The following is a 45472-nucleotide window of genomic DNA, read 5'->3' as shown; positions in this document are numbered from 1 at the left end:
GCACCGTGGGGCGCAGCGTGCCCGGGGCGGCAGGGTCGGCGCTGATCTGTGCCTGGGCGGGCCACAGCAACGCGCAGCCCACCGTCAGCAGCAGGCTGCGCCAACGCTGCGGCCCGGTGGCACGGGCAGGGCCTTCGCCGCTGGCTGAAGAGCGGGTGTGGGAGGACGCGGTGTCGCTCACGGCCATGAGCTGGCTGCGCGCGGCGTTGAAGACGATGCGGTGTTGGTTGCGATTCATGGAACTCCCCTGGCGGTACTTGTGAATGGCGTGGACGTCAGAAGCCGGTGGTGAGCCAGAAGCCCACGGTGGCGTTGGCGGTGCGAAAACCGTCGGGCTTGTGCAACGGCCAGCCGGCGAACACCTCGTACTGCACGGCCCTGGCAGCACCCGCGCTGCCGCGCAGGCCGAGCACCGCGCCGCTCAGGCGGGTACCCGGCAACTGCGCCGCGCCGGGGCCTCGCACCTGGCCGTGGTCGATCCCGGCGAAGGCCGATGAGCCGCTGTCGCCCAGCGGGGTGGCGAGTTCGTTGCGCCAGAACCAGCCGCTGTCGGCGCTCAGGCTGAACTCGCCGTCAAAGCCGCGCACGGTGTGGCGTGCGCCGATGGCAAAGCGTTCGGACGGTGACAGCGGCGTGCGGTGCGCCTGGCCGCGCCACTGGGTGGAGAACTGCCAGGTCTGCGCGCCCAGCCTGAAGGGCCTGTGCCACTGCGCGCCGGCCTGCCACAGCGCGAAGCGCGATGTGCCTTCGCCAAACGCTTCTTCGGGCGCGCGCAGCGAGCCGAAGGCCCCGGTGCCGCGCCGGTAGCCCAGGTTCAGGTCCAGCGTGCCCGGGCCCACGTGGGCGCGGTGAGCGATGCCCAGCTGCCAGCCGCCCACGCGCCGGCGCTGCACCTGCACCTCGGTGTCGTCGATGAAGTTGCGCGACTGCCGGGCGAACGCCTTGGCGTGCAGCGTGGTCTTGCGGGTGGCGTCGCGGTGCAGCAGGTAGGACAGCGAGAGGTCCTGCGAGCCCGTGAGGCCGCGGTAGGCGTAGTCCTGCGCGGCGCCGGCCACGGTTTGCAGGTAGCGGTGGCGGCTCAGGTCCAGGGACAGCAAGGCCCGGCCCCAGGGCAGCGAGTAGTGCAACGAGCTGCCGCTGGTGCCCCGGGCACCGGGGTCGCCGCCGCCCAGGCTGCCTTGCAGGCCGAGGTAGAACAGGTCGTTGAGATGGAGCGGGTTGGCCAGACTGAGCGTGGCGCTGCCCTGGTGGCGGCCGGTGCTGCGCGAGCCGCTGTCGTCCACCCCCAGTTGCAGGCGCAGCGCCCGCCCCTGTGTCCAGTGAATCAGCAGGTCGCTCTGGCCCGGTTCGTCGGCCGGCTCGATGCGGATGTCGATCTCAACACCGGGCACGCGCTTGAAATTCTCCAGCGCCTGCTCGATGTCGCGCAGGTTGAGCAGGTCACCGGCCTGGGCGGGCAGGGCGCCTCGCATGGAAGGGTGACGCGCGCCAGCTTGCGCAAAACGCACCTGCCGGATGCGACCCGGCAACAGGGTCAGCAGCAACCGCCCCTGTTGCAGTTGCTGGGGTTCCACCACCACGCGGCTGGTGACGAAACCGCGTGCAACCGCGGCCTGTTGGGCGCGCTGGAGCAGCACACCGATGCCCCCGGTGCCCAGGCAGCGGTCCAGCGGGCTGTCGGGTGCGGTGAGCGCGTCCAGCATCCAGCCGAAACCGGGTGCCCCGCCGTCGCGCAGCTCGATGTGCCGGATCACGAAGCAGGGCGACTCGATGGTGGGCAGAGGCAGCGTGGACGCGTCCTGGGGGGCATCCGGCCGGACCTCGGGTTCGGGCACGGCCTGCTCGCGTTGCCGGGCGTCGCGTTCGTCGGCTCGGCGCTGCTCGGCCGCGCTTTGCGCGGTGTCGCGCGGGGTCTGGCCGGCGGCGGGCCCTGTGCCGAGGGCACCCGCCAGCAGTGCCAGCGTGGCCACGCGCCGCGCCGGCGCGGGGGACTTGCCGAGTTCCATCTGCTACCTCGCCTGAATCCTGCTGGTTGATCAAGTCGAAACCCCGCGCATTCTGGCCAAACCAGGGAAAAAACGAATACCAAAGTTGTGTATGTGGAATAAAAAACACGAATCAAAGAAGTACAAGCATTGAAAAAGGGTGTTTGTCGACGGGTGATCCGCAGGCGCCTGGCGCGCTCGTGCAGAGGCTGGTGCGGACGGCTTCGAGCCACCGTCGGGGCGATCGGGCTGACAGAATGCAGGCCTGCCCCCGGTCACAGCCCATGCCCAACATCCCCGAAGTCCTCATCAGCGAAGTCGGCCCGCGCGACGGCCTGCAGTCCGTCCAGGCCACCATGCCCACGGCCCACAAGCTGCGCTGGATCGATGCGCTCGTGGCCGCGGGCCTGCGCGAGATCGAGGTCGGTTCCTTCGTGCCGCCCAGGCTGCTGCCGCAGATGGCCGACACACCTGCGGTGGTGCAGCACGCGCTGCGCCACCCCGGCCTGGTGGTGATGGCGCTGGTGCCCAACCGGCGCGGTGCCGAGGCCGCGCTGGCCTCGGGCGTGCACAAGATCACCCTGCCGGTGTCGGTGAGCGAGGCGCATTCGCTGGCCAATGTGCGCAAGACGCCGGCACAGATGCTGGGCGAGTTGCGCGAGGTGAACGCGCTGCGGCGCGACGCCGTGCCCGGCGTGGCGATGGAGGTGGGCCTGTCCACCGCGTTCGGCTGCACGCTGCAGGGCTCGGTTCATGAAGACGACGTGATACGCCTGGCCGTGGCCTGTGTGGAAGCGGGTGCGGACGAGGTGGGCCTGTCGGACACCACCGGCATGGCCAACCCGGCGCAGGTGCGCCGCCTGTTCACACGGCTGCGCGCCGAGCTGGGTGAGCGTGCGGGTGCGGCCCACCTGCACAACACGCGCGGCCTGGGCCTGGCCAACTGCCTGGCCGCCCATGACGTGGGCGTGCGCACCTTCGATGCGTCGCTCGGCGGCCTGGGCGGCTGCCCGTACGCGCCCGGTGCCTCGGGCAACGTGGTCACCGAAGACATGGTCTTCATGTTCGAGGCCATGGGCGTGCGCACCGGCATCGACATTTCAAAACTCATCGCCGCGCGCGAACCCCTCAAGGCCGGCCTGCCGGGCGAACCGGTCTACGGCATGACGCCCGAAGCCGGTTTGCCCAAGGGCTGGCAGCTCAACAAGCTCCGTTCGGGCTGAGCCTGTCGAAGCCTTCTCACCTCTCAGCGACATGACAAAACTCCCCTACGAAGGCATTCGCGTTGTCGAATTCACCCACATGGTCATGGGCCCCACCTGCGGCATGGTGCTGGCCGACCTGGGGGCCGAGGTCATCAAGGTCGAGCCGCCCGGCGGTGACAACACGCGCCGCCTGCTCGGCTCGGGCGCGGGCTTCTACCCACTGTTCAACCGCAACAAGAAAAGCCTGGTGCTCGACCTGCAGTCGCCCGAGGGCAAGGAGGCCGTGCTCAAGCTGATCGCCACCGCCGACGTGGTCAGCGAGAACTTCAAGCCCGAGACCATGAAGAAGCTCGGCCTGGACCACCAGAGCCTGAAGACACTGAACCCGCGCCTCATCCACGTGAGCCACAAGGGTTTTCTGCCCGGCCCGTACGACCACCGCACCGCGCTCGACGAGGTGGTGCAGATGATGGGCGGCCTGGCCTACATGACCGGGCGCCCGGGCGATCCCTTGCGCGCGGGCTCGTCGGTGAACGACATCATGGGTGGCCTGTTCGGTGCCATCGGTGTCATGGCCGCGCTCAGCGCGCGCGAACACACCGGCCTGGGCTGCGAGGTGCAGAGCGCGCTGTTCGAGAACAACATCTTCCTGGTGGCGCAACACATGATGCAGTTCGCGGTCACCGGCCAGCCCGCAGCACCGATGCCCGAGCGCATCTCGCCCTGGGGCATCTACGACGTGTTCCGCGTGCAGGGCGAGGAGCAGATCTTTCTGGCCGTGGTGAGCGACACGCAGTGGGCGATCTTCTGCGAGGCCATGGCCTTCGCCGACCTTCAGGCCGATGAGCGCCTGCACACCAACAACGGCCGTGTGCGCTCGCGCGAGTGGCTGATTCCGCAATTGCGCGCGCGCCTGGGCGAGCACAGCGCCGCCGACCTCGCTGCCACGTTCGAGCGCCACGGCCTGCCGTTTGCACCCATCACCCGGCCCCACGAGCTGCTGGACGACCCGCACCTGCTGGCCACCGGCGGCCTGGCGCCCATCACCCTGCCCGATGGCGAACGCGCCGGCCAGACCGCGCAGACCGTGTTGTTGCCGCTCGCGCTCGACGGCGAACGCCTGGGGGTGCGCCGCAGCCCGCCCCGGCTGGGCGAACACAGCGCAGAGCTGCTGGCCGAGCTGGGTTATTCGACCGCGGACGCGGCGCGCCTGAGCCAGACGGTGCAGAAACCCGCTTGAGAAGTCATCAATCGAAGGGGCTTCGTCATTGATCCGATACGGATCGTGGGGTAATCTGCCCCGGTGGACAAACTCAAACAGCTCGAAACCTTCGCGTCGGTGGCCACGCGCGGCAGCCTGACCGCCGCCGCCAAGGCCGAGGGCGTGGCCCCGGCCATCATCGGCCGCCGGCTCGATGCGCTCGAGGCCCGTCTCGGTGTGAAGCTCATGGTGCGCACCACGCGGCGCATCACCCTCACCCACGAGGGCAGCGCCTTTCTGGAAGACTGCCACCGCCTGCTGACCGACCTGGCCAATGCCGAGGCCAGCGTGAGCGCCGGGGGTGTGAAAGCCAGCGGTCACCTGCGCATCACCGCGCCGGCCGGCTTCGGCCGCCGCCATGTGGCGCCGCTCGTGCCGCATTTTCGCGAGCTGCATCCCGAGGTGACGATCTCGCTCAACCTGAGCGACCGGGTGGTGGACGTGGCCGGCGAGGGCTACGACTGCGCGGTCCGTGTGGGGGACCTGCCCGACTCGTCGCTGGTGAGCGTGCGACTGGCCGAAAACCGCCGCCTGTGCGTGGCCACGCCGCGCTACTTGCAGCACCACGGCAAACCGCTGACACCGGCCGACCTGGTGCGCTTTGACTGCCTCACGCTGTCGAGCGACGCCTCACAGACCCGCGGCTGGGCGTTCGCCGTGAAGGACGACAACGGCGAGATCACCATCACCCACCTGCGCCCCGGCGGCCCGCTGGACTGCACCGATGGCCAGGTGCTGCACGAGTGGTGCCTGGCCGGCTACGGCATCGCCTGGCGCAGCACCTGGGAGGTCGAGGCCGACATTGCGGCCGGGCGGCTGGTGAGCGTTCTTGACGACTTCGCCGCGCCCCCCAACGGCATCTTTGCGCTGTTCCCGCAGCGCAAGCACCTGGCGCTGCGGGTGCGCCTGTGGATCGACTTCCTCAAGCACGAATACGCGCGCCCGGAGTTCTGGAAGGGCTGAAGCGGCCGGGCCGCCCGGAACTTCCCCCGGCGGCCCGACCTCCCATCGGCTTCTTCACCGCTTGCAAGACCCGGCATGCAGACCCGCCCCACGCTCCCCTTCAACCGCCGCCGGTGGCTGGCCACCGCCACCGCATCGCTGGCGCCGCTCGCCTGGCCGGCGCTGGCCCGCCCGGTCGCTGCTTCGTCCCTGCAGACGCGCCGCATTCCCTCCAGTGGCGAAGCGGTTCCCGTGATCGGACTGGGCAGCTGGATCACCTTCAATGTGGGCAACGATCCGCAGGCCCGCGACGCCTGCGCCGAGGTGGTGCGCGCGTTTTTTGCCGCCGGCGGGCGCGTGATCGACAGCTCGCCCATGTACGGCTCGTCGCAACCGGTGATCGGTCATGCGCTGGCCAGGCTGGGCCAGCCCGCCACGCTGTTCTCTGCCGAGAAGGTCTGGGTTGGCGACGCCTCGCGCGGCCCGGCGCAGATGGAGGCCTCGCGCGCCTTCTGGGGCGTGCCGCGCTTCGACCTGATGCAGGTGCACAACCTGCTGGCCTGGGAAGAACACCTGCCGCGGCTGATCGAGATGAAGGCCGCAGGGCGTCTGCGATACGTGGGCATCAGCACCTCGGAAGGGCGGCGCCACGCCGAGCTCGAACGCATCATGCGCACGCAGCGCATCGACTTCGTGCAGCTCACCCACAACCTGCTCGACCGCGAGGCCGAGCAGCGCCTGCTTCCGCTGGCGCAGGAGCGCGGCATCGCGGTGCTGGTGAACCGCCCGTTTCGCCAGGGTGCCCTGCTCGACCAGCTGGCGCGCCACCCGCTGCCGGGCTGGGCGGGCGAACTCGGCTGCGACAGCTGGGCGCAGGTGGCGCTCAAATTCGTGGTGTCGCACCCGGGCGTGACCTGCGCCATTCCGGCCACCCGCCAGGTGGCGCACCTGCGGCAGAACATGGGTGCGGCGCTGGGCCCCCTGCCCGATGCGGCGCTGCGTTTGCGCATGGCACGCGACGTCGCCGCCCTGTGAGCCCTCACCGTCCCAGCCGGGCCATGCCGTGAGCGAGTGGTGGACCTACCGCCCGGCGGACTTCCTGATGTTCGCGCCGGGCACCTGGTGGCGGCTGTTCGAACTGCACAACCAGGCCTGGTGGCCGGCGCAGGTGTTGCTGCTGTTCGCAGGATGCGCTGTGGTGGTGGGTCTGTGGCGCGCACACCGGGGCTCGCTTCGCACCGCGACGGTGCTGCTGGCGCTGGCCTGGGCCTTCGTCGCCTGGGCGTTTCTCTGGCAGCGCTACGCGGCGATCAACGGGTCGGCCACCGGTTTTGCCTGGGGTTTTGCGGCCCAGTCGGTCGGCCTTCTGGTGCTGGCGACGCGTCCTTCGCTGTCGCTGGAGGCCCGCCCGGCACGCCGCAGGGCGGGCCTGGGCCTGCTGCTCTGGGCGGTGCTGGCCCATCCCTGGCTGGCCCCGGTGCTGGGTCGGCCCTGGGTCCAGGCCGAGGTGTTCGGACTGGCGCCCGACCCCACCGCCATCGCCACCCTGGGTGTGCTGTTGTGCGCCGCGGCGGGCACACCCGCCGCGCGGCGGCTGCTGAGGGTCTTGCGCGCCGGGGCGCTGTTGTGGCTGGCCGTCAGTGCCGCGACGCTGGGCACCATGGGGTCGGCGCAGGCCTGGGTTCTGCTGGGTGCGGCCGGTGTGGCCGTTGCGGTGTGGGGCGTTTCCCGCACTCGCGCGTAGGGCGTCCGGCTTCAGTACAGGTCGCTGCGGCGGTCGGGCAAGGGGCTGGTGGAGCGCGCGCTGTGCAGCGCGCTGCGCGTGAGCGTGGTGAGCAACAGCTGCTCGCCGCGCCCGGCCTGCACCTGCACCTCGCCCATCGGGGCGCACACGGTGCTCAGCCCGCCATAGCGCGTGTCGCCCTCCTGCCCGCAGGCGTTGGCATAGGCCAGGAAGACACGGTTCTCCAGCGCGCGCGCCGGCAACAGCACGCGCTGCACCTCGTCGAAATGGACCATGTTGGCGGTGGGCACCAGGATCGCGTCCACCCCTTGCAGAGCGAGGCCACGTGCCGGCTCGGGGAACTCGATGTCGTAGCAGACCAGCAGGCCCAGGCGCCAGCCGTTCCAGTCGAACACGGCCGGCGCTTGCGGGCCGGGGCTGAACTGGGCACGGTCGATGTCGCCGAAGAGGTGTGTCTTGCGGTAGTTCGCCTTTCGCTCGCCGTCTGCACCGATGAACTGCACCGCGTTGTATGGCTTTGCGCCGGTGTTGTGCTCGGGGTAGCCGAAGACGATGGCGATGCCGTGGCGCCGGGCGATGGCGGCAGCGGCTTGCGCGAGTGCACCGTCGGCCGGTTCGGCGAGCGCCGCCACCGCCTGCGCGCCGATCTGGTAGCCGGTGAGCGACATCTCGGGACAGACCAGCAGCTCGGCCCCTTGGGCGCGGGCTTGTGCGGCGGTGGTGTCCAGCCGGGCCAGCGCTTCGTCAATGCCGGCGGCGTAGGGGCACTGCCAGCTGGCGAGGGTGAGGGTGTGGGCAGTCATGCGGGTGCGGGAGGGATGACCGGAACGGGGATCAGTCGGGCAGGGCCACCGGCCCGAGTTCGGCGAACACGTCACCCGGCCCGGGGTTGTCCTTGTGCGTGCGGCCGCCCAGGTGCTTGACGATGCCCCACACCGCGTTGAGCGAGGTCTGCACCGCGCCTTCGACCCAGGCCGGTGTGAACGACACGTCGTCGCCGGCGATGAAGATGCCGCGCTCGGGCGGGGCGAACCCGTCCTGCATGAAGTGGCTGTACATGCGGTGGTTGTAGCGGTAGTGGCCGGGCAGGGCGCCCTTGAAGGCACCGAGAAAATGCGGATCGGCCTCCCAGGACACGCTGATCGGGTCGCCGATGATGTGGCTGGTGATGTCCACGTCGGGGTAGATCTTCTTCAGGGCCGAGAGTGCGAGCTGCACACGTTTTTCGGTGCCGTGCGGCAGCATCTTGAGCGCATCGCCCATCCAGGCGTAGCTCAGGCAGATCACGCCGGGTTGATCGGGCCCGTTGTCGAACAGATAGGTGCCGCGCGTGAGCCGGTCGGTCAGCGTCATGCCCATGGTCGGCCAGCCGTTCGCCTTCAGGTCGTTCCAGAACGGGCGGTCCACCATCACGAAGGTCTTGGACGACTGCATGTAGCGCGTGCGGTCCAGCGCCATCCAGTGCTTCTGCGAAAACAGCGACTCTTCCACCGCGATCTGCGTCGTCAGCAGCCAGCTCTGGCAGGTGGTGAGCACGGCGGGGTAGGTGTGGGTGTTGCCCCAGGTGTCGGTGACGGCGAGCTGTTCGCCCGCCGCGCGGCTGATGGCGGTGACCCCGGCGCGCGGTGCGCCGTGGTGCAGGCTGGCCAGCGTGGTGCCGGCGGGCCAGTGGCGCATTTCGCTGGCGGCCGGTGCGTGTTGCCACAGGCCCAGCGGCACCTGCTGCACGCCGCCAACGACGAGGTGCTGGTTCTCGTCGCAGCCGGTGAGCACCACGCGAAGGATCTCCAGCATGGAGTTGGGGAAGTCGGAATCCCAGCCGCCGGTGCCGAAGCCGACCTGGCCGAACACCTCGCGGTGGTGGAAGGACAGTCCGGAAAAAGCGTCGGACGTGGCCACGAAGTCGTAGAAGGTGCGGTCGTCCCAGAGCGGCACGAGCTGGTTCCACAGGGCCTTGAGGCGCGCAACGTCGCGCTCGCGCAGCGCCTGCTGAAGCCCGCCGAAGCCCGCACCCTCTTCGAGCGCCTGTGCCCAGGCCTGCGCCACTTCGCCAAACAGCGGCGGCAGGTCGGCCAGCTCGCGTGCCCAATGGGTGCGGCCTTCGAGGTCGACCACGGTGCAGCCCGCGGCGGCGGTGAGCGGGTTGGGGAAGGGCCGGGTTTTCAGGCCCAGCCGGTTCACGTAGTGGAAGAAGGCCGTGCCCGAGGCCGGGAAGCGCATGCCGCCGAGCTCGGCCACCACGCCCTGGCCGCCCTCGAAGGCCTGCGACCGCAGCCGTCCGCCCATGCGCGACGCTTCAAACAGCACCGGCTTCAAGCCCAGCTTCATCAGCTCGTACGCCGCCACCATCCCGGCCATGCCGGCACCGACGATGGCCACCTCCTGACCCAGGCGCTCGGGTGGCAGCTCGCCCAGGCCTTGCGGATGTGCAATCCAGTCGTCGAACGCAAAAGGAAAGTCGGGACCGAAAACGGTGACGGGCGCGTCAGCGCTGCGCAGGGACATGGGTGCCTCCAAAGGTCAGGCCAGGCTGGTGAGCAGCCAGAGCGCCGTGCCCCACATCATGAGCGCAACCAGGCCGTCGAGCGCGCGCCACAGGTGCAGGGAGTTGAGCCGGCGACCGAGCCAGAACGCCGCCACACCCAGCGCCAGGAACCACACCACCGAACCGGCCGCTGCGCCCAGGCCGAACACCGTGCTGCCCTGGCCGTAGGCCAGCGAGGCGGTACCGATCAACACCGCGGTGTCGAGCCAGGCATGCGGATTGAGCCAGGAGAAGGCCAGCGCCGAGAGCACGGCCTGGCGAGGCGAGACCGGCTCCATGGCCCCGTCGCTCGGGTCTTCCAGCGCCAGTGCGCGCGGATGCAGGAAGCGCTGGAACGCCTGCCAGCCGTAGACCGAGAGAAACAGCACCCCGGCGCCGATCAGCGCCCCCATCAGCTTGTCGGACAGGCCGCCGAGCTGGGCCAGCCCGAGCACACCGAGCGAGATCAGCGCGATGTCGGCCACCGCGCACACGGCCACGGTGAGCCACAGGTGCTGGCGCTGCAGTCCCATGCGCAACACATGCGCGTTCTGCGGGCCGATGGCCATGATCAGCGAAATGCTCAGCACCATGCCGGCGGTGAAGGTGGGAAACAGGGGAAAGGCGAGGGTCACGGCGAACTCCGGGCAACAACGGGGCCCACAGGGGTGGGTGAATGCGGCGAAGTGTGCGTTGAAAGCGGGTTCATTTAAATGAAGTTCAATTAAACTCAGAACAATTAAAAATTACTTGAGCGAACATGCTGGACGCCCGACAACTTGAAGCGCTGGCCGCTGTGGTCGATCACGGCGGCTTCGGTCCGGCCGCGCAATCCCTCTCGCTGTCGCTGGCGGCGGTGTCGCTGCGCATCAAGTCGCTGGAAGACACGCTGGGCCAGCGCCTGCTGGTGCGTGGCAAACAGGTGCGCGCCACGCCGGCTGGCCAGGCGCTGCTGGGCCATGTGAAGCAGGTGCGGCTGATGGAAGCCGACCTGCTCGACGGATTGCAGGGCGGTGCGCCGCCCCGCGGCGGCGTTCGCTGGCAAAGCCTGGGCGTGGCCATCAACGCCGATTCGGTGGCCAGCTGGTTCCTGCCCGGCGTGGCCAGCCTGCTGCAGCGCCATCACCTGCTGCTGGAGATCCTGATCGACGACCAGGACCACACCCACGACGCACTGAAAAGCGGCGACGTGACGGGTTGCGTGACCACGCTGACCACCGCCATGCGCGGCTGTGTGGCCGAGCCGCTGGGTGTGATGCGCTACCGCTGCGTGGCCGCGCCCGCCGTGGCGCAGCGTTGCCGCACGCCGCGCGGCGCGGTGTCGGTGCACAAGCTGCTGGCCCAGCCGGCGGTGATCTTCAACCGCAAGGACGCGCTGCAGGACGCGTTTCTCGAACAGCACTTCGGGCTGCGCCAGCCCAACTACCCGCGGCATTTCGCGCCCGCGGTGGAAGCCTTCGAGACCGCCATCGAGCTCGGCCTGGGCTGGGGCATGGTGCCCGAGCAGCACCTGGCGGCCCGCCCCGGCCTGCAGGAAATCCTGCCCGACGCCACGGTGGACGTGACGCTGTACTGGCAGCACTGGGCGCACGAGTCGATCTCGGCGCAACGGCTCACGGCGGCGGTGAAGGAGGCGGCGGCGCAGCAGCTGCGGCCCGTGCCGCCGTGAGGCCGGGTGCCGACGCCTAAAATTCGACCCATGCTCAAGATCAAACAGGAATTGCTCGACGGCCTCGCCGCCGAGCTCGACACACTTTTGCCCGGCGCTGCCGCGCGCGCGGCCTTCGAGTCGCCCAAGGTGGCGGCGCACGGCGATTTCGCCAGCACCGCGGCCATGCAGCTGGCCAAACCGCTCAAGCTCAACCCGCGCCAGCTCGCCGAAACCCTGCGCGGCGCGCTGCGGGCCCGCGTGGAATACGAACAGTGGGTGTCGGACATCGACATCGCCGGCCCGGGCTTCATCAACATCCGCCTCAAACCGGCCGCCAAGCAGCAGATCGTGCGCGAGGTGCTGGCCGCCGGCGCGCGCTTCGGCATTGCCGAGCCCAACGGCCAGCGCATGATGGTGGAGTTCGTTTCGGCCAACCCGACCGGCCCGCTGCACGTGGGCCACGGCCGCCAGGCCGCGCTGGGTGACGCCATCTGCAGCCTGTTCCAGACCCAGGGCTGGAGCGTGCACCGCGAGTTCTATTACAACGACGCGGGCGTGCAGATCGCGACCCTGGGTCTCTCCACCCAGCTGCGCGCCAAGGGCTTCAAGCCGGGCGACGCCGAGTGGCCCGAGTCCGCCTACAACGGTGCCTACATCGCCGACATCGCGGCCGATTTCCTGGCTGGCAAAACAGTGAAGGCCGACGACCGCGAGTTCACCGCCAGCGGTGACATCAACGATCTGGATGGCATCCGCCAGTTCGCCGTGGCCTACCTGCGCCACGAACAAGACCTGGACCTGCAGGCCTTTGCCGTGAAGTTCGACCACTACTACCTGGAGTCCAGCCTGTACACCAGCGGCCGGGTCGAGGCCACGGTGCAAAAACTCATCGACGCCGGCAAGACCTACGAGCAGGACGGCGCACTCTGGCTGAGGTCCACCGATTACGGGGACGACAAGGACCGCGTGATGCGCAAGTCCGACGGCTCGTTCACCTACTTCGTGCCCGATGTGGCCTACCACATCAGCAAGTGGGAACGCGGCTTCACCAAGGTCATCAACATCCAGGGCACCGACCACCACGGGACGATTGCCCGCGTGCGCGCCGGCCTGCAGGCGGCCAACGTCGGCATCCCGCAGGGCTACCCCGACTACGTGCTGCACACCATGGTGCGCGTGGTGCGCGGCGGCGAAGAGGTCAAGATCAGCAAGCGCGCCGGCAGCTATGTGACGCTGCGCGACCTGATCGAATGGACCAGCAAGGACGCGGTGCGTTTCTTCTTGCTCAGCCGCAAGCCCGACACCGAATACACGTTTGACGTGGACCTGGCGGTGCAGAAGAACAACGACAACCCGGTTTATTACGTGCAGTACGCGCATGCACGCATCTGCTCGGTGCTCGCCAGCTGGGGTGGCGACGCCGCCACGCTGAAGGACGCCGACCTGTCCGCGCTCGACAGCGCCCCGGCCCAGGCCCTGATGCTGCTGCTGGCCAAGTACCCCGCCATGCTCGCCGACGCGGCGCGCGACCTGGCGCCGCACGACGTGACCTTCTACCTGCGCGAACTGGCCGCGAGTTACCACAGCTACTACGACGCCGAGCGCATTCTGGTCGATGACGCCGTGGTGAAAACCGCGCGCCTGGCACTCGTCGCTGCCACTGCACAGGTGTTGCACAATGGCCTGGCTGTGCTGGGCGTCAGTGCCCCGCAAAAAATGTGATGGTGAAACAAGCGATGAAAAAGAAACCTGCCAGGACCAGCAGCTCGCTGGGCGGCACCCTGATCGGCTTCGTGGTGGGCCTGCTGGTGGGACTGGGCATTGCCCTGGCGGTGGCGGTGTATGTCACCCGGGTGCCGATCCCGTTTGTCGAGCGCAACGTGTCGCGCAACGCCGGTCAGGACGCGCTGGAAGCCGAGCGCAACAAGGGCTGGAACCCCAACAAGGCCTTGAACGGTGGAGCCGCCGCACCCGCACCGGCTGCGCCTGCGGAGGCGGCCGGGGCGATCGTGGTGCCGCCGGCCGACGGCCAGGCCTTGCCGGGCACACCCGCCGCTGCAGACCCCCTGGGCGATCTGGTCCAGTCCCGGCTGGGTCAGGCGACGGCCCCCGCAGCCGCGCAGGCGCCGGCCGCACCCGGGGCCGACCCCTTCATCTATTTTGTTCAGGCGGGCGCTTTCCGCACCCCGGAGGACGCCGAGACGCAGCGCGCCAAGCTGGCCATGCTGGGCATCAACGCCGAAGTGAGTGAGCGCGAACAATCGGGCCGAACCGTGTACCGCGTGCGCGTGGGACCGTTCAACCAGAAGCCGCTGGCCGACCTGACGCAGGAGCAGCTGGAAGTCAACGGCATCGATGCCGCGCTGGTGCGCATCCAGCGCTGACACCCCCGCCCGGTCGCGGCGGGAACTTTCGTCCGCTGCACCCGCCCCAAACATGCCCCATCAAGGAGTCTGAATCCATGCAACGTCGCGATTTTTCCCGGTCCCTGCTGGCCGCCGGCACCACCGCCCTGGCCGCCACCGGTGGCCTCACGCTCACCCCGGCGCTGGCCCAGCGCGTCGGCCCCAAGGAAGGCACCGACTTCGTGCGCCTGGCCCGACCGGCACCGGTGGAGACCCCGGCGAGCCAGGTGGAGGTGGTGGAGTTTTTTGCCTACAGCTGTGTGCATTGCTTCAACTTCGAGCCGCTGTTTGACGAATGGCTGAAGAAAAAGCCGGCCCATGTGAACGTGCGCCGCATGCCGGTGGCGTTCAGCCCGGCCTTCGTGCCCATGCAGCGCCTCTACTTCACGCTGGAGGCCATGAACCTGGTGGAACGGCTGCACCGCAAGGTGTTCCAGGCGATCCATGTCGACCGCCAGCAGCTCACCGCCGCGCCCGTGATCACCGCCTGGGTCGAAAAGCAGGGCGGCGTGGACATGGCCCGCTTCAATGGCCTCTTCAACGGGGCCGCCGCAGGCCTGGCGACCAAGGCCACGCAGTTGCAGGACGCCTACAAGGTCGAGGGCACACCCTCGCTGGGCGTCGCGGGTCGTTATTACGTCAATGGCCAGGGCCCGCGCACCCTGGTGGTGGCCGATGCCCTGATTGCCGAAGTCCGCAAGGCCTGAGCCGCACGTCTCCCTTGCGTCCCCGGTGAAAAAGCCCGCCTGGCGGGCTTTTTCACTGGAATCTGCCGCGCAGTTTTTCAGCGCTGGCTGCCTGCGGTGGGCGGAAAAGACCGGGTAAAGCGGCCTGTCGAAGCCGTGGGGCCGGCCTCCCGTCGTTACAATGAATGCAAGTTTCGTGCCCTTGCAACCCCACGCCTCCCCCACTCCCATGCGCCTTCGCCACCCCAAGCTTCTGACCGGCTGCTGCCTTGTGGCCGGCCTGTTGCTCGCCACCGCAGCGTCGGCTGAAAAGGCAGACCGCAACCTGCCGCTCAATGCCGAGGCCGACGCACTTCGTTACGACGATGCGCGCCAGACCAGCGTCTTCACCGGCAACGTGGTCATCACCAAAGGCACGATCATCATCCGGGGCGCCAGGGTCGAGGTGCGCCAGGATGCCCAGGGCAACCAGTTCGGCACCGTCAACGGCAACCCGGGTTTTTTCCGCCAGAAGCGCGACGGGGTGGACGAATTCATCGAGGGCACGGCCCAGCGCATCGAATACGACAGCCAGGCCGACACCGTGCGTTTCGTCGGCGACGCGGTGCTCAAGCGGTTCAAGGGCACCCAGCTGAACGATGAAACCACCGGCAGCGTGATCGTCTACAACAACACCACCGATGTGTTCACGGTGGACGGTGGCGTGGCCAGCCGCACCGCCGGCAATCCCACCGGGCGCGTGCGCGCCATGCTCACGCCGGTTCCCAAGGAGGGCGCTCCCGTCGCCCCGCCGGCGCCGCCAGCCACCCTGCGACCCAGCAACCAGCTCGGCGAGGGCCAGCAGTGACGGCGGTGCCTTCGGAGCAGGTCCGCAGCCCGGACAAACGCCCGGCGCCCGAACCCAGCCGGCTGGAAGCCAGGGGCCTGCAAAAGGCCTATGGCAGCCGCAAGGTCGTCAAGGACGTGTCGCTCGCGGTCTTCAAGGGTGAGGTGGTCGGATTGCTGGGTCCGAACGGTGCGGGCAAGACCACCTCCTTCTACATGCTGGTGGGCCTGTTGCGCTCCGACGCCGGCCAGATCCTGCTCGACGGCCAGGCCATCGAGGACCTGCCGATCCACCGCCGGGCGCGACTGGGTCTGGGTTACCTGCCGCAGGAAGCCTCGATCTTTCGCAAGCTCAATGTGGCCGACAACGTGCGAGCCGTGCTCGAGCTGCAGGAAGACGACGCCGGCAAGGCCTTGGGCAAGGCCGCCATCGAGGCCCGGCTCGACGAACTGCTCAAGGACCTCCACGTGGACCACCTGCGCGATTCCCCTGCGCCGGCGCTCTCGGGCGGTGAACGCCGCCGGGTTGAAATCGCCCGGGCACTGGCCACCAATCCGCGCTTCATCCTGCTCGACGAGCCCTTCGCCGGCATCGATCCGATCGCCGTGATCGAGATCCAGCGCATCATCGGCTTCCTCAAGTCGCGCGGCATCGGCGTGCTGATCACCGACCACAACGTGCGCGAGACGCTGGGCATCTGCGACCGCGCCTACATCATCAACGACGGCCACGTGCTCACCAGCGGCACGCCGGCCGAGATCGTCGAGAACGCCGACGTGCGCCGCGTCTATCTCGGCGAACACTTCAGGATGTGATGACCCCCACGCTCGTCACTTCGTGTACTTCGCTGCCCCCCAAGGGGGCTGATTCGCCTTGGGGCGGCCCGGCGGCGAATCGTCTCGTCGTTTGCACACAGGCGTTCTCATGAAACAGGGCCTGTCACTCCGGGTTTCGCAGCACCTGGCGCTCACGCCCCAGTTGCAGCAATCGATCCGCCTGCTGCAACTCTCCACGCTGGAGATGGCGCAGGAGGTCGAGCAGATGCTCGACGAGAACCCCTTCCTTGAACGGTCCGAAGACGCTGCCGATCGTGAAACCTTCGGTCTGGAGCAGTCCGATGTGCCGGTGAGCGCGGGCGAGCAGATCACCGAGGCGTCGGTGGCGCCCGATCTGCCCGAGGCGCCCGGGCCCATGCCCTCCAGCACCGAGCAGGTGAGCAGCACCGGCAGCGACACCGGCGACGGCGAAACGATCGAGGGCAAGCTCGATGGCGCCACCCCGGTCGAAGAAAGCTGGGAGGGCGACGGCACGGTGGAGATGGCGCCCGATGACAGCGAGTGGGGCGGCGACGCACCGGCGCGCAACAACAATTCCTCGGGCGACGACGACACGGCCAGCGCCGCCGACCTGGCGCGCGCCCACATCAGCCTGCAGGACTTCCTGCACGACCAGGCGCGCTGCCTGCGCCTGTCGGAAGAAGACCGCGCCGCCTTGTACTTCCTGATCGAGTCCCTCAGCGATGACGGCTATCTCGAAGACAGCCTGGCCGAGCTCGCCGCGGCCTGGCAGGCCCTTTCCGGCCGCATGGCAACCGATGATCCCGGTGCAGGCCTGGAAGAGCGCGAAGCGCTCGAGCAGCGCCTGGGCATGGCGCTGCAGTTGCTGCAGCACATGGAGCCTGCCGGTGTGGGGGCGCGCAACCTCGCCGAATGCCTGCGCCTGCAGATCCTGGAAATGCGCAACACGCCCGAGGCCCGCGCGGCCCTGGCCATTTGCGGGCAAGCCATGGAACTCGTGGCCAAACGCGACGTGAAACGCCTGTGCCACCTGTGCGGCCTGGACGACGAGACCGTGCGCTCGGCACTTGGACTGATCGCCCGGCTCGAGCCCAAGCCGGGGCGCCGCTTTGTCGATGTGGAGCGCAACGTGGTGGTGCCCGACGTGCTGGTCACGCGCGCCGGTCGCGGCTTCAAGGTGCTGCTCAACCCGGAGGTGATGCCGCGCCTGCGCGTGCACGACGTGTACGCCAGCGCCATGCGCCAGAACCGTGGCGGGCGCGACAACGGCGGCGAGGCTGGCCACGCGGCCATGCAGCAGCGCCTGCAGGAAGCGCGCTGGTTCATCAAGAACATCCAGCAGCGTTTCGACACCATCCTGCGCGTCTCCAGCGCCATCGTCGAGCGCCAGCGCAACTTCTTCATGCACGGCGAACTCGCCATGCGCCCGCTGGTGCTGCGCGAGATCGCCGACGAACTCGGCCTGCACGAGTCCACCATCAGCCGCGTGACCACCGCCAAGTACATGGCCACGCCGTTCGGCACTTTCGAACTCAAGTACTTCTTCGGCTCGTCGCTGGGCACCGAAACGGGTGGCAGCGCGTCGAGCACGGCGGTGCGCGCGCTGCTCAAGCAGTTCATCGCCGCCGAAGAAGCCGCCAAGCCGCTGTCGGACAACCAGCTCTCCGACCTGCTGCGCGAACAGGGCATCGAATGCGCACGCCGCACCGTGGCGAAGTATCGCGAAGCCCTGCGCATCGCGCCTGCCAACCTCCGCAAATCACTTTGAACCAGTTACAAGTTTTTCTGCCCTGCGCCGCCGGCGTCGAGGACATGCTCGCCGCCGAGGTCAAGCGCATCACCGGCGTGGACGCGCCGCACAAGGCGCGCGGCGGTGTGGCGCTCAACGCCTCGTGGCGCGACGCCATGCGCCTGAACCTGCACAGCCGCCTCACGCAGCGTGTGCTGGTGCAGCTCTGGCACGGCGGCTACCGCTCTGAACAAGACCTCTACCACGCCGCCAGCGAAGTGGCCTGGGAGATCTGGTTCACGCCGGCCCAGACCATCAAGGTCGAGATCACCGCGCAGCACAGCCCGCTGACTTCCCTGAACTTCGCCGCGCTCAAGGTGAAGGACGCGATCTGCGACCGTTTCCGCGAGAAGCGCGGCGAGCGCCCCAGCGTCAACACCACCTGGCCCGATGTGCGCATCTACGTGCACCTGACCACCGAGACGGTGAGCCTGTACATCGACACCTCGGGCGAGCCGCTGTTCAAGCGCGGCTGGCGCGAGGACAAGGGCGACGCCCCGCTGAAGGAAACCCTGGCCGCGGCCATGATCGCCGCCACCGGCTGGGACGCCTGCGCCGACCAGCCGCTGGACGAGATCGTGCCGCTGTACGACCCGTGCTGCGGCAGCGGCACGGTGGTGATCGAGGCCGCGCAGATCGCGCTCAACATCGCGCCCGGCCTGCTGCGCCGCTTCGCGTTCGAGAAGCTGCTGCCGTTCCAGCCCCACGTTTGGCAACCCATCCTCGATGACGCCGAGCGCCAGCAGCGCGACTGGCCAGAGGGCCACGCGCCCATCGTCTTCGGCAGCGACGTGTCCTTCCGCATGGTCGACTTCGCGCAACGCAACGCCGAGCGCGCGGGTGTGGCCCACGCCATCGAGCTGCGCGGCGGCGACGCGCTGCAGCGCATGCCGCCGAGCGACAAGCCCGGCGTGATGCTGCTCAACCCGCCGTACGGCGAGCGCATTGCTGCCGCCGGCGTGGCGGGCCAGAGTTCGGAAGATCGCGCCAGCGCGCGCGCCCAGCGCGCGGCGCCGCGGGAGTCGCGCACCTTCACCACGGCCAAGGCCGCGCCACCCGCACCCGGCCTGGGCCGGGAGAGTGCGCAGATGCCGGACGGCGGTGACGGCAGCGACTTCTTCAACCAGCTCGCGGCCCACTGGAAAAGCCACTACGCCGGCTGGACCGCCTGGTTGCTCACGCCCGACCTGAAGCTGCCCGGAAAAATGCGATTCAAGGAGTCGCGCCGGGTGCCGCTGTGGAACGGCCCGATCGAATGCCGTCTCTTCCGCTTCGACCTGACGGCACGGCGGGAGGCACCCCCGCCGCGCTCTGCGCGTCCCCCTCAAGGGGGCGATGTCCAGGACCGGTGAAGCCGGATCCGCGACATCCCTGGACCGAGACACTTCTATCGACGTGAGGGGCTGCGGTGAGTGAGAACCTCGACATGAACAGGCTGGTGCTCGACACCAACATCGCGCTCGACCTCTTCGTGTTTCAGGACCCCGCCACCGCGGCTTTGCGCGCGGCGGTGGAGCGCGCGGACGGCGCGTGGATCGCCACCGCGGCCATGCGCGAAGAGCTGTTGCGTGTGCTCGACTACCCGCAGATCGCGCGTCGCCTCGCGGCGCAAACCCGGCCCGCGCAAGACGTGCTCGATGCCTTCGACCGCTGCACCCGCCGGGTGGCCGAGGCGCCCAAGGCCGCCTACACCTGCAAAGACCCCGATGACCAGAAGTTCATCGACCTGGCGGCGGCGCACCGCGCCACACTGGTGAGCAAGGACGACGCGGTGCTGTGCATGGCCAGGCGCCTGGCGCGCGTCGGTGTTCATGTCTGTCGTGAATGGAGGCCCAGCCATGTCGATTGAAATGCGCCTGCCCTGGATCGCGCTCGGTGCCTTGGTCTGTGCCAACGCCTGGGCGGTGCAGCGTTGCGAGCTCAATGGCGAGAGCGTGAGCCGCGCCAACGGCCACACCACCGCCGGCAAGAGCGGCGTGATGCGCTGCACCAACGACAGTGGTCAGGTGCGCCGGCTCGACCAGACACTGCGCGACGGCCAATTCGTGGGCCCGGTGCTCATGGTGCTGGCCGATGGTGAACGGCGCGAATACAGCCTCAATGAACGCGGCAACCGCGACGGCGTGGCGCGCACCTTTGATGGCCAGGGCACGCTGCGCAAGGAAGAGCATTTCGAGGACGGCAGTGCCGTGGGCGTGCAGAAGACCTTTGCCGAGGCGGGTCACCTGCAGACACTGCGATTCGCCGCTGGCCGGCGCACCGTGCTCACCATGGCCTACCTCGCCGATGGCCAGCTCACCGAGCTGCGCTGCGCCGCCGTGAGCCTGGTGCCGCAAGACCGCGAGGTGTGTGGACACGCCGGTCGTGCGAGCGATGTCACGCTGGTCCGGGCAGACGGCAAGCCGGCGGGCACGGTGAGTTACCTCCACGGACAGATGCAGCGCCAGACCGTGCTCGACCGCGACGGCAAGCCCGTGCGCGGTGAAGCGCTCAAGGACGGGCGGCGCATCAAACAGGTGTTCTATCCCTCGGGCCGGTTGCGCTCGGAGGCCGACTTCGTCGAGCGCGACCCGAACAGCGGCGAAGGCCGCGAAGGCGTGGCGCGCGAATGGGCCGAGAGCGGCCAGCTCACTCAGGAAACCACCTGGGCCGACGGCCATGAACAGCAGATCCGCCAGTGGTACCTCAATGGCCAACAGAAAGCCCACCAGCAGATCCGCCGCGACGGCCGCCAGCAGGAGCGCACCACCGAAAGCTTCTGGGACACCGGCCTGCCGGCCGCGGTGAACGTCGAGCGCAACGGTCGCCTGCTGGGCTGGCAGAAATACTTCACCGAAGCCGGCGTGCTGGCGCGGGAAGACGAGCACGGCGAGCGCGGCCTGTTGCTGCGGCGCCGGTCTTACGACGCGCAAGGCGTGCTGTTGCGCGAAGAACGTTTTCTGGAAGACGGCTCGCGCATCTGACGCCGGGCTCCATCGGGTTCAAGGATTCTCCATGGCCTCCACCTCGTCTGTGTTGCGCCGGCTGGCGGCAGGGCTCGGGGTGCTGGCCGTGCTGGGCGTCGGGGTGGTGGGTGCCTTCTACTGGCACGACATCGGCCGTTCGTACGAGCGCATCGCCGGCCGCAGCGAGCGGGTGTCGCTGCCGCAGGGCGACATGGAGTTTGTCCAGGCCGGCGCCGGCCCTGCGGTGCTGGTGATCCACGGCAGCGGCGGCGGCTTCGACCAGGGCGAGCTGCTGGCGCAGGCCGTGCTGGGCGACGGTTTTCGATGGATCGCGCCCTCGCGCTTCGGCTACCTGCGCTCCACCTTTCACAGCGGCGCGACCTTCGAAGACCAGGCCCATGCCTACGCGGGTCTGCTGGACCACCTCGGCCTCGATCGTGTTGCGGTCGTTGCGCTCTCCCACGGGGGTCCGTCTGCGTTGTACTTTGCGGTGCTGCATCCAGAGCGCGTCTCCTCGCTCACGCTGCTGTCCAGCGGCGTGGCCTCGTCCAGCGATCCCGCCCAGGCGCAGGCCAACCGGCAGGGTGACCTGTTGACCACGGTCTTCCAGCACGACCTGCTGTACTGGACGATCAGCACCTGGCTCAGGCCGGCGCTGTTGGGTTTGATGGGCGCGAGCGACGAGGTGGTCGCAGGGCTGGCGCCGGCGTCGCGGCAGCTGGTGAACGAGCTGATCGAATTCATGAACCCGGTGCAGCCGCGCTCCGCAGGCGTCGTGTTCGACAACCGTGCCGCCTTGCCCAACGAGCGGATCGCGGCGATCCGCGCGCCCACGCTCATCGTGCACGCCACCGACGACAGCCTGCAGCTCTATCGCAACGCCGAATTTGCGGCAAAGCACATCGCCGGTTCACGCCTGTTGCGCTTCGAGAGGGGCGGCCACCTGCTCGTGGCGGTGGAGCAAGTCGCGGTGCGCGGGGCGGTGCAGGCGTTTGTCCGTGCGCACGCTGCCCGCTAGCGCCATCCAGGTTTCTCCCTGTCGCCAGGATGCCACCGGAGCCCGGTTGGCGGGTCGGCGGTCCCTACACTCTGGATCTTCCAAACAAGGGAGGAACCCCATGATTCGTCACGCCATTCTGGTGGCCGGCGCGCTCGCGCTCACAGGCTGTGCCTCGGTGATCAACGACGTCACCCATCCGATGAAGGTCGAGACCAAGACGCCGTCGGGAGCGCTGGTGGTCGGTGCCGACTGCAAGCTCACCAACGACTACGGTGTGGTTCAGGTCAAGTCCGGCGATACCGCCCAGGTGCGCCGATCCAGCAAAGACCTCGACATCGTCTGCAAGGACCCTGCCAACCCCGATGCCGTGGCCAAGGCCATCTCGCGCGCCAACGGCGGCATGTTCGGCAACATCATTCTGGGCGGCGGCATCGGCGCCATCATCGACCACAACAAGGGCACGGCCTACTCCTACCCGATCTGGGTGCAGATGGTGTTCGGCAAATCCCTGGTGTTCGATCGCTCCACCGAAAAGGAAGGCGTGCCGACCGTGGGCACCGAAGCGCCGGCCGCCTCGGCCAGCAAGTAAGCCGCGCGCCTCAGGCCAGGCCGAACCGGTCGGCGTGCGCCTGTGGCCAGTAGGTGGTGAACACCGCGTGCTGACCCGTCAGGTCGTGCAGCAAGGCGCCGGGCAGGGTTTCGGGCAGCAGGTTGGCCAGCAGGCGGACTTCGTTCTGGCTCACGCGGCGCACGAGATGGTGGGCGGTGATTTCGCCAGGGTGTTGCAGCCCGGCGGCCTGGATGAGTTCGTGCAGCGCCATGAGCGTGCGCTGGTGGAACTGAAACACCCGCTCGGCCTTGTCCGGCACCACCAGCGCCTGCTGGCGCACCGGGTCTTGCGTGGTCACGCCCGTGGGGCATTGGCCGGTGTGGCAGGTCTGGGCCTGGATGCAGCCCAGCGCAAACATGAAGCCGCGCGCGCTGTTGCACCAGTCGGCACCGATGGCCATGGCGCGCACGATGTCGAAAGCGCTGACGATCTTGCCCGCGCAGCCCAGTTTGATGCGGTCGCGCAGGTTCACGCCCACCAGCGTGTTGTGCACCAGGCGCAGGCCTTCCTGCAGCGGCGCGCCCACGTGGTCGGCGAATTCGAGCGGTGCTGCGCCGGTGCCACCTTCGGCGCCGTCGACCACGATGAAGTCGGGCGTGATGCCGGTTTCCAGCATGGCCTTGGCCATCGCGAACCATTCCCAGGGGTGGCCGATGCACAGCTTGAAGCCCACCGGCTTGCCGCCCGAGAGTTCGCGCAGGCGCGCGATGAAGTGCATGAGCTCGATGGGCGTGGAGAACGCCGTGTGCGCAGCGGGCGAGACGCAGTCCTGGCCCACGATCACACCGCGCGCGGCGGCGATCTCGAGCGTGACCTTCGGGCCGGGCAGCACACCACCGTGCCCGGGTTTGGCGCCCTGGCTGAGCTTGATCTCGATCATCTTCACCTGCACGTCCATCGCGTTGGCCGTGAAGCGGTCGGGGCAGAAGTGGCCGCTTTCGTCGCGGCAGCCGAAATAGCCCGAACCGATCTCCCAGATCAGGTCGCCGCCGTGCAGGCGGTGGTACGCCGAGATCGAGCCTTCACCGGTGTCGTGCGCGAAGCCGCCGCGTTTGGCACCGGAATTCAGCGCCTGGATCGCGTTGGCCGAGAGCGCGCCGAAGCTCATGGCCGAGATGTTGAACACACTGGCCTCGTACGGCTGCGCACAGCCGGCGCCGCCGATGGTGAGCCGGAAGTCGTGCGAGGCGATCAGGCTGGGCGCCATCGAATGGTTGATCCACTCGTGGCCCGACACGTTCTGGTCCAGCTGCGTGCCGAAGGGGCGCTTGTCGGTCTCGCCCTTGGCCCGTGCATAGGCCAGGCTGCGCTGGCTGCGCGAGAACGGCGTGGCCTCAACGTCGCTCTCCAGAAAATACTGCCGGATCTCGGGGCGGATCTTCTCCAGCATGAAGCGCAGGTGGCCGATGACCGGGTAGTTGCGCAGCACCGAACTCTTGCTCTGGCGCAGGTCGCGCAAGCCCAGCGCCGACAGCCCCGCGAAGAGCAGGAACCAGAAACCACCGATGCCGAACGCCACCAGCGTGAACAGGCTGAGCAGTGCGAGCAGCACACACAGGCCAAGCGCGGTGTAACGCACGGGGTAGAGGGCATTGAGTCGGTCGAGCATGCAGGCTTTCGGCGATGGGTGCGGAATACACTCGAGGGCATCATAAAACCCGGGCCCCTGCAGGCCCGCTCACCCCCATGAACACCCCTCTGGAGCCGGCCGCTGCGCTGGACAACAACGACTTCGACGCGCTCGATGCCATCCTGGACGACCTGCGCGAGCGCGGCGAAGACGTGCCGCAGTGGGAATTCTGCGAAGGCGCCATGGCCGCACTGCTGTGCACCCGTCGTCCGGTGGATCCGGCCGAGTGGTTGCCCATGCTGTTGGGCACGGGCCCGCTGCCCACGGCGCCGCAGGAAGACGGCACGCACTTCGCCAACACGGCCCAGTTCGAGCAGTTCATGGCGCTGTGGTCACGGCGCAGCGCCGAGGTGGCGGCCTCGCTGGCCGCGCCGGTCGACACGCTGGAGGACGAGCGCAGCTACCACCCCGAACTGATGGATGTGCGCGGCGCCGTGGCCGCGTTGCCGGACGCCGAACGCGCCGACTTCAAAGGCCAGGAGCTGCCGGCCTACGCCCAGGTCTGGGCGCTGGGCTTCATGTTCGTGGTGGAGAACTGGCCCGAGGACTGGGCGCCGCCGCGCGACAAGGAAACCGCGAGCTGGATCGACGAAGCCCTGGACCACCTGGTGGCGCTGACCGAGGACGACACCGGCACGCCCACGGTGAACATGCATGCGGAAGACGGTCCGACGAGCGTGAGCGACGAGCGCCTCAATGCGTTCGGCGCGGCCATCTGGGCGGTCTACGACCTGGCCCAGATCGGCCGCAGCCTCGGGCCGCGTGTGGAGCCGATCCGCAAGACCGTGACGCCGGGGCGAAACGACCCCTGCCCGTGTGGCAGCGGCAAGAAGTTCAAGAAGTGCCACGGCACCTGACGTCGCCGGGCTTTCAGTCCTTGCCAGAACGTTGGGGCCGAGCCATCCCCCGTTCGGGCTGAGCCATCTTCCGTTCAGGCTGAGCCTGTCGAAGCCCTCGCCCGGTGCGCAGGCGTGTCACTTCAATTCGAACGGCCCACCCTGCACCAGCGCCCGCTGGTAGGCCGGGCGTGCGTGGATGCGGCGCAGCCAGTCCATGAGCCTGGGGCGGCTCTCGTTCAGGCCCGCGCGTGCGGCAGCGGCTTCCACCGGGAAGCTCATCTGCACATCGGCCGCACTGAACGAGCGGCCGGCGAACCAGTTCGATTGCGCCAGTTCCCCCTCCAGAAAATCCAGGTGCTGCGTGAGGTTGGGTGTGATGAAGCGTTTGTGCACCGTGGCCGAGATCGCCTTGGCGATCGGTCGCACCAGCAGTGGCGCCTTTTCCACTTCATCGAACACCAGCTTCATGAGCAGTGGGGGCATCAGCGAGCCTTCGGCGTAGTGCAGCCAGTAGCGGTAGCGCCAGTGGGCGGGCGTGCCGGGCTCGGGTGAGAGCCGGCCTTCACCGTGGCGCTCCACCAGGTACTCGATGATGGCGCCCGACTCGGCCAGCGTGGCCTGCCCGTCGGTCACCACAGGCGACTTGCCCAGCGGATGCACCTTCTTCAGCGAGGGCGGGGCCAGCATCGTCTTGCGGTCGCGTTCGTAGCGCTCGATGCGGTACGGCACGCCGAGCTCTTCGAGCAGCCAGAGCACGCGCTGGGAGCGCGAGTTGTTGAGGTGGTGGACAGTGATCATGTGGGCGCCTGTGCGGTGGATGTCATGAAGCTGCGCAGGGCGCCGGCCGTGGCCTCGGGCAGTTCTTCGGGAATGAAATGGCCGGCCGGCATCGCCTGGCCGCTCACGGTGCCAGCGCACTGGGCCTGCCACAGTGCGAGCGGATCGAACAGCTTCTGCACCACACCGCGCTGGCCCCACAGCACCAGCGTGTCGCAGGCCATGCGCTGGCCGCGCTCGCGGCCTTCACGGTCGTGGTCCAGATCGATGCCGGCGCTGGCGCGGTAGTCTTCGCAGGCACTGTGGATGGCTTCGGCGCGGCAGAAGCAGCGCTCGTACTCGGCCAGTGCCCTGGGCTCGATGTGCGGCAGGCGCGTGCCACCCTGCGCCGAGCCCCATCCGCCGAGTTTGGCGTGCAGATAGGCCAGGGCGTTGCCGCCGATCATGAGTTCGGGCAGCGGCGCGGGCTGGATCAAATGGAACCAGTGGTAGTAGGCACGGGCAAACGCCATGTCGGTGCGTGCGTACATGTCCAGCGTGGGCGCGATGTCGATCACGCAGAGCTTGCGCACGCGCTGCGGGTGGTCCAGCGCGAGGCGGTGCGCCACCCGGCCGCCACGGTCGTGGCCGCAGAGATAAAACGTGTCGATGCCCAGCGCCGTGACCACGTCGACCACATCCTGCGCCATTTCGCGTTTGCTGTAGTTGCTGTGGTCGCTCTGGCCGGGTGCGTGCGAAGAGTCGCCGTAACCGCGCAGATCGGGCAGCACCAGCCGGAAGTGGGGTGCCAGCTCGCGCGCCACGCGCTGCCACATCACGTGGGTCTGTGGAAAGCCGTGCAACAGCACCAGCACGGGGCCGTCGGCCCGACCGCCCACGCGCAAGGCCGCGTGTGCGCCCCGGGTCTTGATCTGTTGAAACTCGAATCCGCCAAACCATGCCGCGCTCATGTGCTGTTCTCCTTGCGCTGGAGTGTAGGCCTGGGGTGCACAGGGTTCAGCTCAGCGCCTGCGGCAGCGCACCGGCCAGGAAGTCCCAGACCCGGCGGATGCGCGGGTTGCTGCGGATCTCGCGGTGCACCGCCAGCCACAGCGGCAGGGGAGCGATCGGCAACATCGGCAGCAGCGGCACGAGGTCGGGGTGGTGCCGGGCCACGTAGCGGGCCAGAAAACCGATGCCCAGGCCGGCATTCACAGCGGCGTGGTAAGCATTGAGATCGTCGGTGCGCACGGCGAAGTCCTCGCGTTGCAGCGGGTAACCCATGGCGGCAAAGCCGCGCAGGATCTCGGGGTTGCGGTCGTTGCCCACGAGGTCGTGTGCCAGCAGGTCGGCGGGCACGCGCGGCGTGCCGCGGCGGCGCAGGTAGTCCCGGTGGGCGAAGGCACCGATGGCCACCTGTCCCACGCGCCTGGCCACCAGCGAGCTCTGGTCGGGGCGCACCATGCGCAGCGCGATGTCGGCCTCGCGTTGCAGCAGGTTGCTCACCGCGTTGCTCGACACCAGTTCCAGCTGAATGTCTGGATGGGCCTGGCGCAGCTGTGCCAGCAGCGGCGGCAGCAGCACGCAGGTCACCGGCTGGCTGGCACTGATGCGCACGGTGCCGCGCGCATCCAGCTGCGCACCCGAGGCCTGGCGCGCCAGCTGGTCGGCCGCGCCCGCCATGTGGCGCGCGGCCTCGGCGAGGCGATGGGCATGCGCGGTGGGCAGCAGGCCCCGGCCGGTCCGCTCGAACAGCACCACACCCAGCTGCGCCTCGAGCTCGCCGATGTGGCGGCCCACCGTGGGCTGGCTGGTGTTCAGCGCACGGGCTGCCGCCATCAGGCTGCCACGGTCCAGTGCCGCAAGGAAGGAGGGGATCAGCGCCCAGTTGAAATCACCGGTATGCATTTGTGAATGGCTGGTGTTCGAATTGAAGTCATTGTGTATGGGCGGTTCTTTTCCCACAATGTCTTTCATGGCAGTGCGCCAGCCGTCGCTGTTCCGGGCCACTTTTCATTCGCAGGAGCCAACATGCACCGCAGATCCTTTCTTCGAACCGTGGGCGGTGGCGTCATCTCCGCCGCCACCGCCGCCACCCTGGCGGGCTGCAGCAGCGCGCTGCCGCCCGAGGCCATTGCCGCCTGGCAGGGACCGGGCAACGAGCCCGATGTGCGGCGCTGGATCCTGGCGCACGCCATCCTCGCGCCGCATTCGCACAACCTGCAGTCGTGGCTGGTCGACCTGAGCGTGCCCGACGAGATCACGCTCTTCATCGACCGCAGCCGGCTGCTGCCCGAGACCGATCCGTTCTCGCGCCAGATGATGATGAGTCAGGGCACCTTCCTGGAACTGCTGGACCAGGCGGCCCGGCAAAGAGGCCAGCGGGCCGAGGTGACGCTGTTTCCCGAGGGCGTGTTCGCGCCCACCACCGTGGACGCCCGACCCACGGCGCGGGTGCGTCTGGTGGCCGACGCGTCGGTGCAGGCCGACCCCTTGTTTTCCCAGGTGTTTCGCCGCCGCACCAACCGCGAGGCCTACGAGCCGCGCGTGCCGCCCACCCAGGCCCTGCAGGCCATCGCCGCCAGCACCGCCGGCGGGGCCTGGCGCACCGGTTTCGTCACCACCGCAGAGGCCGCCGCCCTGGCCGAGCACCGCCGCATTGCCAAGGAGGCCTGGCGCATCGAACTCACCACGCCGCGCACCGTGCTCGAATCGTTCAAGGTGCTGCGCGTGGGCCCGAGGGAAATCGCGCAGCACCGCGACGGCATCTCGCTCAACGACCCGATGGTGCGCGCCCTCACCGCGCTCGGCCTGTTCGACCGCAGCGTGGCGCCCGCCGCCGATGACCAGGCCACCACCGGCCAGCTCACCGAGTTCAACGCCCACATCGACGGCACACCGGCGTTTTACTGGCTGGTGACCGAGGGCAACGACCGCGTGACACAGGTCAATGCCGGGCGCGCCTGGGTGCGCGCGCAGCTCGCAGCCACCGCGCAGGGCTTGTCGATGCAGCCGATTTCACAGGCGCTGCAGGAATACCCCGAGGTGGCCGTGCCCTACCGCGAGATCCACGCGCTGCTGGACGCGCCGGCGCCGCGCCACACGGTGCAGATGTGGGCCCGGCTGGGCTACGCACCGGCCATCGAGCCCTCGCCGCGGCGCGGACTGGACGCGCACATCGTCAAGGCCTGACCCGCACGATCCAGGCGGCATTCAATTCGACAGCAACTCGAACGAGGTCTGCGCCAGTGCCACGCCGTTGACCAGCACCTCGATGCGGTGCGTGCCCGGGTACAGCGTGCGTGTGGTCACCGGCCTCAAGCTGTGGCGTTTCGCCAGCACGCGTTGCTCGCCGGCGGCGAGCGTGAGCTTCCAGCCCTTGAACACCTTGGGCGAGGTGCTGCCGTTGGCGCGCACATGGTGCACCGCGTAGTCGATTTCCAGCGGCTGGGCCTGGCGGGCGGCGGATTGCAGCACCACCCGCAGGCCGATCTCGCCTCCCACGGCGGCGCGCTGGTCCGACAGCGCGAGCGAGGCCTGGCCCTCCAGCCCGCGGGCCAGACCCCAGGCGGCCAGTGTGGGGGCGTGGCCCTGCTTGATCAGGCCGCGGCTGGCGTGGCGCAGCAGGGCGCTGCGCTCGGGCCCGGCCCCGATCAGGTGTTCCTTCACCCAGCCCGCCACCAACGCGGGATGGTCCTTGGCGATGTCGTTGAGGTGGTTGGCCACGCTGCGCCGCACGTAGCTGCTGGGGTCGTCCTGCAACGCCCGCAGCAGCGGCAGCGCGGGCGCGGGGTCGCTCACCAGTGCCTGCAGGCGAAGTCCCCAGGGCAGTCGCGGGCGGCTGCCCTCGCTCACCAGCCGGCGCACGTGCACGCTCGGGTCTTGTGCCCAGCGCGCCAGCACCGGCCACACGGCCTCGGGCTGCTGCTGGATGAAGGGCCGGATCGCGAACTCGGCGGTGGAGCGCTGCGTGAGCGCGTGCAGGCAGGCCAGAGCGCGCGGCACGTCGTGCAGGCCCTGGCGGGCCACGAATTCGCCCATCGACCAGATCACCCAGCCGGACAGGCCGGTGCTGGCGGCTGCGGTCGTCAGACCCACGGGCTCGCCGCGGGCGTCCAGCGGCAGCGGCGGCGCCAGGCTGGCTTCCAGCACGCCGCAGGCGGTGTCGAAATGCCCGGGCAGGGTGGCGTGCAGCGCGTCGGCCAGCTGCAGCATGCGCGCCTTGAGTTCGAGTGCGTCCAGGCCATGGCCGGCGAGGGCCTCGAAACGCGCGCGATCGAAGCCCGACCAGGCTCGTTGCAGGTGCAGACCCGTGGTGGCCACGGTGCCGGCGTTGATCAGGTTCTTGAACGGCTCCATGGCGTGCTCTCAGGGCAGGCGTTGCAGCAGTCCGGTCAGGGCGTGCTGCACGGTGGCGGCGCGCACCGCAGCGCGGTCACCGTCGAAGCGCCGGCATTCGGTGAAGGTGCCCGCCGGCGTGGCCCAGCCGAACCAGACCGTGCCCACCGGCTTGTCGGCACTGCCGCCGGTGGGGCCGGCCACGCCGGTGACGGCCACCGCCATCCGGGCGGGCGAATGCGCCAGCGCACCCGCCGCCATGGCGCGCGCCACCGCCTCACTCACCGCACCGTGCCGTTCGATCAGTTTGGCGGGAACACCCAGCAGCTCGGTCTTGGCGGCGTTCGAGTAGGTGACGAAGCCGCGCTCGAACCAGTCGCTGGAGCCGCTCAGGTCGGTGCAGGCGCCGGCGATGAGGCCGCCGGTGCAGCTCTCGGCGGTGGCCATCATCAGCCCGCGGCTTTTGAGTTCGTGCGCGAGCGCCTCCACCAGGCCGGTTGTGCCCATCATCAAAACCTCCAGAGCGCGATCACCAGCAGCGTGCACAGTGCCGCGGCGACATCGTCGAGCAGGATGCCGAAGCCGCCGCGCGGACCAAAACCCTTGAAGGTCTGGTCGGCCCAGGCCATGGGGCCGAACTTCACCGCATCAAAGAAGCGGAACAGGCCGAACGCCACCAGTTGTCCCCAGAAGCCCGTCGGCTCGATCAGCCACAGCACCAGCCAGAAGGCCACCACCTCGTCCCAGACGATGTGGCCCGAGTCGGCCACGCGCATGTGCAACGCGGTCACGGTGCAGGCCCACCAGCCCACCAGCGTGGCGGCTGCGATCAGCAGCGCCCAAGCGGGCGGCGACATCAGCGGCTGCAGCAGCAGGAACGACGCCCAGGCCCACAGCGTGCCCACGGTACCGGGTGCAAACCGGCTCAGGCCGGCGCCCCCACCGAGTGCGATGAAGTGGGCCGGGTGGGACAACAGAAAGGCCCAGGTCGGGCGGGCCATGGGGGCGTGGGCGGTCTCGGGCATGGACGGATTATGGGTGGGCGGTCTTGCCGGGCCGTGACACCGGCGGGATACTGGCGCGAACGAAACAGGGGGGCGCATGGAGATGAACACCGGTGCCATCCTCACCGCCATGGTGCTGGGTGTGCTGCTCACGGGCGCCGCCTCCTGGGTGGTTGCAGGCCTGTACCGCCGCCGGATGCTGGCACTCATGCGGCGCTCGCCTCCACCCGATGCGGCTCATGCCGTGGCCCGGTCCGGCGCGCCCGCGCCAGACCGGCCAACGGTCGTGCTGGATGCGGCGGCGAACCGGCACGCCAGCCGGCGCTACCTGCTCGTGGTGAGCGCACTCAGCCTGTTGATCGGCGTGACCCAGTCGGTGCTGGCCTTGCTCTTCATTTATGGCAGCGAATTGCTCAGCCTGGGCCGCGCGCTCACGCTCGGTGTGGTCTACGCCTGGCCGATGGCCCTCACCTGGGGGCTGGTGCGGCGCTGGTCGTGGTGGCGGACATTGGGGGCGATCGGGCTGTACCTGATGGCCATGCTGGCGCTCACCTGGTGGCGGTTTGTCTCGCCCCAGCCGCTGGCCACCTCGCTGGGCTGGCTGGGCGGTCTGGTGCTGCTGCCCGTGCTGGTCACCCTGGTGATCGGCGCCAGCGGACGCATCCGCGCCATCGCGCCGTATCTGCTGCCCATCTTCATGCTGCTGGCGGCCTCGTCGGTGCTGGCGTTGCAGGCCATGGTCAGCGGCGTGCAGGACCCACCGGGCTGGTTGGTGGCGCTGGTTCAGGCGGTGGGCGCCTGGCCCGCGATCGTGTTGCTGGCGCTGGCACCCTGGGCGCTGCTGGCCTGGCCCGCCTGGGCCATGGCGCGCGGGCTGGCGCACGCCTACCGTGCCAAGCGTTTCTCGGACCTGTGGTACCTGCTCGCGGCCTACTGGCTGGTGGTGCTGGGCGCGTCTGCGCTGCCGGCGCTGCAGGGTGTGGGCTGGATGGCGCTCACCCAGTTCCTCCCCTCGCTGTGGATTCCGCTGGCGGGCCTGGCCCTGCGCAGCTGGCTGGCGCCCCGGCGCGCGCCACCCACGCTGCTGGTGCTGCGCGTGTTCCAGCAGGACGCCGGCGTGCAGACCTTGTTCGACCGGGTGGTCGAGCGCTGGCGGCTGACGGGCAACACCGTGCTGATCGCCGGCACCGACCTGCTCAGCCGCACCATCGACCCGGACGATGTGTTCACCTTCCTCGATGGTCGGCTGGCCGGGCGCTTCGTGGCCAACGAAGCGCAGGTGGGCGAGCGCCTGCGCGACTTCGACCTGGCGCCCGACCCCGATGGCCGCTACCGGGTCAACGAGTGCTATTGCTTCGACAGCACCTGGCAGCAGGCGCTGGCCGCGCTGGTGGTGCAGGCCGACGTGGTGCTGATGGACTTGCGCGGGTTCCAGGCGCGCAACCAGGGCCGCCGCCACGAACTCGGCGTGCTGGCCGGTGCACCGCACCTGCAGCGCGTGGTGCTTCTTTTTGATGGCAGCACCGACCGGCCCACCGCACTGGCCGATCTGGTCGGCGCCCCCGAGGGGCGCGTGGTCTGGATCGAGGCGGGTCGGCTGGAGCACCGGCGCGTGGAGCAGATCGTGGCGGCGCTGCTGGGCGCGCGCGGATCAGCCGAAGTGGTCGAAGCCGCGTGATGAGACCGTCACCGGGTGACCGGACGCATCGAGCACCCGCAGGCCGGGCGACGCACTGATGCGGCCGATGCGCTGCACCGGTGTGCCGCTGGCCTGGGCGGCCGCGTCCACCGCTGCGCGCGCGATGGGCGCCGCCGTGAACAGCAATTCGTAGTCGTCGCCGCCGTTGAGGATGCAGTCCAGGCGCTGCTCTGCGCTGAGTGGCTGCAGCGCCGGCGCCACCGGCAGGGCGGCCAGCGCGATCTCGGCGCCCACGCCACTGGCCTGCAGGATGTGTCCAAGGTCTCCGGCCAGGCCATCGCTCAGGTCGATGGCCGCGTGCACCGCGTTGCCCAGCACCGCCAGCAGCGTGCCCAGTGCCAGCCGGGGCAGGGGGCGTTCCAGCCGCTGGCGCAGTTCCGGGTGGCGCGTGAGGGCCTGTTGGCCGCAAGCCCGGGTGGCCCAGTCGGTGCCGCGCATGAGTTCGAGCGCCAGCCGCGCCTCGCCGGTGCGCCCGGTGAGGTAGAGGTCGTCGCCCACCTGCGCCTGGCTGCGCTGCATGGCCGGTCCCGGGCGCACTTCGCCCATCACCGTGATGCAGATGTTGAGCGGCCCGCGCGTGGTGTCGCCACCCACCAGCGGGCAGGCGTGGGCATCGGCGAGCGCGAACAGGCCGCGGGCGAAGGCAGCGAGCCAGGTCTCGCTGGCATCGGGCAGGGCCAGCGCGAGCGTGAAGCCCAGCGGGCGCGCGCCCATCGCGGCGAGGTCGCTCAGGTTGACCGCCAGCGCCTTGTGGCCCAGGGCCTCGGGGTCGACGTCGGCAAAGAAGTGCCGGCCCTCGACCAGCATGTCGGTGGACACCGCGAGCTGGTGTCCCGGGTGGGGTTGCAGCAGGGCGCAGTCATCACCGATGCCCAGCGCCACCCCGGGCCTGGCCACCTGGCCAGGCCGCTGGAAGTGCTTGCGGATGAGTTCGAATTCACCCATGGGGCTCGGCGGTGGCGTCATCGTCCCCGGGATTGTGGCGTGGCGGCAGCAGAAAACTCAGCGGCGCCACGCGGATGCGCCGCTTGATCGCGGTGCGGATCAGCTGGCGGTTGACCTCGCTGATGCTCTGGGCCTGCAGGGCCAGCCGGAAGGCGAGGTAGAAGCTCACGGCCAGGTTGATCGGACCGATCGCCACGATGCCGCCCACCGCCCACCAGAAGGCGGGTTCACGCAACACGCCCAGACCCAGCGCCGACGCCGCAGCGGCCACCTGGCCGGCCGACAGCGTGACGTGGCGCACGTCGATGCCCAGGCCGAAAAACTGGAGAAAGGCGGGGGTCAGGCCCAGCATGAATCCGAGCGAGATGTTGGCGGCCAGGCCAGAGATGTTGGTGCGCGTGAAATTGGCCCAGCGCGCCGCCCGCTTGCGTCCCAGCAGGTTGGTGAAGCGCGGGTTGTGCTCCATGGCCGAATGCAGCTTGTGGAACACAAACCAGTTTTCCACCCAGCCCGCAACGATGCTCGATGCAAACAGCAGCACGCCGGTGAAGGCGGCGAACAGCAGGGTGGGGCCCAGCAGGCTGATGCTGTGCAGCGTATGGCGCGCCTTCTCTTCGTCCAGCATGGCGCTGCCGGTGCCGAACTGCAGCAGCGCACTGATCAGGAGCACCACCGGTATCACCAGGCCGATGTTGCCCACGATGGCCGCCACCTGCGAGCGGAACAGGTTGGCCACTTCGTCCACGAAACGCCTGACGGCGCCCGGCTGCTTGATTTCCTTCAGCTTGGCCACCATCGCCGGGGCGGTCACCGCGGGCTGTTTGGTCGCCACCGTGAGGTGCAGCAGCATGATGATCACGAACGATGCCGCGTAGTTGAAGCCCGCCGCAAAACCGCCCCAGAAGGCCGAGAGGCCCAGGCCGTACAGCGCAAACTTCACCCAGGTGGTGATGCCGAGCACCGCGCCGCCGCCTGCGGCCTTGCCCAGCATGTCCTTGTACTCGGCGGTGTTGCGGGTGATGTAGTGCTCACCGCTCTCGGCACTGCGCTCGGCCACCTTGGCTGCGGTCAGGTGCGAGCTGGCGGCAATGAGGGAGCGGATGCTGCGGCTGTCCAGACCCACCTGGGCGAGGTCGGCCAGCAGGGCGACCGTGGCGCGCTCGGGCTGGTCGGACTGCAGGCAGTCGAGCAGTTCCTTCACCCGCACCACCCGTTCGCGCAGCTGGCGCAGCCGGAACACGATGCCCACCGAGACGCCGTGCTCCTCGAGGTGCGAGTACACCGAATAGGCCGCGTGGCGACAGGCGTCGAGCTGGTTGCGCAGCCGCGTGGCGGCCTCCAGTGCCTCCGGGCTTTGGGCGCCGTGCACCCGCACGGCGCGGCGCAACGCCTCCAGATCGCTGGGCAGCTGGTGGAACGGCTTCTGCTCTTGCGCCTCGGGCGACATGCGGACCCGGATCTCGGATGCAAAACCGGTGGCGCTGACCTGGCTCACGCAGGAAATCATGGCGTCCATCAGGGCCACCTGCCAGAAGTCGGCGTCTTTCGCATGGGGCTCGGGGCCGGCGCCGATCAGCAGGTCGCGCAGGCGCAGCAAGGTGGCACTGTCCAGTGCCTTGAGCCAGCGCACATCGAAGCGCGTGGGCAGCAGCAGGCCGAACAGCTCGCCCAGATCGGTGGTCTCGGGCGTGTTGGGCAGCACCTTCTTGCGCAGGCGGTTGCCGAACTCGCTGAGGAAGGCGGTGCGTGGCGCAAAACCGTGGTCGGCCAGCAGCGGGGTGATGTCCACCGTGGCGACGAAATGCTGCCACCAGCGCTGCCAGCGCAACCGAAGCTCGGGCTGCGACTGAACGCTGTCGAGAAACTCACGCACCCGCGCCACGCTGGCCGGCACGCTTTTTTCGTCACCGCGCACCCAGCGCATGGCGTCGATGAACCACAGGTGGCGCTGCGCCAGCGGTGCCTCGGGGTCCAGGCGGGCGATCAGGGTGGCGGCGTGCATGGACTCAGCGGTGGAGAGAACGCTGGCGGGGGGGCGGGGTGGTGCACCTCAGTGCAGCACTCGCGAGGGGGCTTCGCCCGAACCGCTGGCCCGCAAGGCGAACTCGGGCACCACCGCCTCGAACCGTTCGCCGTCTTCGGCGACGCAGAAAAAGCTGCCCCGCATGCTGCCCGTGGGCGTCTTCAGCCGTGTGCCGCTGGTGTACTGGAACGATTCGCCCGGACGCAGCAGCGGCTGGTGACCCACCACGCCCAGTCCCTTGACCTGTTCCGTGTGCCCCAGCTCGTCGTCGATGATCCAGTGCCGTGCGATGAGCTGCGCGGTGGCCTCACCGGCGTTCGTGATGGTGATGGTGTAGGCGAAGGCGTACTGGTCTTCGTCGGGCGAAGACTGTTCGCTCAGGTACTGGGGTTCAACCTCGCAGGTGAACAGGTATTTGGGCATGGCCGGCATGTTACCCCGGGGCTGCGTGCGCCTGCGATGCCTGCCAGAATGCACCCGAACGCCTCCCCACCACTCACCACAGGTTGCCCATGTCACGGAACGCCAGCGCCGCATTCATCGCCCCCTCCATTCTCTCGGCCGACTTTGCCCGCCTGGGCGAAGAGGTGCGAAACGTCATCGCCGCCGGCGCCGACTGGATCCATTTCGACGTGATGGACAACCACTACGTGCCCAACCTGACTTTCGGCCCCATGGTGTGCCAGGCGCTCAAGCCGCACGCGAAGAAACCCGACGGCACGCCGGTGCCGATCGATGTGCACCTGATGATCCAGCCGGTGGACGCGCTCGCCGGCGCCTTCATCGACGCCGGCGCCGACCTGGTGAGCTTTCACCCCGATGCAAGCGCTCACGTGCACCGCAGCGTGCAGGCCATCAAGGCCAAGGGAGCCAAGGCCGGCCTGACCTTCAACCCGGGTCAGCCACTGGACGTGCTCGACTGGCTGATCGACGACATCGACCTGATCCTGATCATGAGCGTCAACCCGGGCTTCGGCGGGCAGAGCTTCATCGACTCGGCGTTGCGCAAGATCGAGGACGCGCGCCGGCGCATCGAGGCCACGGGCCGGGACATCCGCCTGGAAGTGGACGGCGGCATCAAGCCCGACAACATCCGCCGCGTGGCCGACGCAGGCGCCGACACCTTCGTGGCCGGCAGCGCGATCTTTGGCAAGCCCGACTACAAGGCGGTCATTGACCAGATGCGGTCAGCGCTGGCGTGATCGGAGAGATTCAGGCGGTCATCGTTGACCTCGATGGCACGATGGTCGACACCCTGGGCGACTTCGATGTCGCGCTGAACGAAACATTGACGGCGCTCGGTCGGCCGGGCGTGAGCCGTGGCGACATCGAGCGCATGGTGGGCAAGGGCTCGGCCCACCTGATCCGTTCGGCGCTGCTGCACGGCGGGCTGCGGGCCGATGAAGCCGCCGCCTTGCAAGCCGACGCCTGGACGCTGTATCAGGCGCACTACCTCGCCATCAACGGCGCCCACAGCGCCGTCTATCCCGGCGTGGTCGAAGGCCTCACGGCGTTGCGAGAGCACGGTCTGCCGCTGGCCTGCCTGACCAACAAGCCCCTGGCCTTTGCCGAGCCGCTGCTCAAGGCCAAGGGCCTGCTGGGCTTCTTTGTCCATGTGTTCGGGGGTGACAGCTTCGAGCGAACGAAACCCGACCCGCTGCCCTTGCTCAAGACCTGCGAGGCGCTGGGCACGGCGCCGGTCCACACCTTGATGGTGGGCGATTCACAGAACGACGGCATCGCCGCGCGGGCGGCCGGCTGTCCGGTGGTGCTGGTGACCTACGGCTACAACCACGGAGCGCCGGTGGCGCAGGCACCACACGACCGGCTGATCGACTCGCTGGCCGAGCTGGTCAGCCTTTCTTGACACCCAGCAGCGCGTCCTTCAGTTGCCAGTCGGCCGGTTTGGGTCCCAGCCAGATCCGCATCAGGGCGTTGAAGAATTCGGGCTCCTTGAACGGCTCGCCTTCGACCTTGCCCTTGATGGTCAGCACCGTGCCGGTGCCAGGTACCCAGTCAAGCAGGAAGGTATCGCCCGCCACCAGTTTCTTGTGGTCACTGAACACCTGGCTCATGCGCAGCACGCCCGGGATGAGTTTGGAGAAAGCGGCGCGCTCCATGTTGTCTTCCATGCCGCGCGAAAACAGCTTGCCGAGTTCGGCCGAATCGATGTCGCGCAGCATGGTGATGCTCATGCGACGGGGGCCGGTGGCGGCCAGCACGGCGGCCGGTGTGTCGGCCTTCTGGCCGAGGTAGAGACCGGCGGTGTAGACCTTGAACACCGCCTTGTAGCGAATGCCCGCACCATTGAGCACGAGCGGCTGGTTGGCCACGGTCACGCGGTCTTCGAGCATCACACCGCCCACGTCGATGGTGGCGGCTTGAAGCAGGGCGGGCTGGAGCAGGGCGGTGCAGAGCGCGGCGGCCCCCAGGAGGGCAGAGGGTGAAGTGATGCGTTTCATGGGGATCCGGGTCGGTTGAAAAAGAACAGCCGTTCTATTTTCTGATTGTCCTTGCCCGCCGCGACGGGGCTCACAGGGTTTAGCCGTAAAACCAAAGCATCCTGGCGTGAACCACGGCACGCCACAGGCCCTTTGCTACACTCCCGGCACCATGTTCCACCCATGCACGACCCCATCAGGTGTTCTGCCGAGCCGCAACGGCCGGGGAGCCTGGCCCTGGCGCAAGCCAGCGTAAACGTGCACTCCCCCCGGGGCTGGCACAGCGTTCCACGGGCCTGCCCCGCCGCTGTTTCACCCCACCCCTGGACCGGCAGCGCGCCTGACCGGATGGCATGATCCCCAGCGCCCTGCCCGATGTGTCGATGACGCCGGGCCGGACCGACGGAAAGAACGAACATGATCACCGAACTGGAATTCAAGAGCCTGGCCCAGCAGGGCTACAACCGCATCCCGCTCATGGCCGAGGCCTTCGCGGACCTCGAGACACCGCTCTCGCTCTACCTCAAGCTCGCACACGGGCGCGGTGACGGCAAGCACAGCTTTTTGCTCGAATCGGTGGTGGGTGGTGAACGGTTCGGGCGCTACAGCTTCATCGGCCTGCCCGCCCGCACGCTGCTGCGCGCCAGCGGCTTCGGCGCCGAAGCGATCACCGAGGTGGTGCGCGACGGCGTGGTGGTGGAGACCGACCACGGCAATCCGCTGGATTTCATCGCCGCCTACCAGCAGCGTTTCAAGGTGGCATTGCGCCCCGGTCTGCCGCGTTTTTGCGGCGGCCTGGCCGGCTACTTCGGCTATGACGCGGTGCGCCACATCGAGAAGAAGCTGGAGCGGACCTGTCCACCGGACACCCTGGGCTGCCCCGACATTCTCCTGCTGCAGTGCGAAGAACTCGCGGTGATCGACAACCTCTCGGGCAAGCTCTACCTCATCGTCTACGCCGACCCGGCGCAGCCCGAGGCCTACGCCAACAGCAAGAAACGCCTGCGCGAGCTGCGCGAGGCGCTCAAGTACTCGGTGAGCGCGCCGGTGGTCAAGCCCAGTCAGGCCTACCCGGCCGAGCGCGACTTCGCCAAGGCCGACTACCTGGCCGCGGTGGAGCGGGCCAAGGAGCTGATCGCCGCCGGCGATTTCATGCAGGTGCAGGTGGGCCAACGCATCAAGAAGCGCTACACCGAATCCCCGCTGAGCCTGTACCGCGCCTTGCGCTCGCTCAATCCCTCGCCCTACATGTATTACTACCACTTCGGGGATTTCCACGTGGTGGGGGCGTCCCCTGAAATCCTGGTGCGCCAGGAAAACACGGCCGAGGGCACCAAGGTGACGATCCGCCCGCTGGCCGGCACCCGTCCGCGCGGGGCCACACCCGAGCTGGACAAGGCCACTGAAAGCGAGCTGATCAACGATCCGAAGGAGCGCGCCGAGCACGTGATGCTGATCGACCTGGCGCGCAACGACATCGGCCGCATTGCGAAGATCGGCACCGTCAAGGTGACCGAGGCTTTCGCGGTGGAGCGTTACAGCCACGTGATGCACATCGTGAGCAACGTCGAAGGCATGCTGGTGGACGGCATGACCAGCATGGACGTGCTCAAGGCCACCTTTCCGGCCGGCACGCTCACCGGCGCGCCCAAGGTGCACGCCATGGAACTGATCGACCAGCTCGAGCCCACCAAGCGGGGCATTTATGGCGGTGCCTGCGGCTACCTCAGCTACGCCGGCGACATGGACGTGGCCATCGCCATCCGCACCGGCATCATCAAGGACCAGACGCTCTACGTGCAGGCCGCTGCCGGCGTGGTGGCCGACTCCGTGCCCGAGATGGAGTGGAGGGAAACCGAGCACAAGGCGCGTGCGCTGCTGCGGGCCGCTGAGCTTGTCGAGGAGGGTCTGGAATGAACAAGCCGATCCAGAGCGCCGCCGGGCCGTCCCAAGGCGCGAAAGCCCCCCTGGGGGGCCGCGACCCACGCGCCGCGGGGGAGCGTGGGGGCCTTCGTGTCCTGATGGTGGACAACTACGACTCGTTCACCTTCAACATCGTGCAGTACCTGGGGGAGCTGGGGGCTGAGGTCACCGTGGTGCGCAACGACGAGGTCACGGTCGACGAACTGCAGGCCCGTCTGGATGACGGCCTCATGGACCGCCTGGTGATTTCGCCCGGACCGTGCTCGCCGGCCGAGGCCGGCATCTCGGTGGCGGCCATCCAGCACTTTGCCGGCCAGCTGCCCATCCTCGGCGTGTGCCTGGGCCATCAGAGCATCGGCGCGGCGTTCGGCGGGAAGGTCATCCGCGCTCAGGAGCTGATGCATGGCAAGACGTCGGTGATCACGACCACGCAGAAAGGCGTGTTCGCAAACCTGCCCGAGCGGTTCACGGTGAACCGTTACCACTCGCTGGCCATCCGCCGCAGCGACTGTCCGAGCGAGCTGGAAGTGACCGCCTGGACAGACGACGGAGAAATCATGGGTGTGAAGCACAAGACGCTTGCCATCGAAGGCGTGCAATTCCACCCGGAAAGCATCCTCACCGAACACGGGCACGCGATGCTCAAGAACTTCCTCGAACAAGCATGAAAACCGTTGATCTCAGAAGCGACACCGTCACCCGACCGACGGCGGCCATGCGCGAAGCGATGATGGTCGCGCCCCTGGGCGACGACGTTTTCGGCGACGACCCTTCCGTCAACGCACTGCAGGACAAGATCGCCGGCATCACCGGCAAGGAGGCCGCGCTGTTCATGGCCAGCGGCACGCAGAGCAACCTGTGCGCGATGCTGGCGCACTGCCAGCGCGGCGACGAGTACATCGTGGGGCAGAACGCGCACACCTACCGCTACGAAGGCGGCGGCGCGGCGGTGCTGGGCAGCATCCAGCCGCAGCCGCTGGCGCAAAACGCCACCGGGCAGATGCAGCTGGCCGACATCACCGCCGCGATCAAGCCCGACGACCCGCACTTCGCGCGCACGCGGCTGCTGTGCCTGGAGAACACCTGGAACGGCCACCTCATGCCGGCCGACTACCTGGACCAGGCGACCGCTCTGGCGCGTGAGCACGGGCTGGCGGTGCACCTGGACGGCGCGCGTGTGTTCAACGCGGCCGTGGCGGCTGGTGGCGATCCCTTCACGGCGGTTCGTGACATCGTGGACCGCTTCGACAGCGTGTCGGTCTGTTTCAGCAAGGGCCTGGGTGCGCCCGTGGGTTCTGCCTTGTGTGGCTCGAAGGACCTGATCCGCCGCGCACTGCGCTGGCGCAAGATGCTCGGCGGTGGATTGCGCCAGTCGGGCCTGCTGGCGGCCGCTGCACACCATGCGCTGGATCACCACGTCCACCGCCTCGCCGACGACCACGCGCTCGCGCAGCGCCTGGCGCAGGGGCTGGCCGGCATCGATGGATTGAGCGTGCGTTCCGCGCAGACCAACATCGTTTTCGTCGATGTGGCGAACGGCCGCGGCCCCGATCTGCTGACCCACCTGGCGCGCGACGGGGTGCTTGCCACCGGCCTGATCGGCCTGCGCTTCGTGACCCACCTCGACGTCGACGCGGCCGGCATCGACCGGGCGATCGCCAGCACCCGCGCGTTTTTTGCGCAGGGCGCCTCGTCCGCCAGCCACCGGCCCGCCGGCTCGGCCGTTTACTGAACGCAGGGCGCCAGGCCATGCCCGACCTGCCGCAACTGCTGCTCTTCATCGCGGCGGGCTGGCTGCTCAACCTCACGCCCGGCCCGGACGTGCTGTGCATCGTCACCAGCGCGCTCAGGAGTGGTGTGCGCGCCGGCATGGTGGCCGCACTCGGCATCGTCAGCGGCTGTTTCGTGCACGTGTTCGCTGCCGCCATCGGCGTGGGCGCGCTGCTGGCCACGTCCGCCACCGCGTTCACCGTGCTCAAGTGGCTCGGCGCTGCCTACTTGCTGTGGATGGGCGTGCGCCTGCTGCTGTCCAGGGCCGCGCCTCTCGATCTGGAGGCGGGCACCACCGACGTTGACCTCTGGCGCGTGTACCGCCGCGGCTTTCTCACCAACGTGCTCAACCCCAAGGTCGCGCTGTTCTTTCTCGCCTTTGTGCCGCAGTTCATCGCGCCCGAGGTGCCGGACAAGGTGCTCGCGTTTTTGCTGCTGGGCCTGATCTTCAACCTCAGTTCGCTGCCGATCAACTTCGGCTATGCCTGGCTCGCCGCCTGGGCCGCGCGCCGGGTGCAGACCGTGCAGCGCGCCCTGCGCTGGCTGGACCGCGCTGCCGGCGTGCTCTTCGTGGGCTTCGGGCTGCGCCTGGCCTTGACCGACAATCCTCTTCCTTGAACCGACAAGCCCTGGAGACCCGCATGCCGAGCAGCCACAAGATCACACCGCAGGAGGCCCTGCAGCGCACCATCGAACACCGGGAGATCTTCCACGACGAGATGCTGCACCTCATGCGACTGATCATGAGCGGCGAGATGTCGCCCGTCATGATGGCGGCCTTCATCACCGGCCTGCGCGTCAAGAAGGAAACCATCGGCGAGATCACCGCTGCCGCACAGGTGATGCGCGAGTTCTCCACCAAGGTGCATGTGGCCGACAAGACGCACCTGGTCGACATCGTCGGCACCGGCGGCGACGGCTCGCACACCTTCAACATTTCCACCTGTTCGATGTTCGTGGCGGCTGCGGCCGGCGCGCGCGTGAGCAAACACGGCGGGCGCAGCGTCTCGAGCAAGAGCGGCAGCGCCGACGTGCTGGAGAGCCTGGGCGTGAACATCAACCTGCCGCCCGAGGCCATCGCGCGCTGCATCGAGCAGGTCGGTGTGGGTTTCATGTTCGCGCCCAACCACCACCCCGCGATGAAGAACGTGGCTCCGGTGCGGCGTGAACTCGGCATCAAGACCATCTTCAACATCCTGGGCCCGCTCACCAACCCGGCCTCGGCGCCCAACATCCTGATGGGCGTGTTCCACCCCGACCTGGTGGGCATCCAGGTGCGAGCGCTGCAGCGCCTGGGCGCCGAGCACGCGGTGGTGGTGTACGGCCGCGACGGCATGGACGAGGTCTCGCTGGGCGCGGCCACGCTGGTGGGCGAACTCAAGGACGGCGAGATCACCGAATACGAAATTCATCCCGAGGATTTCGGCATGACCATGGCCAGCAGCCGTGCGCTGCGGGTGGACACCCCCGAGGCCTCGCGCCAGATGCTCATGGGCGTGCTCGAAGGCCGGGACGACCCGACCTTCAAGGCCGCCAGCGACATCGTGGCGCTCAACGCCGGCGTGGCGCTGTATGCCGCCAACGTGGTGGCCGACATGGGCGCGGGCATTGCACTGGCCCGTCGCACGCTCGCCTCGGGCGCAGCACTGGCCAAACTCGAACAACTCAAGGCCTTTGCGGCCTGACCCGGAACATTCCCATGAGCGACATTCTTCAGAAGATCGTGGCCGTCAAGCACGAAGAAATCGCCGCAGCCCGGCGCAGAAAGCCGCTCGACGTGGTGCGCTTCGACGCCGAGAGCCGGGTGCTCACGCGCGATTTCGAAGGCGCGCTGCGCCGCAAGATCGCCGCCGGCCAGGCCGCGGTGATCGCCGAAGTGAAGAAGGCCAGTCCCAGCAAGGGCGTGCTGCGCGAAGACTTCATCCCGGCCGACATTGCGCAGAGCTACGCCGAAGGCGACGGACAGGTGAGCGCTGCCTGCCTGTCGGTGTTGACCGACCAGCAGTTCTTCCAGGGCAGCACCGACTATTTGAAGCAGGCCCGCGCCAGTTGCGACCTGCCCGTGCTGCGCAAGGACTTCATGGTCGACCCCTACCAGGTCTACGAGGCCAGGTCGATGGGGGCCGACGCGATCCTGCTGATCGCAGCCTGCCTGGACGACGCACAGATGGCCGACCTCGAGTCCCTGGCGATGGGACTGAACATGGCGGTGCTGGTGGAGGTGCACGACCGGGACGAGCTGCACCGCGCGCTCAGGCTCAAGACCCCGCTGGTCGGCATCAACAACCGCAACCTGCGCACCTTCGAGGTGTCGCTGCAGACCACGCTGGACCTGATGGTCGACGTGCCGGCCGACCGCTTGCTGATCACCGAGTCCGGCATCCTCGCGCGCCAGGACGTGTCCACCCTGCGGTCTGCCGGCGTTCACGCCTTCCTGGTGGGCGAAGCCTTCATGCGGGCGCCCGAGCCGGGCCTGGCGCTGGCCGAGCTGTTCGCCTGAGCGCATGGTCCTGCAGGACGACTCGGGCTGGGCCGACCTGACGGCCGATTTCCAGGCGTCGGCCGAGGGAATGGCCCTCCAGGGATTCCTGGACGACCGGCGCGCCCGGGGCGCGACCATCTATCCCCCGGAGCCCTTGCGGGCCCTGCAGCTGACCCCCCCGGGCGAGGTGCGCGTGGTGGTGCTGGGGCAGGACCCGTACCACGGGCCCGGCCAGGCCGAAGGGCTGGCGTTTTCGGTGGCGCCCGGCGTCAAGGCACCGCCGAGCCTGCGCAACATCTTTCAGGAGCTGCAGCGCGACCTGGCGCTTGCGGCGCCGGCCAACGGTTCGCTGGTGCGCTGGGCACAGCAAGGCGTTTTGCTGCTCAACACCTGCCTGACGGTGGAGGAAGGCCAGCCGGCCAGCCACGCCAACCGGGGCTGGGAAGCGCTTACCGACCGCATCATCGGGCGCTGCAATGCAAGCGGACACCCCAAGGTGTTCCTGCTGTGGGGCGCCCACGCACAGAAAAAAGCCGCCCTTGTCGACCCCGGACGGCACCTGCTGCTGCTCGCCAACCATCCGTCGCCGCTGTCGGCCCGACGCGGCCCATTGCCGTTCATCGGCTGCAGCCACTTCAGCCAGACCAACGAATGGCTGACCCGACAGGGCGCCGGGGCCATCCGCTGGTGACCTGCTGCGCTGCGCGGGAGCTGGCACATCGCCGGAAAACCATGGCATAATCGCGGGCTGCGCTATGGAGGGGTGGCCGAGTGGTTAAAGGCAGCAGACTGTAAATCTGCCCGCTTACGCGTACGCTGGTTCGAATCCAGCCTCCTCCACCAGCGATCGATGAGTGACATGAAAGCGAAGGGACTGTGCGTCCAGCGGGCCTTGCCGACCGAAGGCGGGTCCGTGCGTATGGAGTGAATTGGCGGGAGTAGTTCAATGGTAGAACCCCAGCCTTCCAAGCTGATGACGCGGGTTCGATTCCCGTCTCCCGCTCCATGTCCTGTTGATGGTCGGTATTGAATGCTTTGGGTGGTCGGCTCGCCGACGCCCTTGGCCCTTGTGGCTCAGTGGTAGAGCACTCCCTTGGTAAGGGAGAGGTCGCGGGTCCGATTCCCGCCAAGGGCACCAGTTTTTGCAGATGTGGATTCGCAAGTGTTTTGGTTGTTTCGGCAGTTTTGATTTGGAGCTGAAAAATGGCAAAAGAGAAATTTGAGCGGACCAAGCCGCACGTGAACGTGGGCA

Annotated in this window: 45 protein-coding genes and 3 tRNA genes; 32 read left to right on the top strand and 16 right to left on the bottom strand. The window is 68.5% G+C overall.

The window, feature by feature from the left end; translation table 11 throughout:
* Both QUV35_RS16745 and QUV35_RS16740 read right to left on the bottom strand, forming a co-directional pair.
* Positions 1–238: ESPR-type extended signal peptide-containing protein (locus QUV35_RS16745; protein ID WP_300876684.1), on the bottom strand; the 238-nt coding region annotated here is incomplete at its 3' end.
* Between the two features lie 37 nt (positions 239–275).
* Positions 276–2006 carry a ShlB/FhaC/HecB family hemolysin secretion/activation protein gene (locus tag QUV35_RS16740; protein ID WP_300876681.1) on the bottom strand — a complete coding sequence of 577 codons (1731 nt, stop codon included), beginning with the start codon at positions 2004–2006 and terminating at the stop codon, positions 276–278.
* A gap of 263 nt (positions 2007–2269) precedes the next feature.
* Here QUV35_RS16740 and QUV35_RS16735 point away from each other — a divergent pair, with 263 nt between their 5' ends.
* The 5 genes from QUV35_RS16735 to QUV35_RS16715 all read left to right on the top strand — a co-directional run bounded on the left by QUV35_RS16735 (position 2270) and on the right by QUV35_RS16715 (position 7137).
* Entirely contained in the window at positions 2270–3208 is a 939-nt protein-coding gene (locus tag QUV35_RS16735) for a hydroxymethylglutaryl-CoA lyase (RefSeq protein WP_300876679.1), read from the top strand.
* A 31-nt stretch (positions 3209–3239) separates the two neighbouring features.
* The gene (locus tag QUV35_RS16730) at positions 3240–4430 is read left to right on the top strand and encodes a CoA transferase (protein WP_300876676.1); all 1191 of its coding nucleotides are present in this window, start codon (positions 3240–3242) and stop codon (positions 4428–4430) included.
* 63 nt (positions 4431–4493) lie between these two features.
* Complete coding sequence (locus QUV35_RS16725) at positions 4494–5414, top strand: LysR family transcriptional regulator (RefSeq protein WP_300876673.1); 921 nt, start codon at positions 4494–4496, stop codon at positions 5412–5414.
* 75 nt (positions 5415–5489) lie between these two features.
* The gene (locus tag QUV35_RS16720) at positions 5490–6428 is read left to right on the top strand and encodes an aldo/keto reductase (RefSeq protein ID WP_300876670.1); all 939 of its coding nucleotides are present in this window, start codon (positions 5490–5492) and stop codon (positions 6426–6428) included.
* A gap of 28 nt (positions 6429–6456) precedes the next feature.
* Complete coding sequence (locus tag QUV35_RS16715; RefSeq protein WP_300876667.1) at positions 6457–7137, top strand: DUF6064 family protein; 681 nt, start codon at positions 6457–6459, stop codon at positions 7135–7137.
* A gap of 11 nt (positions 7138–7148) precedes the next feature.
* Here the strand turns inward: QUV35_RS16715 and QUV35_RS16710 are convergent, their stop codons facing one another.
* Genes QUV35_RS16710 through QUV35_RS16700 form a run of 3 tightly spaced genes read right to left on the bottom strand, consistent with a single transcriptional unit; the run spans position 7149 to position 10296 of the window.
* The gene (locus tag QUV35_RS16710) at positions 7149–7940 is read right to left on the bottom strand and encodes a carbon-nitrogen hydrolase family protein (protein ID WP_300876665.1); all 792 of its coding nucleotides are present in this window, start codon (positions 7938–7940) and stop codon (positions 7149–7151) included.
* A gap of 31 nt (positions 7941–7971) precedes the next feature.
* Positions 7972–9642 carry an NAD(P)/FAD-dependent oxidoreductase gene (locus tag QUV35_RS16705; RefSeq protein WP_300876663.1) on the bottom strand — a complete coding sequence of 557 codons (1671 nt, stop codon included), beginning with the start codon at positions 9640–9642 and terminating at the stop codon, positions 7972–7974.
* 15 nt (positions 9643–9657) lie between these two features.
* Positions 9658–10296 (bottom strand): LysE family transporter, encoded by a 639-nt coding sequence (locus QUV35_RS16700; protein WP_300876661.1) that lies wholly within the window; start codon positions 10294–10296, stop codon positions 9658–9660.
* A 125-nt stretch (positions 10297–10421) separates the two neighbouring features.
* Here QUV35_RS16700 and QUV35_RS16695 point away from each other — a divergent pair, with 125 nt between their 5' ends.
* From QUV35_RS16695 to QUV35_RS16640, 12 genes are all read left to right on the top strand, one after another.
* Entirely contained in the window at positions 10422–11330 is a 909-nt protein-coding gene (locus tag QUV35_RS16695) for an HTH-type transcriptional regulator ArgP (protein WP_300876659.1), read from the top strand.
* A gap of 30 nt (positions 11331–11360) precedes the next feature.
* Positions 11361–13034, top strand: coding sequence for an arginine--tRNA ligase (argS, locus tag QUV35_RS16690; RefSeq protein ID WP_300876656.1), 1674 nt, complete (start codon positions 11361–11363; stop codon positions 13032–13034).
* Positions 13035–13048: 14 nt separating this feature from the next.
* Positions 13049–13696, top strand: coding sequence for an SPOR domain-containing protein (locus QUV35_RS16685; RefSeq protein ID WP_300876654.1), 648 nt, complete (start codon positions 13049–13051; stop codon positions 13694–13696).
* Between the two features lie 77 nt (positions 13697–13773).
* Positions 13774–14424 (top strand): thiol:disulfide interchange protein DsbA/DsbL, encoded by a 651-nt coding sequence (locus QUV35_RS16680; protein WP_300876651.1) that lies wholly within the window; start codon positions 13774–13776, stop codon positions 14422–14424.
* Positions 14425–14632: 208 nt separating this feature from the next.
* On the top strand, positions 14633–15250 hold the full coding sequence (lptA, locus tag QUV35_RS16675; protein ID WP_300876648.1) for a lipopolysaccharide transport periplasmic protein LptA: 618 nt from the start codon (positions 14633–14635) through the stop codon (positions 15248–15250).
* Between the two features lie 5 nt (positions 15251–15255).
* Positions 15256–16044 carry an LPS export ABC transporter ATP-binding protein gene (gene lptB, locus QUV35_RS16670; RefSeq protein ID WP_300876692.1) on the top strand — a complete coding sequence of 263 codons (789 nt, stop codon included), beginning with the start codon at positions 15256–15258 and terminating at the stop codon, positions 16042–16044.
* A 109-nt stretch (positions 16045–16153) separates the two neighbouring features.
* A complete protein-coding gene (rpoN, locus tag QUV35_RS16665) occupies positions 16154–17794 on the top strand; it encodes an RNA polymerase factor sigma-54 (protein ID WP_300876645.1) in 1641 nt (546 codons plus the stop codon).
* Entirely contained in the window at positions 17791–19167 is a 1377-nt protein-coding gene (locus tag QUV35_RS16660; protein ID WP_300876642.1) for a THUMP domain-containing protein, read from the top strand. The genes rpoN and QUV35_RS16660 overlap by 4 nt, the downstream gene beginning before the upstream one ends.
* Before the next feature lie 56 nt (positions 19168–19223).
* On the top strand, positions 19224–19664 hold the full coding sequence (locus QUV35_RS16655; protein WP_366945447.1) for a putative toxin-antitoxin system toxin component, PIN family: 441 nt from the start codon (positions 19224–19226) through the stop codon (positions 19662–19664).
* Positions 19654–20778: a hypothetical protein gene (locus QUV35_RS16650; protein WP_300876639.1), complete on the top strand. Its 1125-nt coding sequence runs from the start codon at positions 19654–19656 to the stop codon at positions 20776–20778. The genes QUV35_RS16655 and QUV35_RS16650 overlap by 11 nt, the downstream gene beginning before the upstream one ends.
* 31 nt (positions 20779–20809) lie before the next feature.
* Entirely contained in the window at positions 20810–21778 is a 969-nt protein-coding gene (locus QUV35_RS16645) for an alpha/beta hydrolase (protein ID WP_300876636.1), read from the top strand.
* A gap of 100 nt (positions 21779–21878) precedes the next feature.
* The gene (locus QUV35_RS16640; RefSeq protein ID WP_300876633.1) at positions 21879–22349 is read left to right on the top strand and encodes a hypothetical protein; all 471 of its coding nucleotides are present in this window, start codon (positions 21879–21881) and stop codon (positions 22347–22349) included.
* Positions 22350–22359: 10 nt separating this feature from the next.
* Here QUV35_RS16640 and QUV35_RS16635 read toward each other — a convergent pair whose 3' ends face one another.
* Entirely contained in the window at positions 22360–23979 is a 1620-nt protein-coding gene (locus QUV35_RS16635; protein WP_300876630.1) for an FMN-binding glutamate synthase family protein, read from the bottom strand.
* Positions 23980–24056: 77 nt separating this feature from the next.
* Between QUV35_RS16635 and QUV35_RS16630 the strand changes: the two genes are divergently transcribed.
* A complete protein-coding gene (locus tag QUV35_RS16630; protein WP_300876627.1) occupies positions 24057–24857 on the top strand; it encodes a UPF0149 family protein in 801 nt (266 codons plus the stop codon).
* Between the two features lie 117 nt (positions 24858–24974).
* Here QUV35_RS16630 and QUV35_RS16625 read toward each other — a convergent pair whose 3' ends face one another.
* The 3 genes from QUV35_RS16625 to QUV35_RS16615 are packed head-to-tail and all read right to left on the bottom strand — an operon-like array spanning position 24975 to position 27503.
* Positions 24975–25637 carry a glutathione S-transferase gene (locus QUV35_RS16625; RefSeq protein ID WP_300876624.1) on the bottom strand — a complete coding sequence of 221 codons (663 nt, stop codon included), beginning with the start codon at positions 25635–25637 and terminating at the stop codon, positions 24975–24977.
* Positions 25634–26566 carry an alpha/beta hydrolase gene (locus tag QUV35_RS16620; protein WP_300876621.1) on the bottom strand — a complete coding sequence of 311 codons (933 nt, stop codon included), beginning with the start codon at positions 26564–26566 and terminating at the stop codon, positions 25634–25636. Before QUV35_RS16620 ends, QUV35_RS16625 begins: the two co-directional genes overlap by 4 nt.
* A 46-nt stretch (positions 26567–26612) precedes the next feature.
* On the bottom strand, positions 26613–27503 hold the full coding sequence (locus QUV35_RS16615; protein ID WP_300876619.1) for a LysR family transcriptional regulator: 891 nt from the start codon (positions 27501–27503) through the stop codon (positions 26613–26615).
* Between the two features lie 123 nt (positions 27504–27626).
* Between QUV35_RS16615 and QUV35_RS16610 the strand changes: the two genes are divergently transcribed.
* On the top strand, positions 27627–28787 hold the full coding sequence (locus QUV35_RS16610) for a nitroreductase family protein (RefSeq protein WP_300876616.1): 1161 nt from the start codon (positions 27627–27629) through the stop codon (positions 28785–28787).
* Between the two features lie 21 nt (positions 28788–28808).
* Here QUV35_RS16610 and QUV35_RS16605 read toward each other — a convergent pair whose 3' ends face one another.
* Genes QUV35_RS16605 through QUV35_RS16595 form a run of 3 tightly spaced genes read right to left on the bottom strand, consistent with a single transcriptional unit; the run spans position 28809 to position 30958 of the window.
* Positions 28809–29954 (bottom strand): DNA alkylation repair protein, encoded by a 1146-nt coding sequence (locus QUV35_RS16605; protein ID WP_300876613.1) that lies wholly within the window; start codon positions 29952–29954, stop codon positions 28809–28811.
* 9 nt (positions 29955–29963) lie between these two features.
* Positions 29964–30443: a CinA family protein gene (locus QUV35_RS16600; protein ID WP_300876610.1), complete on the bottom strand. Its 480-nt coding sequence runs from the start codon at positions 30441–30443 to the stop codon at positions 29964–29966.
* Entirely contained in the window at positions 30443–30958 is a 516-nt protein-coding gene (locus QUV35_RS16595) for a phosphatidylglycerophosphatase A (protein WP_300876607.1), read from the bottom strand. The genes QUV35_RS16600 and QUV35_RS16595 overlap by 1 nt, the downstream gene beginning before the upstream one ends.
* 76 nt (positions 30959–31034) lie before the next feature.
* On the opposite strand from QUV35_RS16595, the gene QUV35_RS16590 reads away from it, so the two are divergent.
* Complete coding sequence (locus QUV35_RS16590) at positions 31035–32615, top strand: hypothetical protein (protein ID WP_300876605.1); 1581 nt, start codon at positions 31035–31037, stop codon at positions 32613–32615.
* Here the strand turns inward: QUV35_RS16590 and thiL are convergent.
* From thiL to apaG, 3 genes are read right to left on the bottom strand one after another with little or no spacing between them, the layout of a single operon-like run.
* On the bottom strand, positions 32589–33581 hold the full coding sequence (gene thiL / locus QUV35_RS16585; protein WP_300876602.1) for a thiamine-phosphate kinase: 993 nt from the start codon (positions 33579–33581) through the stop codon (positions 32589–32591). The genes QUV35_RS16590 and thiL overlap by 27 nt on opposite strands.
* Positions 33574–35583: a site-specific recombinase gene (locus QUV35_RS16580; protein WP_300876599.1), complete on the bottom strand. Its 2010-nt coding sequence runs from the start codon at positions 35581–35583 to the stop codon at positions 33574–33576. The genes thiL and QUV35_RS16580 overlap by 8 nt, the downstream gene beginning before the upstream one ends.
* A 48-nt stretch (positions 35584–35631) precedes the next feature.
* Complete coding sequence (gene apaG, locus QUV35_RS16575) at positions 35632–36027, bottom strand: Co2+/Mg2+ efflux protein ApaG (protein ID WP_300876596.1); 396 nt, start codon at positions 36025–36027, stop codon at positions 35632–35634.
* Positions 36028–36116: 89 nt separating this feature from the next.
* Here apaG and rpe point away from each other — a divergent pair, with 89 nt between their 5' ends.
* Both rpe and gph read left to right on the top strand, forming a co-directional pair.
* Positions 36117–36806: a ribulose-phosphate 3-epimerase gene (gene rpe / locus QUV35_RS16570; protein ID WP_300876593.1), complete on the top strand. Its 690-nt coding sequence runs from the start codon at positions 36117–36119 to the stop codon at positions 36804–36806.
* Positions 36803–37471 (top strand): phosphoglycolate phosphatase, encoded by a 669-nt coding sequence (gene gph / locus QUV35_RS16565; protein ID WP_300876590.1) that lies wholly within the window; start codon positions 36803–36805, stop codon positions 37469–37471. Before rpe ends, gph begins: the two co-directional genes overlap by 4 nt.
* Here gph and QUV35_RS16560 read toward each other — a convergent pair.
* Positions 37458–38066 (bottom strand): chalcone isomerase family protein, encoded by a 609-nt coding sequence (locus QUV35_RS16560; RefSeq protein WP_300876588.1) that lies wholly within the window; start codon positions 38064–38066, stop codon positions 37458–37460. The two genes, gph and QUV35_RS16560, sit on opposite strands and share 14 nt — an antisense overlap.
* A 396-nt stretch (positions 38067–38462) precedes the next feature.
* Between QUV35_RS16560 and trpE the strand changes: the two genes are divergently transcribed.
* The 10 genes from trpE (at position 38463) to QUV35_RS16510 (ending at position 45358) form a co-directional block, all read left to right on the top strand.
* A complete protein-coding gene (gene trpE, locus QUV35_RS16555; RefSeq protein WP_300876585.1) occupies positions 38463–39962 on the top strand; it encodes an anthranilate synthase component I in 1500 nt (499 codons plus the stop codon).
* 104 nt (positions 39963–40066) lie between these two features.
* Positions 40067–40636, top strand: a complete 570-nt coding sequence (locus QUV35_RS16550; protein WP_300876688.1) for an aminodeoxychorismate/anthranilate synthase component II — start codon at positions 40067–40069, stop codon at positions 40634–40636.
* Positions 40633–41700 (top strand): low-specificity L-threonine aldolase, encoded by a 1068-nt coding sequence (gene ltaE, locus QUV35_RS16545; RefSeq protein ID WP_300876582.1) that lies wholly within the window; start codon positions 40633–40635, stop codon positions 41698–41700. The genes QUV35_RS16550 and ltaE overlap by 4 nt, the downstream gene beginning before the upstream one ends.
* Before the next feature lie 17 nt (positions 41701–41717).
* Positions 41718–42356 (top strand): LysE family translocator, encoded by a 639-nt coding sequence (locus QUV35_RS16540; RefSeq protein ID WP_300876580.1) that lies wholly within the window; start codon positions 41718–41720, stop codon positions 42354–42356.
* 23 nt (positions 42357–42379) lie between these two features.
* The gene (trpD, locus tag QUV35_RS16535; protein ID WP_300876686.1) at positions 42380–43423 is read left to right on the top strand and encodes an anthranilate phosphoribosyltransferase; all 1044 of its coding nucleotides are present in this window, start codon (positions 42380–42382) and stop codon (positions 43421–43423) included.
* Positions 43424–43437: 14 nt separating this feature from the next.
* Positions 43438–44238 (top strand): indole-3-glycerol phosphate synthase TrpC, encoded by an 801-nt coding sequence (gene trpC / locus QUV35_RS16530; protein WP_300876577.1) that lies wholly within the window; start codon positions 43438–43440, stop codon positions 44236–44238.
* A 4-nt stretch (positions 44239–44242) separates the two neighbouring features.
* Positions 44243–44911 carry a uracil-DNA glycosylase gene (locus QUV35_RS16525; protein WP_300876574.1) on the top strand — a complete coding sequence of 223 codons (669 nt, stop codon included), beginning with the start codon at positions 44243–44245 and terminating at the stop codon, positions 44909–44911.
* 66 nt (positions 44912–44977) lie between these two features.
* Positions 44978–45063: transfer RNA gene (locus QUV35_RS16520), tRNA-Tyr, on the top strand.
* 89 nt (positions 45064–45152) lie between these two features.
* Positions 45153–45226, top strand: a tRNA-Gly gene (locus QUV35_RS16515).
* Between the two features lie 57 nt (positions 45227–45283).
* Positions 45284–45358, top strand: a tRNA-Thr gene (locus QUV35_RS16510).
* Positions 45359–45472: the final 114 nt, after the last annotated feature.

The sequence above is a fragment of the Hydrogenophaga sp. genome (assembly GCF_030373225.1).
Classification (GTDB): Bacteria; Pseudomonadota; Gammaproteobacteria; order Burkholderiales; family Burkholderiaceae_C; genus Hydrogenophaga.
This window is presented reverse-complemented; position numbering and strand designations above follow the sequence as displayed.

Excerpts from the sequence above, each read along its gene's own strand:
- QUV35_RS16605 (WP_300876613.1), bottom strand. The coding sequence starts at position 29,954 with ATGGAGCCGTTCAAGAACCTGATCAACGCCGGCACCGTGGCCACCACG.
- QUV35_RS16740 (WP_300876681.1), bottom strand. The coding sequence starts at position 2,006 with ATGGAACTCGGCAAGTCCCCCGCGCCGGCGCGGCGCGTGGCCACGCTG.
- trpE (WP_300876585.1), top strand. The coding sequence starts at position 38,463 with ATGATCACCGAACTGGAATTCAAGAGCCTGGCCCAGCAGGGCTACAAC.
- rpe (WP_300876593.1), top strand. The coding sequence starts at position 36,117 with ATGTCACGGAACGCCAGCGCCGCATTCATCGCCCCCTCCATTCTCTCG.
- QUV35_RS16620 (WP_300876621.1), bottom strand. The coding sequence starts at position 26,566 with ATGAGCGCGGCATGGTTTGGCGGATTCGAGTTTCAACAGATCAAGACC.
- QUV35_RS16710 (WP_300876665.1), bottom strand. The coding sequence starts at position 7,940 with ATGACTGCCCACACCCTCACCCTCGCCAGCTGGCAGTGCCCCTACGCC.
- QUV35_RS16580 (WP_300876599.1), bottom strand. The coding sequence starts at position 35,583 with ATGCACGCCGCCACCCTGATCGCCCGCCTGGACCCCGAGGCACCGCTG.
- trpC (WP_300876577.1), top strand. The coding sequence starts at position 43,438 with ATGAGCGACATTCTTCAGAAGATCGTGGCCGTCAAGCACGAAGAAATC.
- QUV35_RS16610 (WP_300876616.1), top strand. The coding sequence starts at position 27,627 with ATGCACCGCAGATCCTTTCTTCGAACCGTGGGCGGTGGCGTCATCTCC.
- thiL (WP_300876602.1), bottom strand. The coding sequence starts at position 33,581 with ATGGGTGAATTCGAACTCATCCGCAAGCACTTCCAGCGGCCTGGCCAG.
- QUV35_RS16720 (WP_300876670.1), top strand. The coding sequence starts at position 5,490 with ATGCAGACCCGCCCCACGCTCCCCTTCAACCGCCGCCGGTGGCTGGCC.
- QUV35_RS16640 (WP_300876633.1), top strand. The coding sequence starts at position 21,879 with ATGATTCGTCACGCCATTCTGGTGGCCGGCGCGCTCGCGCTCACAGGC.
- argS (WP_300876656.1), top strand. The coding sequence starts at position 11,361 with ATGCTCAAGATCAAACAGGAATTGCTCGACGGCCTCGCCGCCGAGCTC.
- QUV35_RS16705 (WP_300876663.1), bottom strand. The coding sequence starts at position 9,642 with ATGTCCCTGCGCAGCGCTGACGCGCCCGTCACCGTTTTCGGTCCCGAC.
- QUV35_RS16635 (WP_300876630.1), bottom strand. The coding sequence starts at position 23,979 with ATGCTCGACCGACTCAATGCCCTCTACCCCGTGCGTTACACCGCGCTT.
- QUV35_RS16560 (WP_300876588.1), bottom strand. The coding sequence starts at position 38,066 with ATGAAACGCATCACTTCACCCTCTGCCCTCCTGGGGGCCGCCGCGCTC.
- QUV35_RS16540 (WP_300876580.1), top strand. The coding sequence starts at position 41,718 with ATGCCCGACCTGCCGCAACTGCTGCTCTTCATCGCGGCGGGCTGGCTG.
- trpD (WP_300876686.1), top strand. The coding sequence starts at position 42,380 with ATGCCGAGCAGCCACAAGATCACACCGCAGGAGGCCCTGCAGCGCACC.
- QUV35_RS16595 (WP_300876607.1), bottom strand. The coding sequence starts at position 30,958 with ATGCCCGAGACCGCCCACGCCCCCATGGCCCGCCCGACCTGGGCCTTT.
- apaG (WP_300876596.1), bottom strand. The coding sequence starts at position 36,027 with ATGCCCAAATACCTGTTCACCTGCGAGGTTGAACCCCAGTACCTGAGC.
- QUV35_RS16735 (WP_300876679.1), top strand. The coding sequence starts at position 2,270 with ATGCCCAACATCCCCGAAGTCCTCATCAGCGAAGTCGGCCCGCGCGAC.
- lptA (WP_300876648.1), top strand. The coding sequence starts at position 14,633 with ATGCGCCTTCGCCACCCCAAGCTTCTGACCGGCTGCTGCCTTGTGGCC.
- QUV35_RS16590 (WP_300876605.1), top strand. The coding sequence starts at position 31,035 with ATGGAGATGAACACCGGTGCCATCCTCACCGCCATGGTGCTGGGTGTG.
- QUV35_RS16625 (WP_300876624.1), bottom strand. The coding sequence starts at position 25,637 with ATGATCACTGTCCACCACCTCAACAACTCGCGCTCCCAGCGCGTGCTC.
- QUV35_RS16650 (WP_300876639.1), top strand. The coding sequence starts at position 19,654 with ATGTCGATTGAAATGCGCCTGCCCTGGATCGCGCTCGGTGCCTTGGTC.
- QUV35_RS16600 (WP_300876610.1), bottom strand. The coding sequence starts at position 30,443 with ATGATGGGCACAACCGGCCTGGTGGAGGCGCTCGCGCACGAACTCAAA.
- ltaE (WP_300876582.1), top strand. The coding sequence starts at position 40,633 with ATGAAAACCGTTGATCTCAGAAGCGACACCGTCACCCGACCGACGGCG.
- QUV35_RS16685 (WP_300876654.1), top strand. The coding sequence starts at position 13,049 with ATGAAAAAGAAACCTGCCAGGACCAGCAGCTCGCTGGGCGGCACCCTG.
- QUV35_RS16645 (WP_300876636.1), top strand. The coding sequence starts at position 20,810 with ATGGCCTCCACCTCGTCTGTGTTGCGCCGGCTGGCGGCAGGGCTCGGG.
- QUV35_RS16630 (WP_300876627.1), top strand. The coding sequence starts at position 24,057 with ATGAACACCCCTCTGGAGCCGGCCGCTGCGCTGGACAACAACGACTTC.
- QUV35_RS16550 (WP_300876688.1), top strand. The coding sequence starts at position 40,067 with ATGGTGGACAACTACGACTCGTTCACCTTCAACATCGTGCAGTACCTG.
- QUV35_RS16680 (WP_300876651.1), top strand. The coding sequence starts at position 13,774 with ATGCAACGTCGCGATTTTTCCCGGTCCCTGCTGGCCGCCGGCACCACC.
- QUV35_RS16695 (WP_300876659.1), top strand. The coding sequence starts at position 10,422 with ATGCTGGACGCCCGACAACTTGAAGCGCTGGCCGCTGTGGTCGATCAC.
- QUV35_RS16730 (WP_300876676.1), top strand. The coding sequence starts at position 3,240 with ATGACAAAACTCCCCTACGAAGGCATTCGCGTTGTCGAATTCACCCAC.
- rpoN (WP_300876645.1), top strand. The coding sequence starts at position 16,154 with ATGAAACAGGGCCTGTCACTCCGGGTTTCGCAGCACCTGGCGCTCACG.
- QUV35_RS16615 (WP_300876619.1), bottom strand. The coding sequence starts at position 27,503 with ATGCATACCGGTGATTTCAACTGGGCGCTGATCCCCTCCTTCCTTGCG.
- QUV35_RS16525 (WP_300876574.1), top strand. The coding sequence starts at position 44,243 with ATGGTCCTGCAGGACGACTCGGGCTGGGCCGACCTGACGGCCGATTTC.